This window comes from Pseudalkalibacillus decolorationis (assembly GCF_024609785.1).
Classification (GTDB): domain Bacteria; phylum Bacillota; class Bacilli; order Bacillales; family Fictibacillaceae; genus Pseudalkalibacillus; species Pseudalkalibacillus decolorationis.
In genome coordinates, this window is the sequence record NZ_JANHJQ010000005.1 from 115,343 (window position 1) to 173,013 (window position 57,671).

At 39.9% G+C, this 57,671-nt stretch carries 55 protein-coding genes and 1 tRNA gene (2 of these 56 running past the window's edge); 13 read left to right on the top strand and 43 right to left on the bottom strand.

The features are described 5' to 3' along the window. The 6 genes from NON16_RS06475 to NON16_RS06500 form a co-directional block, all read right to left on the bottom strand. Positions 1–277 carry the beginning of an N-acetylglucosamine kinase gene (locus NON16_RS06475; protein WP_257347908.1) on the bottom strand. It extends 683 nt beyond the left edge of the window, so 277 of the gene's 960 nt are visible here — the first part of the coding sequence; it begins with the start codon at positions 275–277; the stop codon falls past the left edge of the window. A gap of 12 nt (positions 278–289) precedes the next feature. Next, positions 290–1,018, bottom strand: a complete 729-nt coding sequence (locus NON16_RS06480) for a GntR family transcriptional regulator (protein WP_257347910.1) — start codon at positions 1,016–1,018, stop codon at positions 290–292. 30 nt (positions 1,019–1,048) lie between these two features. Continuing rightward, the gene (nagB, locus tag NON16_RS06485; RefSeq protein ID WP_257347912.1) at positions 1,049–1,771 is read right to left on the bottom strand and encodes a glucosamine-6-phosphate deaminase; all 723 of its coding nucleotides are present in this window, start codon (positions 1,769–1,771) and stop codon (positions 1,049–1,051) included. Positions 1,772–1,908: 137 nt separating this feature from the next. Next, on the bottom strand, positions 1,909–3,159 hold the full coding sequence (locus NON16_RS06490) for an MFS transporter (protein ID WP_257347914.1): 1,251 nt from the start codon (positions 3,157–3,159) through the stop codon (positions 1,909–1,911). A gap of 79 nt (positions 3,160–3,238) precedes the next feature. After that, on the bottom strand, positions 3,239–3,871 hold the full coding sequence (locus NON16_RS06495) for a TetR/AcrR family transcriptional regulator (protein ID WP_257347916.1): 633 nt from the start codon (positions 3,869–3,871) through the stop codon (positions 3,239–3,241). After that, entirely contained in the window at positions 3,846–4,754 is a 909-nt protein-coding gene (locus NON16_RS06500) for a GNAT family N-acetyltransferase (protein WP_257347918.1), read from the bottom strand. Before NON16_RS06500 ends, NON16_RS06495 begins: the two co-directional genes overlap by 26 nt. A gap of 190 nt (positions 4,755–4,944) precedes the next feature. Here NON16_RS06500 and NON16_RS06505 point away from each other — a divergent pair, with 190 nt between their 5' ends. Next, the gene (locus NON16_RS06505) at positions 4,945–5,148 is read left to right on the top strand and encodes a YqzH family protein (protein ID WP_257347921.1); all 204 of its coding nucleotides are present in this window, start codon (positions 4,945–4,947) and stop codon (positions 5,146–5,148) included. Between the two features lie 103 nt (positions 5,149–5,251). After that, a complete protein-coding gene (locus NON16_RS06510) occupies positions 5,252–5,446 on the top strand; it encodes a YfhD family protein (protein ID WP_257347922.1) in 195 nt (64 codons plus the stop codon). A gap of 528 nt (positions 5,447–5,974) precedes the next feature. Here the strand turns inward: NON16_RS06510 and NON16_RS06515 are convergent. The 11 genes from NON16_RS06515 to iolA form a co-directional block, all read right to left on the bottom strand. Further along, positions 5,975–6,976, bottom strand: a complete 1,002-nt coding sequence (locus tag NON16_RS06515) for a sugar phosphate isomerase/epimerase family protein (protein ID WP_257348066.1) — start codon at positions 6,974–6,976, stop codon at positions 5,975–5,977. Positions 6,977–6,980: 4 nt separating this feature from the next. Beyond that, positions 6,981–7,853, bottom strand: coding sequence for a class II fructose-1,6-bisphosphate aldolase (gene fba, locus NON16_RS06520; protein ID WP_257347923.1), 873 nt, complete (start codon positions 7,851–7,853; stop codon positions 6,981–6,983). A 41-nt stretch (positions 7,854–7,894) separates the two neighbouring features. After that, positions 7,895–8,740, bottom strand: a complete 846-nt coding sequence (gene iolI / locus NON16_RS06525; RefSeq protein ID WP_257347924.1) for a 2-keto-myo-inositol isomerase — start codon at positions 8,738–8,740, stop codon at positions 7,895–7,897. A gap of 25 nt (positions 8,741–8,765) precedes the next feature. Beyond that, complete coding sequence (locus tag NON16_RS06530; protein ID WP_257347931.1) at positions 8,766–9,644, bottom strand: sugar phosphate isomerase/epimerase family protein; 879 nt, start codon at positions 9,642–9,644, stop codon at positions 8,766–8,768. Positions 9,645–9,701: 57 nt separating this feature from the next. Next, complete coding sequence (gene iolG / locus NON16_RS06535) at positions 9,702–10,736, bottom strand: bifunctional inositol 2-dehydrogenase/D-chiro-inositol 1-dehydrogenase (RefSeq protein ID WP_257347938.1); 1,035 nt, start codon at positions 10,734–10,736, stop codon at positions 9,702–9,704. Positions 10,737–10,785: 49 nt separating this feature from the next. Continuing rightward, entirely contained in the window at positions 10,786–12,213 is a 1,428-nt protein-coding gene (locus NON16_RS06540) for a sugar porter family MFS transporter (RefSeq protein ID WP_257347940.1), read from the bottom strand. A 1-nt stretch (position 12,214) separates the two neighbouring features. Then, positions 12,215–13,129 (bottom strand): myo-inosose-2 dehydratase, encoded by a 915-nt coding sequence (gene iolE, locus NON16_RS06545; protein ID WP_257348068.1) that lies wholly within the window; start codon positions 13,127–13,129, stop codon positions 12,215–12,217. 15 nt (positions 13,130–13,144) lie between these two features. Continuing rightward, on the bottom strand, positions 13,145–15,055 hold the full coding sequence (gene iolD, locus NON16_RS06550; RefSeq protein WP_257347941.1) for a 3D-(3,5/4)-trihydroxycyclohexane-1,2-dione acylhydrolase (decyclizing): 1,911 nt from the start codon (positions 15,053–15,055) through the stop codon (positions 13,145–13,147). 21 nt (positions 15,056–15,076) lie between these two features. Further along, positions 15,077–16,063 (bottom strand): 5-dehydro-2-deoxygluconokinase, encoded by a 987-nt coding sequence (gene iolC, locus NON16_RS06555; protein ID WP_257347943.1) that lies wholly within the window; start codon positions 16,061–16,063, stop codon positions 15,077–15,079. Between the two features lie 25 nt (positions 16,064–16,088). After that, positions 16,089–16,907: a 5-deoxy-glucuronate isomerase gene (gene iolB / locus NON16_RS06560; RefSeq protein ID WP_257347945.1), complete on the bottom strand. Its 819-nt coding sequence runs from the start codon at positions 16,905–16,907 to the stop codon at positions 16,089–16,091. A 199-nt stretch (positions 16,908–17,106) separates the two neighbouring features. Next, the gene (gene iolA / locus NON16_RS06565; RefSeq protein WP_257347946.1) at positions 17,107–18,585 is read right to left on the bottom strand and encodes a methylmalonate-semialdehyde dehydrogenase; all 1,479 of its coding nucleotides are present in this window, start codon (positions 18,583–18,585) and stop codon (positions 17,107–17,109) included. 686 nt (positions 18,586–19,271) lie between these two features. Here iolA and NON16_RS06570 point away from each other — a divergent pair. Then, positions 19,272–20,036: a DeoR/GlpR family DNA-binding transcription regulator gene (locus NON16_RS06570; protein WP_257347947.1), complete on the top strand. Its 765-nt coding sequence runs from the start codon at positions 19,272–19,274 to the stop codon at positions 20,034–20,036. A 76-nt stretch (positions 20,037–20,112) separates the two neighbouring features. Here NON16_RS06570 and NON16_RS06575 read toward each other — a convergent pair whose 3' ends face one another. Both NON16_RS06575 and NON16_RS06580 read right to left on the bottom strand, forming a co-directional pair. Beyond that, positions 20,113–20,898 (bottom strand): SDR family NAD(P)-dependent oxidoreductase, encoded by a 786-nt coding sequence (locus tag NON16_RS06575; RefSeq protein WP_257347948.1) that lies wholly within the window; start codon positions 20,896–20,898, stop codon positions 20,113–20,115. After that, positions 20,895–21,866 (bottom strand): MBL fold metallo-hydrolase, encoded by a 972-nt coding sequence (locus NON16_RS06580; RefSeq protein ID WP_257347956.1) that lies wholly within the window; start codon positions 21,864–21,866, stop codon positions 20,895–20,897. The genes NON16_RS06575 and NON16_RS06580 overlap by 4 nt, the downstream gene beginning before the upstream one ends. A gap of 397 nt (positions 21,867–22,263) precedes the next feature. Between NON16_RS06580 and proC the strand changes: the two genes are divergently transcribed. Next, positions 22,264–23,085, top strand: coding sequence for a pyrroline-5-carboxylate reductase (proC, locus tag NON16_RS06585; protein ID WP_257347957.1), 822 nt, complete (start codon positions 22,264–22,266; stop codon positions 23,083–23,085). Between the two features lie 162 nt (positions 23,086–23,247). Here the strand turns inward: proC and NON16_RS06590 are convergent, their stop codons facing one another. Beyond that, complete coding sequence (locus NON16_RS06590; protein WP_257347963.1) at positions 23,248–24,864, bottom strand: M20/M25/M40 family metallo-hydrolase; 1,617 nt, start codon at positions 24,862–24,864, stop codon at positions 23,248–23,250. A gap of 271 nt (positions 24,865–25,135) precedes the next feature. Between NON16_RS06590 and NON16_RS06595 the strand changes: the two genes are divergently transcribed. Both NON16_RS06595 and namA read left to right on the top strand, forming a co-directional pair. Next, a complete protein-coding gene (locus NON16_RS06595; protein ID WP_257347964.1) occupies positions 25,136–25,927 on the top strand; it encodes a glycerophosphodiester phosphodiesterase in 792 nt (263 codons plus the stop codon). Between the two features lie 116 nt (positions 25,928–26,043). Next, complete coding sequence (namA, locus tag NON16_RS06600) at positions 26,044–27,060, top strand: NADPH dehydrogenase NamA (protein WP_257347967.1); 1,017 nt, start codon at positions 26,044–26,046, stop codon at positions 27,058–27,060. 471 nt (positions 27,061–27,531) lie between these two features. On the opposite strand, the gene NON16_RS06605 is transcribed toward namA, so the two are convergent. From NON16_RS06605 to NON16_RS06640, 8 genes are all read right to left on the bottom strand, one after another. Further along, positions 27,532–28,773, bottom strand: coding sequence for a DUF4129 domain-containing protein (locus NON16_RS06605; RefSeq protein ID WP_257347968.1), 1,242 nt, complete (start codon positions 28,771–28,773; stop codon positions 27,532–27,534). Continuing rightward, a complete protein-coding gene (locus NON16_RS06610; protein WP_257347970.1) occupies positions 28,770–29,978 on the bottom strand; it encodes a DUF58 domain-containing protein in 1,209 nt (402 codons plus the stop codon). Before NON16_RS06610 ends, NON16_RS06605 begins: the two co-directional genes overlap by 4 nt. Next, positions 29,975–30,925, bottom strand: a complete 951-nt coding sequence (locus NON16_RS06615; RefSeq protein WP_257347971.1) for an AAA family ATPase — start codon at positions 30,923–30,925, stop codon at positions 29,975–29,977. Before NON16_RS06615 ends, NON16_RS06610 begins: the two co-directional genes overlap by 4 nt. Continuing rightward, positions 30,903–32,120 carry a DNA polymerase IV gene (locus NON16_RS06620; protein ID WP_257347972.1) on the bottom strand — a complete coding sequence of 406 codons (1,218 nt, stop codon included), beginning with the start codon at positions 32,118–32,120 and terminating at the stop codon, positions 30,903–30,905. Before NON16_RS06620 ends, NON16_RS06615 begins: the two co-directional genes overlap by 23 nt. Before the next feature lie 135 nt (positions 32,121–32,255). Then, positions 32,256–33,386 carry a M20/M25/M40 family metallo-hydrolase gene (locus NON16_RS06625; RefSeq protein WP_257348069.1) on the bottom strand — a complete coding sequence of 377 codons (1,131 nt, stop codon included), beginning with the start codon at positions 33,384–33,386 and terminating at the stop codon, positions 32,256–32,258. 20 nt (positions 33,387–33,406) lie between these two features. Next, positions 33,407–34,954, bottom strand: coding sequence for an acyl-CoA carboxylase subunit beta (locus NON16_RS06630; RefSeq protein ID WP_257347974.1), 1,548 nt, complete (start codon positions 34,952–34,954; stop codon positions 33,407–33,409). Between the two features lie 2 nt (positions 34,955–34,956). Then, positions 34,957–35,799 carry a methylmalonyl-CoA epimerase gene (gene mce / locus NON16_RS06635; protein ID WP_257347975.1) on the bottom strand — a complete coding sequence of 281 codons (843 nt, stop codon included), beginning with the start codon at positions 35,797–35,799 and terminating at the stop codon, positions 34,957–34,959. A 20-nt stretch (positions 35,800–35,819) separates the two neighbouring features. Then, a complete protein-coding gene (locus NON16_RS06640) occupies positions 35,820–37,475 on the bottom strand; it encodes an acyl-CoA mutase large subunit family protein (RefSeq protein ID WP_257347976.1) in 1,656 nt (551 codons plus the stop codon). A 159-nt stretch (positions 37,476–37,634) separates the two neighbouring features. On the opposite strand from NON16_RS06640, the gene prli42 reads away from it, so the two are divergent. The 3 genes from prli42 (at position 37,635) to NON16_RS06655 (ending at position 39,341) form a co-directional block, all read left to right on the top strand. After that, positions 37,635–37,724: a stressosome-associated protein Prli42 gene (prli42, locus tag NON16_RS06645; RefSeq protein ID WP_257347977.1), complete on the top strand. Its 90-nt coding sequence runs from the start codon at positions 37,635–37,637 to the stop codon at positions 37,722–37,724. A gap of 151 nt (positions 37,725–37,875) precedes the next feature. Beyond that, a complete protein-coding gene (locus NON16_RS06650; RefSeq protein WP_257347979.1) occupies positions 37,876–38,487 on the top strand; it encodes an IMEF encapsulin system ferritin-like cargo protein in 612 nt (203 codons plus the stop codon). A gap of 2 nt (positions 38,488–38,489) precedes the next feature. Next, positions 38,490–39,341, top strand: a complete 852-nt coding sequence (locus NON16_RS06655) for a family 1 encapsulin nanocompartment shell protein (RefSeq protein WP_257347980.1) — start codon at positions 38,490–38,492, stop codon at positions 39,339–39,341. Between the two features lie 36 nt (positions 39,342–39,377). Here NON16_RS06655 and NON16_RS06660 read toward each other — a convergent pair whose 3' ends face one another. Continuing rightward, on the bottom strand, positions 39,378–39,848 hold the full coding sequence (locus NON16_RS06660) for a hypothetical protein (RefSeq protein ID WP_257347981.1): 471 nt from the start codon (positions 39,846–39,848) through the stop codon (positions 39,378–39,380). Between the two features lie 250 nt (positions 39,849–40,098). Here NON16_RS06660 and NON16_RS25595 point away from each other — a divergent pair, with 250 nt between their 5' ends. After that, positions 40,099–40,374 carry a 2Fe-2S iron-sulfur cluster-binding protein gene (locus tag NON16_RS25595; RefSeq protein WP_372508759.1) on the top strand — a complete coding sequence of 92 codons (276 nt, stop codon included), beginning with the start codon at positions 40,099–40,101 and terminating at the stop codon, positions 40,372–40,374. 16 nt (positions 40,375–40,390) lie between these two features. On the opposite strand, the gene NON16_RS06665 is transcribed toward NON16_RS25595, so the two are convergent. From NON16_RS06665 to NON16_RS06690, 7 genes are all read right to left on the bottom strand, one after another. Continuing rightward, the gene (locus NON16_RS06665; protein ID WP_257347982.1) at positions 40,391–40,909 is read right to left on the bottom strand and encodes a L,D-transpeptidase; all 519 of its coding nucleotides are present in this window, start codon (positions 40,907–40,909) and stop codon (positions 40,391–40,393) included. A 53-nt stretch (positions 40,910–40,962) separates the two neighbouring features. Continuing rightward, positions 40,963–41,916 (bottom strand): aromatic acid exporter family protein, encoded by a 954-nt coding sequence (locus tag NON16_RS06670; protein WP_257347983.1) that lies wholly within the window; start codon positions 41,914–41,916, stop codon positions 40,963–40,965. Positions 41,917–42,104: 188 nt separating this feature from the next. Beyond that, positions 42,105–42,827: an amino acid ABC transporter ATP-binding protein gene (locus tag NON16_RS06675; protein ID WP_257347985.1), complete on the bottom strand. Its 723-nt coding sequence runs from the start codon at positions 42,825–42,827 to the stop codon at positions 42,105–42,107. After that, positions 42,820–43,479, bottom strand: coding sequence for an amino acid ABC transporter permease (locus NON16_RS06680; RefSeq protein WP_257347986.1), 660 nt, complete (start codon positions 43,477–43,479; stop codon positions 42,820–42,822). The genes NON16_RS06675 and NON16_RS06680 overlap by 8 nt, the downstream gene beginning before the upstream one ends. 42 nt (positions 43,480–43,521) lie before the next feature. Continuing rightward, positions 43,522–44,292 carry a transporter substrate-binding domain-containing protein gene (locus NON16_RS06685; RefSeq protein ID WP_257347988.1) on the bottom strand — a complete coding sequence of 257 codons (771 nt, stop codon included), beginning with the start codon at positions 44,290–44,292 and terminating at the stop codon, positions 43,522–43,524. Between the two features lie 177 nt (positions 44,293–44,469). Continuing rightward, positions 44,470–44,739, bottom strand: coding sequence for a nuclease-related domain-containing protein (locus tag NON16_RS25600; protein ID WP_372508755.1), 270 nt, complete (start codon positions 44,737–44,739; stop codon positions 44,470–44,472). A gap of 1,104 nt (positions 44,740–45,843) precedes the next feature. After that, a tRNA-Arg gene (locus NON16_RS06690) sits at positions 45,844–45,919 on the bottom strand. 478 nt (positions 45,920–46,397) lie between these two features. On the opposite strand from NON16_RS06690, the gene aceB reads away from it, so the two are divergent. Together aceB and aceA are read left to right on the top strand one after the other, a co-directional pair. Then, positions 46,398–48,005, top strand: coding sequence for a malate synthase A (aceB, locus tag NON16_RS06695; protein ID WP_257347989.1), 1,608 nt, complete (start codon positions 46,398–46,400; stop codon positions 48,003–48,005). A gap of 20 nt (positions 48,006–48,025) precedes the next feature. Continuing rightward, positions 48,026–49,303: an isocitrate lyase gene (aceA, locus tag NON16_RS06700; RefSeq protein ID WP_257347991.1), complete on the top strand. Its 1,278-nt coding sequence runs from the start codon at positions 48,026–48,028 to the stop codon at positions 49,301–49,303. 382 nt (positions 49,304–49,685) lie between these two features. Here the strand turns inward: aceA and NON16_RS06705 are convergent, their stop codons facing one another. Further along, entirely contained in the window at positions 49,686–50,120 is a 435-nt protein-coding gene (locus tag NON16_RS06705) for a DMT family transporter (RefSeq protein WP_257347992.1), read from the bottom strand. A gap of 509 nt (positions 50,121–50,629) precedes the next feature. Between NON16_RS06705 and NON16_RS06710 the strand changes: the two genes are divergently transcribed. Continuing rightward, positions 50,630–51,550: a LysR family transcriptional regulator gene (locus tag NON16_RS06710; RefSeq protein WP_257347993.1), complete on the top strand. Its 921-nt coding sequence runs from the start codon at positions 50,630–50,632 to the stop codon at positions 51,548–51,550. 122 nt (positions 51,551–51,672) lie between these two features. On the opposite strand, the gene NON16_RS06715 is transcribed toward NON16_RS06710, so the two are convergent. The 6 genes from NON16_RS06715 to lpdA all read right to left on the bottom strand — a co-directional run. Continuing rightward, entirely contained in the window at positions 51,673–52,104 is a 432-nt protein-coding gene (locus NON16_RS06715; RefSeq protein WP_257347995.1) for a BrxA/BrxB family bacilliredoxin, read from the bottom strand. Between the two features lie 295 nt (positions 52,105–52,399). Beyond that, complete coding sequence (locus NON16_RS06720) at positions 52,400–53,356, bottom strand: metal ABC transporter solute-binding protein, Zn/Mn family (RefSeq protein WP_257347996.1); 957 nt, start codon at positions 53,354–53,356, stop codon at positions 52,400–52,402. A gap of 162 nt (positions 53,357–53,518) precedes the next feature. Continuing rightward, positions 53,519–54,844 (bottom strand): dihydrolipoamide acetyltransferase family protein, encoded by a 1,326-nt coding sequence (locus tag NON16_RS06725; protein WP_257347998.1) that lies wholly within the window; start codon positions 54,842–54,844, stop codon positions 53,519–53,521. Positions 54,845–54,864: 20 nt separating this feature from the next. Further along, the gene (locus NON16_RS06730) at positions 54,865–55,848 is read right to left on the bottom strand and encodes an alpha-ketoacid dehydrogenase subunit beta (protein WP_257347999.1); all 984 of its coding nucleotides are present in this window, start codon (positions 55,846–55,848) and stop codon (positions 54,865–54,867) included. Between the two features lie 12 nt (positions 55,849–55,860). Next, on the bottom strand, positions 55,861–56,853 hold the full coding sequence (locus tag NON16_RS06735; RefSeq protein WP_257348001.1) for a thiamine pyrophosphate-dependent dehydrogenase E1 component subunit alpha: 993 nt from the start codon (positions 56,851–56,853) through the stop codon (positions 55,861–55,863). Between the two features lie 177 nt (positions 56,854–57,030). Next, a protein-coding gene (lpdA, locus tag NON16_RS06740; RefSeq protein ID WP_257348003.1) for a dihydrolipoyl dehydrogenase crosses the window boundary here: on the bottom strand, positions 57,031–57,671 show its final stretch. The gene runs 781 nt beyond the window's last position; only the last 641 of its 1,422 coding nucleotides appear in the window; the start codon falls outside the window, past its right edge; it ends in the stop codon at positions 57,031–57,033.

Consider the following 57,671-nt stretch of genomic DNA (forward strand, 5'->3'; position numbering starts at 1 on the left):
CAAATTGTGATTGAAGGATGGCCGTTAATTGTTTTCGTGAATGATGACTTTCCGTGCCAGCAATACCAGCAAAAACACCAATTACTTGTTTAAATGATTTTGGGTGTTCGTTTCGAACCGTTTCAATTAAGGATACGAACGTTTTTTCTACCTCTTTTATGCTTGTTGATAACGGATTAGTCGGACCGCCATCATATTTAGTGAGAAAGTTCCCCTTAGGATCAATAAGTACAAGCGTCGTTTTCGTTCCACCACCGTCAATCCCTATAAAACACATCTCAGATTCCTCCTAATCCCTAAATACATCAACTAAAAATGAATATTTTTCACCACGGAATACAGTTTCTACATACTCAAATGGATTACCCGAAGAAAGGTATGTCGTTCTTTTCACGATTAAAATCGGGCTATTTTGCTGAACACCTAAATGTTGACTTTCCAGTTCTGTCGATAGTCCTGCTTCAATCTGCTGAGTAGCACGATGAATCGTTTCTTTAAATTCATTACGAACAAATTCATATAAAGACCCCTGAGCTGAATCCTCCGAAAGGTTTGAAAATAGCTTTACCGGAAGATAAGCTCTCTCAACAGCCATTGGTTCTTTATCTGCATATCGAACTCTATAAAGGCAATAGACAGCTTCATTCTTCGATAGCATCAGTTTGTTTATAATCGGGTCGGGTACGTGATTCATCTTTTCAAACGAAATTAGCTTTGTGGAAGGAACTAGCCCACGTCGTTTCATATCCTCTGTAAAACTAACCAAGCCCTTTAATGCATAGGATAGCGTTTGTTCAGATACGAAGGTACCCTTTCCTTTCTCCCTATACAGCTTTCCCTTAGAAACAAGATTATTAATTGCTTGCCTTACTGTCATTCGGCTGACCTCGAGACTTTCTGACAACTCACGCTCTGATGGAATTGCATCTCCACGCTGATACTTTCCATTCTCGATTTCACTAACAAGTAATTGTTCGATTTGAACGTAAATAGGTATACTTATTTGTTTATTAATCATACGAACCACCCTTTTAGAAAGTAATCTGCACTAGCGATTTTTCGCTGCGTTATCAACAATTAACGTTACATTTGGATGTTCGTTTAAAATAGTAGCAGGCCAAGCTGGATCCACCTTACCGCTTAGCAGTTTATCAACAGCTGCAGCTTTCCCTTCTCCAGATGCGAGCAATACGATCGATTTACTTTTCATGATCGTGGAAATCCCCATAGTGATCGCTCGGGTAGGTACTTCTTTTATATTCGAGAAAAAGCGAGCGTTTGCCTTCCTCGTACTCTCCGTTAACGTAACAATATGTGTTCGTGAGGAAAACGATGTGAACGGTTCATTAAAACCGATATGTCCATTTCGTCCAATTCCGAGTATTTGGAGGTCAATCCCACCAATACGTTCGATCCTTTGTTCATATTTATCACACTCATCCTCTAAGTCTACAGCAGTTCCATCTGGTATAAACGCTTGATCCTTCGAAAGATTTAAAGGTGTATAAAGATTTTCCTGCATGTAGTTCCAATAGCTTTGTGGATGAATTGCATTGAGCCCAACATACTCATCAAGGTTTACTGTGTTAATATTTGAAAGGTTTAGTCCTTCCCTCTTCACTCTGTTTACAAGCTGTTCATACGTTCCTTTAGGCGTGTCGCCAGTTGCAGCTCCTAATACAAGGCGAGGGTTAGATTTTATTTGATTAAAAATCAATATCGCTGCTTTCTCACTCAATGTAGAATAGTTTGTGGTTTCGATGATGTTCACTTCTGATCCTCCCTACAATTCAATAATGCTCCATACTTCTAAATCCTATTGTAATAGTTGATAGGTATAGTTGTCTATACCAGTATATATAAAATAAAGAAAACTTGGCTAGCGCCAAGTTTTCTTTAAAGTTTAACTTAATTATAGTTTCGAAGGCCTGTTACTTTCCAGAATATTAATGCTGCTACAAGTATAATCAAAACTCCTCCACCTAGCATAACTTGTGAAACATCTATTCCTGTTGATAACAATCCTGAAGTAATCGCAAACGACACTGGGACTAAACCGAGCGAAGCCATCGACAATAGACTCATTACACGACCAATCATTTCATCTTTTACAACCGATTGAACAGCCGCAAAAATCGGGATATTTATTAAAGAAAAAGTGGCTCCTAGAAGTGCGATCGCAACAAGACTCTGCCAAAGAATACCGGTTTGACTTAACAAACTAAATAGGAATCCAGAGCAAAGAACAGAGAAAATTACCAATAATCCACGTTTTTTCTGGATGTTAAGAATTCCTACAACAATGGAACCGACTAGCATCCCTCCAGCAAAGGCACCTTCTAAATAGCTGTAGACAAGTGAATCCCCTTGTAACACATTATCAACAAAAAGCGGAAGCCCCATCTGAAGCGGTCCAACCATAAATAGATTGATCAAGACGGCAAAGACTACCAACGCACTTAAGAAAGCGGATTGTCTAACATAAACGATCCCTTCTTTAATCGAACCTAACAAATTGGAATCGGAATGATCGTCATTCTCCTCCGTTTTCTTTTTAACTTTGATCAAAAGAACAGCAATACTAGCAATAACTAACAAACCTGCTGTAATTGAAAAAGTGGTTACATAGTTTCCAAGAGCAATGATCGCTCCTGCAAGCATCGGACCGACTATGAATGATGATTGACTTGTCATTTGAATAATTGAATTCGCTCTCGTTAACTGTTGTTTCTCAATCAATGATGGTAGCAATCCACCGTTCGCTGGCCAGAAAAACGCATCTAAAATTCCGAATACGAATGCAAACAATACAAACGACCAAAGCGTAACATCACCGAATAGCAGCCAGACAACAAGTGCACCAGCAACACCTGCTCTCGTAAAGTCGGAGATAAACATGATCAAGTTTTTGTTAAACCGATCGGCAATTGCTCCACCTATGACCATAAAAACAACCCGCGGGATACTCGAAGCAATAAACACTAACCCAAGTGAAGCCTCGAGTCCCATTACTTCAACGACATACCAAGATTGCGAAAACATGAAAATTGATAGTCCAAAGCTTGAGCATAAATCCGCAATCCATAACAAAAGAAAGTTTCTGTTTTTCCACAAGGCAGGAATTTGTGCTTCCTGCTTCGCATTTACAACCGCTTCCATACGATCCCCTCCATAACGAACATCTGCCTCCATTTTCCAATAAAGAAGGAGATTCACCTACTGTCTTCAGTATGGTTTTTTACTCCGTCTCAAGGCTGATATTGTTACCCGTTTTTAAATAAGCAAACACCATGTATTTAAGTGTTCTTAGCATCGCCTTATGTTTTCTATCTTGTTTGTGAAAGAGAAGATGAAGGACGATTCCATCCGTTAAGGCCCAAAACATCCGGGAAAGATCATCAATGCTAACCTCTGAACTGAATTCACCCGTATCGATCCCTTCATGAACAATTTCTTTGATAAAATCAGTAAATATAATCGCTCGCTCATCAAACAACTTTTGCTTTTCTGGATATTTCGAAATATAGATCCAGAATTCAAAGGAAACGGCTATTCTTTCGAGGTCCCCTTCTTCAAGACTTCCATTAAGAAAATAATCGAACAAATAATGAAATTTTTCAGATGCTGTATCTTTCGTCTCCATCTCTTTTTTTATCGTGAAAAATTTCTCAGTACGTTGTTCATTTAACCGAAAGAAAATCTCCTCTTTACTTTCAAAATAGAGATAAATGGAGCCTTTACTCGTTCCTGATGCTTTTGCGATATCGTCTACAGTTGTATCATTGTATCCTTTTTGAGCAAAGCACTGATTGGCTGCTTCTAGAATCGCTTCCCTTTTTTCTTCTTTATACTTTTTCGATACTTTTGGCATTCGAGTTTCTATTCTCCTTTATGGTTTTCTTCATCCAAACCTGTTCGACAATTGTTGTAAATCCTGCTTCACCGAGCAAATTCATGAGAGGCTGATCATTGATGGAACAATTGATCACTAGACGTTTACAGTTTATTTCTGAACTAAAAACGTTTGAGAGAATCGCACGAATTAAATGGTCCTGATCGTCAAACCCTTGGTCTGTACCAAGTTGATGGAGCACAATCGTTGCAATCGTTCCATTCGAATGAAATATCCTTCGAAACGTGGCATATCCAACTTCTAGGTTGTTCGATCGTACAACGACAGCTTCACCATTCATCGCGCTCTGCCATTGAGTTTGCCAAGGGCGATCTATTCGATAGAACGACAATCGGGATACCCGTTCAGGAACAGTCTGCTCGTATGTATAAAGGTTCGAAGGAGATATATTGAACGGATCTGCTCCTTCTTGCTGAAGGTAGGCAACTTTATCTGAGACCACATACCCTAGAGTTTCATACAAATTTACAGCTGGTTCATTTTGGGAGATCGCTTCCAGTGTGGCAACTGAGACCCCTTTTTTACGGTAAATTTCGATTACCTTTTCCATCATCCGCTTACCTACACCCGTTCTCCGGAATTCTGTCGCTACTCCAGTTCCACCGTTATAGCTGATCACTTCTCCATTCACCGTTCGGAACCCACTTAAAACAATCCCTGCGGGGGTTCCATCACAGAAGGCAATAACGGAATCGGGTGCTGATAATCCTTCCTGAACCATTCTCTTCAAAAATTGATCCACCGTCATTGTCATTTGAGAAAAATAACCTTTAAAACCGTTATTCCATGCATCCAACACATCAGTTAATGAACAATCTGAAAGGCGTTTAATTTCGATCATCTTATTTTGTCTCCTTTTCAAAAAGGTAAGGTATAAAATTTTGTTGCATAGTTGCATTGTCTAAACTGACTGGTTAGTTTTTTATTTATATATATATTCGATTGAATCAAATAGTTTCCTCCTTTTTGCATAAGGAATATTGACGCCACTTCCAAGCTTCTCTATCGTTATGTGAGGAAGGTGATAAAATATGGAGCGATTACTCATACGCAAAATGATTGATCGGTGTTTAACTGATTATTTTGGAGATGCGTCGCTTTCTCCACTTACGGAGGATGACTATAAACAATTAATTAGTATCGTCTCGAATACAATTGAGAAGCAAGAAAATGATCCATCATATGAAATCGTTCATGATGTAGTGTATACATATTTGACCCAAGAAGAAATCTAATGTTTTTAACTTGTGTGTTCAATTAATTTACTTATTCATACGAATAATTTTATAAAGCTAATCCATATTAAAACTAATCTTTAGCATGGAAAGGAGATTCTCTATGGGGCGAGGACATAAGCATTCACACCCTGCAAACGACAAGAACTCAAAAACGTTACCACAAACACCGAAAAAAGATATTGTCCAAAATAATGACGAAATTGAGCTTGCCAAGGAATTAACTGCACATTACAACTTAAAAGCAAAGCCTGGATTTCCTCCAACAGAAGTGGAACGCAATGATGATACTAGGTAAATCAAAGGGGCTGACTCAAAAGTAGCCGTATCCACACGTCTAACGTAGTTTTTGCAATATCTAGATTTAATAACGTCAAAATGTTGTGTTGCAGATGCCTGAATTCTCTGTTTTGAAGTCATTCCCTAAGTTTATTGGGCCCTATTTTATGGAACGATTACAAAACACGTGTAAAACATCCCTAAAACGGTATAAAATCAGTTTTTTCCGGTTCTTCACCAAAGAATGTAGCTGTGAAAAGATAGTTTGCCGCGGAACCGAGGTAACTTGGCGCGATAAAGTGGATTTTGCCGCAGAACTGAGGTGGTTTGCCGCGATAAATAAGATTTTGCCGCGAAACTCGGCTATATGCCGCGGAGATGGTTTTTGCCGCGAAACGTTACCACCCACAGTATGGTGAAGAGTCTTTTTACTTCTTAGTAAGGGCTGCCGTATAATCTAAAAAGCGGCTGATCAAAAGAGTTCTGTTGCGAACTTTTGAGTCAGCCCCTCTTTTCTTTTTAAACTGCTTAACACTTGTTCTGATTTCTATACACTTGGGGTTATAGTTTCAAATGAATCGCGAGTTAAAAAACATGAACTTTCTTTCTCGAAATCTCTAGGCAACGCTTCTTTGAGAACATTCATTGATTTTTTTACACCTGTAAGTGGTTCCATCATCAAATCTTCCATTTCGAGAACGACAGGTCCTTCATATCCAGTCATTTTAACGACCGTAAAGAATTCCTTCCACCAACCGACATTATGTCCATGTCCAAGTGCTACATAATTCCATGAACGAGTAGCAAAGCTCTCCATCGGTTTCACATCAATTAGGCCATGAGCGTCATTAACTCCTCTTTCAATCCGGACATCTTTCGCATGGACATGGTACATCGCACTTCCTAATGCTCTTGCCGCTGCGATAGGATCGCCACCCATCCAAAATAAATGACTTGGATCAAAATTCATGCCAATCAGGTCCCCAACTTCATTTCTTAATTTAAAAAGTGTTTCTGGATTATAAACTAAATTACAACCCAGATTTTCGATGGCAATTTTTCTAACGCCGTGTTCGGTCGCAACTTTTACAGCTTTTTCCCAATATGGGAAGGCAACTTCATTCCATTGCCATTCTAGAGTTTCAAAATGAGGAGGCAAAATAGGATGTGTCAGCCAATTAGGTGTTACATCATTTGGTCCCCCACTAGGACAACCAGACATCATGACCATCGTTTCTACTTCTAAAAGCCCTGCAAGTTGAAATGTTTTTTCTATAACTGCTTTATGGGCTTCTCCCTCTTCCGTCGGTTCGAGTTGATTTCCTGAACAATTTAAAGCAGCAATTTCAAGTCCTCTGCGTTTAAGAGCATCTAAAAAATTCACGCGTTTAACTTTACTCTCAAGCAATCCATCTAAATCAACATGCGGTGCTTTAGACCAATTACCACAACCTAACTCCAGAGCTTCAAATCCCAAATCGACACATGTATCAAGCATCTCTTCAAATGGCAGGTATCCTAAAATATCGGTTACTAGACCAGCCTTCATCACCTTAATTACCTCCTATTCCTGATGCTTTATGGTTTGTATTAAACTCTTTCATTTTGCTTTTGGCCATGGCTGCAATTGCTTCTTTAGCTGGTGTGATGATGGCTCGAGGCTCATATATTCCCTCGTCAGCGGTCAATACTTCGCGAATAGATTGCGCCCAGGCTTGTATGCATTCTGTATTGACATTAATTTTGGCGTGCCCGAGTTCAATCGCCTTCTGGGTTTGATAATCAGGTATTCCAGAACCTCCATGAAGGACGAGCGGTACTCCCGTCAATTCAGAAATTTGTTTCATCTCATCAAATCCCAGTTTGGGTTCACCCTGATATGGTCCATGAACCGAACCCAAGGCAGCTGCCAAAGCATCGATCCCCGCTTCTTCTACAATCCGTAAACATTCATTGGGATCGGCATATTTGATTCCGCCAACCAACCCATCTTCCATACCTCCGACTGTTCCAACTTCCGCTTCCACAGATACTTGTTTTGGATGAGCATAGTCTACAACTTGTTTAGTCATAGCAATGTTCTCATCAATTGGATATTGGGAGCCGTCGAACATAACCGACGTAAACCCGGCATCAATCGCCTTTTTGCAGCGTTCAATACTCATTCCGTGATCCAGATGCAGCACAACGGGAACCGTTACCGACATTTCTTCTATAAGGCCTTTTACCATTGCAACAATCGTCTTAAAGCCTCCCAAATAATCGATAAGTCTGTCAGAAGCCCCCAGTATAACAGGTGCGCGTTCTTCATCAGCTGCCTGTAAAAAAGCTTGTATCGATTCTAGGTTATTAATATTGTATTGGCCGACAGCGTAATTACCTTCCTTAGCTTTAAGCAGCATGTCTTTCATAGATACTAAAGTCACTAACATCGCACATCCCTTTCGTAAAGATAGTAAACTTTCAATTATACTGGTTGTAAGTCGTAATACTTTGATACCACTTTGATTGTTGTTTCTTTTGCCATCTTGATGACTTCTTCAGCATCCAACTTATAGTATTCGGGCCGGAATAATTCAACGGACACAACTTCTGAGAAACCGATTTCCTTCAATGTTAATAAAATGCTGTCCAAATCAATAGCACCACACCCAGGCCATACCCGATCTTCATCGGTCAGGAATCCGATCGGAAAATCTTCCGTATCGTCAATGTGTAAAATGAAAATTTTTGAGCCATCAGCTTTTTTTAGATCTTCTAAATTTGATCCCATCGCATGGAAATGAAAACAATCAAGGACGAATCCAACATTATCACGATTAACAGTTTCAACAATATCGTAAACCTGGCCGAATGTATTGACTGTACATTGTGGATGCCCAACAAATTCGACTGCAATTTTCACTCCGTACGGTTGTGCGATATCTGACAGCTCTTCCAGCACCTTTACACAACTGTTTTTGATATCTTGTTTCAATATCTTTTGTTCCGTTACTAGCGGCACTGCCACGACATATTTCACACCTAATCTCTTTGCTGTTTCCATCTTCTCTTTGAAATCATCGATGATTTCCTTGTATCCGGCTTCATCACGATTATTGAAAAATACTAAAGCGTTCAATGCCAGGGGCTTAATATTGTGTGTATTGAAGAATTCGGCCAATTCATCAAGGGACTTCTCCTTTAAATACTCAGGCAATTTGTCCATTGTCCGAATTTCGATAAAGTCGTAGCCGTGTTTATCACAATACTCCAAATCTTTTGCTAAATTGGAGTTTTCCAGTGTTGTAGCTTGGTTAAAACAAAGCTTCATATTGAATCCCCACTATTTTTGTATTTTATAAAGATCTAGAATATTCTACACCCAGTCCTTTTTTTACTTCATTCAGCATAAACCTACTTGATTCATCTGCCCGATCTTCTTCCCCGAATACAGCAACAGTGGCGATACCATCGAATTTCATCTCGCGTAATTTTGAGAAAAGCATGTCCCAATTGATATCACCTTTGCCGATATCCATATGTTGGTGGACGGTTGCATGAACACCTGGTGGGTTAACGACGTATCGAAGACACGAGGATCCTTTATGATTATAAGTATCCGCAATATTTATATGCGTTAACTTGTCCCCTGCGTATTCCAACATAGAAGCAATATCCCCATTACCATCATCATAGAAGAATGTATGTGGTACCGCATAGAAGTAATTCACCCAATCTTTATCAAGTCCACGGATAAGATCGACAGCTTCATTGTTGCGTTCAATGAAATCAAATGGATGGGCTTGAATATCAAGCTTAATACCTTCCTTCTCGAGAATAGGAAGCAGCTCTTCCATAGAACGTATTAACATCTGTTCACATTTATATGGTTTATCTGAATGGCCAGTAAATTCTGTATTTAAAAGGTTAACGTCCATTTCAACAGCGATTTCAATACACCGCTTCCAGTTTCTAACTGCTGCTTCTCTGTCCTCTTCTTCTGGACCAGCCCAATGTTGCATAGGTAACAAGGATGAAAGTTTCACTCCTGTATCACGTAAAGCGTTTTTAAATTCTTTAATTCTAGCCTTATCTACTCGTGGATATTTATAAAAAGGCATGAAATCATCCCGTGGTGATAATTCAATATACTCATAGCCCAATTCAGCAACCTTTTCAACCATTTTTGGTATCGGAAGGTGTCTATACATATACGGATCCAGTGCGATTTTCATTTTCATTCCTCCATCATTTAGTTGCAGTTTGTTTATATAAGGTTGTTCACAAAAAAATTAAACTGTTTCAGTGATTTCATTGTTATAGAAGTCTGGTTTTTCTGCTAATGTCACAGGTTCTTTCTCTCCTGTTTGTTGGGCATTCACACAAGCATCCGCTGTAACAGATGCAATATAGCCATCCCATGAAGTCGGACCATTTGGCTCACCCGTTTTTTTGATCGAATCCATGAAGTCCTGTAATTCTTTGTCATAAGCATCAATAAAACGCTGTTTCCAATCCATCAATATGTTTGTACCCAGCTTCGCTTCCTTACGGGTAATAATGCTTGCAACTTCTGGCAGACTCACAATTCCTTCTTCACCAATAACCTCACATTGAATGTCATAACCATATTTGCAATTTACAAATACCTCCACATTAATGATAATGCCGGTGTTTGTTTCCAGTATGATCATTTGCGGATCCTGTAAGTGGTCTAATGCATGCTTTGTTTTCTTTGGAAATACTACCTGTACCGATTTATAGTCATCGCCCGCCAGCCAGTGTAGAACATCAATTTCGTGAACCAGCGTATCGGTAACGGCCATTTCTGTAGTATAGGTACCGTCAACCTCCGGGTTCCTGTGCGCGCAGCGGATCATTAATGGTTCACCAATAGAATTGTTATCAATCGCTTCCTTTAATTGTACATAACCACTATCATAGCGGCGCATAAATCCAACCTGTACTAAACGCTTGCCATGTTTCATTTCTGCTTCAACAATTCGCATGCACCCTTCAGCTGTTGTAGCTAAAGGTTTTTCGCAGAATACATACTTTCCAGCCTCAATCGCAACCAATACACTTTGTTCATGGGCAGGACCCCAGCTTGTTACCAGCACAGCATCAACATTATCATCTACCACGAGCGCATTATCATCTGGATATATAACGGCATCCAAACCGAATTGCACAACAACATCTCTTGCCGCATCCTGATTGACATCAGTTACAGCGACAATTTCCCCTCCAGATAGAGTGTTTGTAATTCGTTTAATATGCTCTCTTCCAATCGCACCTGTTCCTACCACACCAATTTTTAAAGTCATGAGAATCTTCCTCCTGATATGTTTATTTGTTGCTGTATGATCCTTAAATTCATTTCACTTGAACATCAACCTTATTTAAAGGATCTTGGGCACCTCGATCGTCATAGGTACGGAAATAATGTTCTAGCTGCTCCAGCGAGCGTCCTTTGGTTTCCGGCAGATACTTTTTTACAAATGCGATTGCAACAAGATTCAGAGCTACGAAGATAAAGAACGTCGTGGTTAAACCGAGATTACTGAGTGCTACCGGAAACGCCAGGCTGACGAGAAAGTTTACTATCCAAAGGCAAAATACGCTGATACCCATACCTAATCCTCTCAATCGCAGCGGGAATATTTCCGCGAGCATTAGCCATGCTACTGGTGCAATGGCACCCTGCATGAAAGCTAAAAACGTGACTGTCAAGGCGAGCACAACAAATGGTAGTGCCGCAGTCCCTTGAAGAATGTATGAGAAAATTGCAATAAGCAGGAGTGCTGTCGTAACTCCTATCTGGCCGGTCAATAGCATCGGACGACGTCCAACTTTACCAAGGAGCCAGATGCCGACAAGCGTTGCCACCACCGATATTACCCCATTGGAAATGTTTGCGATAAGCGCGGCACTCCTGTCGAAACCAGCATCCTGCAGGATTGTAGTACCATAGTACATTATCGAGTTAACACCCGTAATTTGCTGAACGAAGCCAATTCCAATCCCTAGAAATACGATGCGGCGTACCCACGGCACAGCCAGATCCTTAAATGTGGCTTTCTCCATCCCCGACTCTTCGGAGAAAGCTGCCTCAATTTCGTGGAGTTCCAATTTAGCCTGTTTCCCCTCACGTATCTGTCCAAGGACTCTTAGGGCATCTGCATTTCTTCCTTTTGAAATAAGCCAACGCGGACTCTCTGGTACTTTAAGCATTCCAAAGAACAGGAAAACTGCCGGAAGTGCCGCGATAATCAGCATGTACCGCCAAACATGCGAGCTGTCGCCCATTGTAATGCCAAGGATAGCGTTGATCACAAAGGCCAATAGTTGTCCAGTAACGATCATCAATTCGTTCTGGGTAACCATTCGCCCCCGTCTCTCCATAGGTGACATTTCCGCTAAATAGGTCGGAACCGTTACGGACGCGCCTCCTACAGCAAGACCCAGCAGAAAACGAAAGATAATCATAACCGTAGCATTCGGAGCAAATGTACATCCAATTGTGGTAATAAAGAACAATATAGCAAGATAAAGAATGTTCTTTTTCCGCCCAATTAGATCTGATAGTCTCCCACCAAACACCGCACCAAGGGCAGCCCCAAAAATAAGAGAACTCGCAACAAGACCTTTAGTAAAAGCGTTGAGATTTAGCTGATCCGCTTCTGACATAAAAGGTAAAGCACCATTGATGACACCGGTATCATACCCAAAAAGAAGCCCGCCGAAGGTTGAGATGATAATAATGGTACTCAAAAGTGACTTATGGTTTCCCTGTCTGTTCAAATTAATTTCTCCTCCTTGATCTAGAAGATTGGATAAGTAATTTTTCGTCTATATATTTTCGGGTCAATAAAGCGTACTCCAATGGATGTGCCACAGAAGGATCCTGCTCAGCTTCAATCACAATCCATCCTTTATAATTGTGGTTCAACAGCGTCTTGTACGGTTTTGCAAAATCAATACACCCATCTCCTGGCACTGTAAACATTCCACATAAGAAGGATTGCAGGAACGACCTACCTTCTTTCTTGCATTCCTCCAACACTTTTCTTCTAGCATCTTTAAAATGAACATGTTTAATACGGTCAATATGCTTGTTTAATAGTGTCATATAATCTCCGTCGGAAACGTAGATGTGACCTGTATCATAAAGTAAATGTACAAAATTCGGGTCGGTATTATCCATTAGTTGATCGATTTCTGCAAGTGATTGGACACCCGTCCCCATATGATGGTGATAGACTAAATCTAAATCGTATTGTTGGGCAATTTTCCCCAGTTCGTTTAACCCCTTGGATAATTTTTCCCATTCGACATCACTGAAGTATGGTTTTTCTGAGAAGATACTTTTCTTTTTACATTGCACACTGTAAGTCTGCTCCGATACCACTGCCACATCTGCATTGACTTCGTATAAATATTGACAATGTTTGTGGAAATCTTGAATTACTTTTTGAATACCATCCCGGATGAGAAAACCACTAAACCACTGACCTGCTATTTTTAAGTTTCGAAGTTTTAGTTCTTTGTTTAATACGTTTGATTCAGGGAAAAAACCGCCGACTTCAGTCCCTTGAAAACCTGCCACCACAATATCGCTTAAAAGGTGTTGCAATGTATTCTCAGCACCGATTTCTGGTATGTCATCATTGCGCCAGCCAATAGGGGCAATCCCCCATAGGATACCTTGTTCTTCCATCATCTGCCCCTTCTCTTAATATTGTTTCGCAGTCTTTAATTTCTGTTGTTTAGCCTCAAATGCTTTTTGAACACTTTCTTGTTCAGAAACTTCAGCAACACCTACATGCCACCAGGTGTCATAGCCATCTGTCATTGTCTTTGGAAGCACTTTCATTTCTATCAAAGTGGATACACTCTGTTTCTTGGCATCTTCCAAGGCCGCTTTCAGTTCTTCTACCGTATTGGCACGATAAGATTTCGCTCCATATCCTTCAGCCACTTTCGCATAATCAATGTTCATGATTTTATTATCATGCGTTCTAAATTCACAAAAATAGCTGCCGCTGCCGTGTTCCATTTGTAAATTATTAATACAGCCAAATCCTGAATTATCAAATAGAAGGATATTAATCTTCTGATTGTATTGAATCGCGGTGATAAATTCTGAGTGCAACATTAGAAAACTACCGTCGCCTACTATGGAGTAAACCTCTTTGTCTGGATCGGCTAATTTTAACCCCAATGATCCTGACACTTCATATCCCATACATGAAAAGCCGTATTCAAGATGGTAGGTGTTGGGAACAGTGGAATGCCATAGACGCTGCAGGTCTCCAGGTAATGATCCTGCTGAACATATGATGATACTGTCCGGAGCGATTGTGTCATTAATCGTAGTTAATGCTGTCGTTTGCGCAAATTCGGTTTTCAAAGACTCGGCATATTCATTTAGTACTTCTTGGGAGAACTGGCCTTTAATTTCTGGATTGAAGTTCTCGCGGCTAAATGTGACTTTACTTAATCGGTCGCGTTCCGCTAGCCATTCTTCTTTCATTTCAGTGATTGTATCGCCAAATTCACTCTTGTATCCCTCTAACAAAGGGAATAATTGCTCTAAAGTTGTCCTTGCATCTGCTACGACCTGATAGGAATCCAATTTATATGCTTGCAAACGACTGACATTGATGTTTAAGAACTTTGTTGTATCAAAATTGAAGGCGGTTTTTGAAGCAGTGGCAAAATCTGTATACCGTGTGCCAATACCTATAATTAAATCTGCCTGGCGTGCCGATTTGTTCGCTGCCAATGTTCCGGTGATCCCCATGCCACCCAAATTATTTTTAAATGTAGACTCAACCGTTGATTTACCGGCTTGCGTCTCCACCAGCGGGATGTTGTGCTTTTTTGAAAGGGTTATTAAACTATCGCGGGCTTGGGAGTATTTTGCACCTCCACCAACAATGATAAGTGGTTTTTTACTTGCTTTGATCAAGTCTGCTGCACCCATTAATTCACGTTCGGTCGGCAATTTACGATCGAGATAATGGACCCGTTTATCAAAGAATTTCTCATCAAAATCAAATGCTTCCCCTTCAACATCCTGTGAAATACAGATGGTTGCCGGACCTGCTTTTCCTGGATTCGTCATCACTTCAAAGGCACGAATCAAACTGGACATCAACTGTTCAGGGCGGGTTATGCGGTCCCAATATCTCGAAACCGGTTTGAGTGCATCATTTGTCGTTACAGCGTTACTATATTCCTGTTCGACCTGTTGTAAAACCGGATCAGGCTGGCGGGTAGCAAAGGTATCCGCTGGAAGCAGAAGTACAGGAATATTGTTAGAAAGGGCTGTCCCTGCTGCAGCGACCAGGTTAGCTGACCCAGGCCCGACAGAAGTGGTTACAGCATAAATTTTTTGCCGGAGCATTTGTTTGCTAAAAGCAACCGCAGCGTGTGCCATCCCTTGTTCATTTTTCCCCTGGATCACTTTTAGATGCCCCGGCTCCTGTTCAAGGGCTTGGCCAATCCCTACAACATTTCCATGTCCGAATACATTGAAGATTCCTTCGACAAAAGGAAACTCCTTACCGTCAACATGAATATATTGCTGATTCAAAAATTTGATTAAAGCCTGCGCTGTTGTCAATCTGATTGTTCCCACAGTTTCTCACCTCTACCTGGATTATTTCATTTTTGATCTTTCGGCAATTAATTTCTCAATTTCTTCCACTGACGGCATCGCTTCTGAAGAGCTATGCTTGCTAACAACAATAGATGCTGATGCACTGCCGTACCTTAAAGCGCTTTCAATTTCTTTACCTGTTGCCAAAGCAAATAAGAAAGCTGAAGCGTATGAATCACCTGCACCGAAAGTTTTTAATACTTTTGTTGGGTAGGCTTGGCCTTTGAATGTTTCTCCAAGTTTAGTATAGGCATATGAACCTTCTACACCCTGTTTAATGACGATAAGTTCAGGCGAATGATTGAACAAATAACGGATGGTATTGTCGTTTTTTCCCTCATTTATGTTTTCCATCACATCAAATTCATCTCGGGTACCAATAACAACATCTGCCTGCTCTGCAACCAATGAATAATACACAGATGTTTCATCAGAAGAATTCCATGAATACGGGCGGTAATCCAATTCAAAAAGAATTTTAACATCATTTTTCTTAGCTAGGCTGACTGCTTTTAACACGGCTTCACGAGATGGGCTTTTTGACAGGGCTGTCCCTGAAACAAGCAGGATTTTTGATTTTTTTATATAATCTTCATTAACCTCAGAAGGTTCCAGATAAAGGTCTGCCACTTCTTGGCGGTACATTAAGATACTGCACTCTTCTGGACTCTTAATCTCTGTAAATGTTAATCCCGTTTTACGTCCTTCTTTATCTACTACCATATTTGATGTATCTACTCCAACCCCACGCATATACTGCTCGATAAAGCGTCCATGCTGGTCATCTGAAATTTTACCGATAAATCCAGTTTTCAAGCCCAATTTGGAGCTGCCAATTGCAATATTTGCGGGCGAACCTCCCACATATTTTGTAAATGTCATGGTTTCTTCCATTGGACGGTTGTACTCCGTGGCATTTAGATCAATGCATGCACGGCCAATTGCAATAATGTCAAATTCTCTTTCAGCACTTAATTCATAGTTCATCCCCGGTAACAGCTCCTTGCATTTATTATGAACGCGTTAATATCCATTCGTGGTCCGGATCATTGTAAAATTTCCAAACACGTTTCGGTCCTGCCATTACATTTAAATAATAGGACGTATAACCATCTGGCACACCGACTGGATGATATCCTTCCGGAACGATCACTACATCCCCGTTTTCAACCGTCATGGTTTCATCAAGGGAACGATCATCCGTATAGACTCGCTGGAATACAAAGCCTTTCTGTGGATCCATTTCATGATAGTAGGTTTCTTCTAAAAAAGACTCGCCTGGTAAGTTATCTCGATCATGCTTATGTGGAGGATAGCTGGACCAGTTTCCGCTTTCTGTGAACACTTCAACGACCAGAAGACGATCAGCAGATGGATCCGAATCCGGCAAAATATTGTGTACCATGCGCTTATTGTTGAGTATTCCTCTACTTTCGATACCAATTTCTTTAGCTTTAATTAGTTTTGTAGGTAATTTTTTTTCAGAAGGCGAATAGCATAATGCCAGGCGAGCCTGGCTGACTCCCTCTATTTCAAAACGGCGATCACTTGAGACATAGACACTGTCTGTTGGCATCTTCTCGAAAACACTTTCACGAGTACCAAGATTTTTGAAAGTTTCTTCATGATCAGTGACATTTATTTTTCCTGTGAGCGCTACGATACAGCACTCTTTCTTTCCTGATAATTCTGAATATTTTGCACCTGGAGTTAAATCAACGATTTTAAATCCAACATATTCTAATGGAGAATTTTGTGTCGTTATTTCCTGAATGATTGTGACTCCTTGGGAAATTTCGTTTATTTCTGGCTTTCGAAGCAATTTGCTCATATGTACCTCCTTATTGTCACCTGACAACCTTAGCCTCACTTGGAAATTGTGAGTGGAAGGTTGCTTTTACAAGGTTATAATAAAATGGCTCCATCATATTAGTGAACAAATATGATGGGCCGGTTGTTTCCAAATAACGAACTTCATAGATACATTTATTATCTAAACGAAAACCTTGAAGGCATGAGACAAAAATTCCTTACTCAAATGTAGGTGTCTTATATCGAGCTGTAACAACTTTTTTACGGGTATAGAAATCAACACTATCTTTTCCATTAGCGTGTAATGTTCCAAAGAATGACGATTTCCATCCAGAGAACGGGAAGAATGCCATTGGAGCCGGTACACCCAGATTAACCCCTATCATACCTGCATCGATATTTTCACGGAAGTAACGGATGGATTGAGCATTCGTTGTAAAGATACATGCCCCATTGGCAAATTCTGATTGATTGGTAACTTCAATCGCTTCTTTTAAATTCTTCACACGCATGATTGATAAGACTGGAGCGAACATTTCATCTTTCCAGATGGTCATATCCGTCGTGACATTATCGAAAATAGTAGGTCCAATGAAATATCCTTCATCCAATGAACGTTCGCGACCATCACATACAAGGGTTGCCCCTTCTTCAATTCCTTTTTCGATATAATCGATCGTTCGATTTTGATTATCTTCCCTGATGACTGGACCAAGCAATACACCTTCATCCAAGCCATTTCCCATCTTAATAGTTGCCGTTTTTGCTTTCAGATTGGCCAAAAATTCTTCGGCAATTCCCTCTTCCACTGCCACAACTGAGCATGCCATACAACGTTCCCCTGCTGAGCCAAATGCTGAAGAAATGATGTTTGTGGTTGTTTCTTCTAGATCTGCGTCATTTAAGACGACGGTATGGTTTTTAGCGCCTGTTAATGCTTGGACGCGTTTGAGGTTCTCACTCCCTCGTTTAAACACGTATTCACCCACAGGCTTGGAACCGACGAAAGAAATCGCTTTAACTTCAGGATGATCCAATATTCCGTTTACGACGTCATGTGCGCCGTGAACTAGGTTTAACACACCTTCTGGAAGTCCTGCTTCTGTAAATAACTCTACTAATTTTTCTGTTAAGAGCGGTGTTCTTTCGGATGGTTTCAAAATAAACGTATTCCCTAGTGCTATTGCCATTGGGAACATCCAGCACGGCACCATCATTGGGAAATTAAATGGAGTAATTCCACCGACAACTCCAATTGGGTATCGGTAATTCGTCGCCTCGATATCTGTAGCAATCGAAGACAGTGAATCGCCCATCATTAAAGTTGGTGCACCTGCTGCAAATTCAACATTTTCTATTCCACGCTGGACTTCACCTAATGCTTCAGAAAGGCTTTTTCCATTTTCCATTGTGATCAGACGGGCCAATTCTTCCTTATGATTGGTCAGCAATTGCTGATAGTTGAAAAAGATTCTCGCACGCCGTGGAACTGCTATGTTTTTCCATTTTTCAAATGCTTTTTCAGCAACTTCTACTGCGTAGTCAATATCTTCTTTTGTTGATAATGGCACTTTGGCAATGACTTCTTTTGTGGCTGGATTGTAGACATCCTCATAATTTGTTGTTTTACTTTCAACCCACTCACCATTTATGTAATTTTTAAGTTTTACTGTTTTTAACTTTACTGCTTCCGACATGTTTTCTTCCTCCCTAAAATATGTTTCTATCAATCGTTGTTGAAATTTAAGAAAAGCGCAAGCGCCCTGCTTAGCCACGAAGGTCACTGGAAGACCGACGAGGAGGCTGTTGCCGCCGCAGGAGGCCTGAAATGATCCAAGTGGTTGGGCGCTGAAGCTGGACATTACATCCATGCCGCAAACTTTTATACTTTCTTAACGTGTAAAGAAAAACTTGGCTAGCGCTGGCGATCTCCGTCATAAATCTCCCACTGAACAACTTTACTGCACATAAGCTATTTTTTTATTCTTCTCCCCTCCTTTTGATATTTTTGTTACGTTTTGAGTATGTTTTGGGTATGTTTGAATCTAATAATAATATTAAAAACGTTTTCAGTCAATAGAAATTTCAGAAAATTATTTTATCTATGTTGTACGCTAATGGCAAGATCATTGTTAATAAAGGAATAAAGTTTAATTTAGTAGTTTTAATTAAAATATCAAATAAATAACCATACAATAGAAATAAATGGTGAAGTTTTGGGTAATTTTTGCTAAAATATATTCAAAGCATTGATATTATTACAGAAGAACGCTTCTAACTATATAAATGAATACATTAATCGTTATAGCTAAAACTGTATTATATTTTTTGTCACCAGCAGCTAAATTAGAAGTCAAAAATAAAAATAACAAGAGGGATAAACATGTTTAAAACAAAACGGATTGAACAAATACAGGAATATGTTTTTGAGCATCAGACAGTATCTTTAGATGAGCTTGTCACAGTGTTTGACGTATCAAAAAACACCATTCGACGTGATGTTCAGCAGTTGGTTAAACGAGGGAAAATTAAAAAAGTCTATGGCGGAGTAGCTGTAAATGATGTAGCACTTGAATCATTCAACAAAAGGCACATACGTAATCAAAGACAAAAGGAGTCAATTGCTAAAACGGCAGCGAACTTTGTTCAGGATGGGGATATTATCTATGTTGATTCAGGAACGACAACAGTAGAAATGGTGGAGTACATACAGACAAAGCATGTGACGATCATTACTAATAATCTAGATTTTATTAGTAATTCCTTCCCTTATGATAATTTAAATGTACTTTCAACAGGTGGAATATTTGACCGTAAAACAAAATCGTTTATTAACTTTAAAAATATGGATTTATTAAAATCTTATAATATCAACAAGGCTTTCATGGCTTCGACTGGGATTTCTATATCAAATGGTGTGACTCATTCATCCCCTCTTGAAAGTGAAATAAAGCAAACGATCGTTAAAAGGAGTTCAGAAATATATTTACTGGTCGATCATTATAAATTTGATAAAAATACTTTGATGACCTATTGTGGACTGGATGAGATTGATTATATAATTACTGATACTACCCCAAGTGAAAATTATCAAGAATATGCAAAAAGCCACGACATTCATCTTGTAATCTCCGATAAACTGAATTGACATGCAGAAGGTCTTACATGTAAAGAAAAACCAGTCCCTAACTAGATAGAGGACCGGTCTTTTCTTTGTCAACGGATTATTTTTGTTTAAATGCTTTTCCTGCAAACTTCTCAACAAGTTTCGGAAACAGTTGATATGCCCTACTTCCAAGATCCATCCACTTTGGTAAATTAATTTCACGCACAGGTCGATCAATATTGTCGACCACCCTACGGGCAACGAACTCCGGGTGAAGCATGTATTTTTCAACACTTTTTTGATAATGACCTGTTTGATCTGCAATTAAGAAAAAGTTGGTTTGAATCGGCCCTGGATTTACTGCAGTCACATGAATGTTGTCATCTTCTAACTCCATCCGCAAACTGTTCGTAAACCCAAGAACAGCATGCTTCGTTGCGGCATAAACGCTGCTTTTCGCTGTGGCAATTTTACCTGCCTGAGAGGCGATGTTAATGATATGCCCCCCGCTGCTTTTTTTCATGATCGGTAATACAGCCTGTGTACAAGCCATCAGTCCAATCACATTGGTTTCAAACATCCCTTCTATATCGTCGATGTTTGCCTCTTCAAAAAAGTCAAATTTACCATAACCTGCGTTGTTAATCAGTACATCAATTTGTCCGATATCTTCATTTACGTTTTGAAATATTTGCTTGACAGCATTTTGATTACGGACGTCCAACTGATAAACCCTTGCCACTATCCCAGTATTGGTTTCAATCTTTTTTTGAAGAGTATCTAGTTTATCAAGTGAACGTGCCATAAGTATTGGGAGCCAACCTTTAGAAGCGATTTGAATAGCCATTTCTGCCCCAATACCACTTGATGCTCCTGTTATTACAACTACCTTCCTTGATGTCATTGAGAGGCTGCCCCTTTCTTACAATAAAAGAGAACACCATTTTTATTCTCTACATCAATTTTATTTTCACTTTCTAATAGATCCAGGTGTCCTAATGTTTCGGACATGGTAAGACCTAGCTCTTTTAGAAAGATCGAAGGAAATAATCGTTTGCAAATATCAAAGCCGGATAAAGCCTCTGCTTCAATCATTGATAAAATTCGTTCAGCGCGTTCCTCCTGTTTAATCAAACGCTCTTGTACGAGTTCTAAAGGATTGTAAACGACTTCACCATGCCCAGCATAGACTACCTTCACATTGTATTCGATAACCTTTTTCAATGATTCCCGGTATTGTAATAGCGTCTTAGGTCTTTCTTCTACCCCAATTGGTGGGGGTTCGATTAAGGCGTTGGAAGAGATGTGCTTGATTACATGATCGCCGCCGATCAGAATTCCTTCGCTTTTTTTAAATAGAGATAAATGCCCTTGGGCGTGACCCGGGGTTTCAAGTACGATCCATCCGGTTAATCCTGCTATCTCATCCCCCTCTTGTACAACAGTGTCTACTGTGATTGTGCATGAATAGTCCAAATATCGACGGATCTGAGACATCGCCTTTTTGTGGAATTGTTGGATGCCCATTTCCGTGTACACTTTTTCGTAAAACTGATCATGATGAGTCAAAAACTCTTGATCTTTCCTTAACCACGGGAGGTTGTAGGCTAAACTAACAAATGAAACATCTTCGTTTTTTATGTAATCCGCAAGGCCGACGTGATCAGGGTGATGATGTGTAAGAATGACCTGTTCAATATCCTCAACTCTGTAGCCAATATCTTCAATCTGTGAGCGAAACTGGACCCAAGCTTCTTCTGTTTTTGGTCCTATATCAACTAAAGTCAATTTCTCGGCTGCAATTAAATACACATTAACATCCCCTACTGTAAAGGGGGTAGGAAGTGTAAAACAATAAATCTTTTCGCTCAAAACAAAAACGCCTCCAAATTAGAAAACTTGTGTTCGTATCAAGCAACAGTGTATGAACATTTCACTCTCTTTATGTAAAACGTTCACAAATAATAGCTTGACACGTTAGCTTGTTTTCAATAATAATATACTTTAACAATAATCGTAAGCTATGAACGGAAATAGTAAACCGAAGCTCGGCGCCAGAGATTGGAATCCATCGACTGGAAGATTCCATCGCAATGAAACGGTTGAACCTATCCAGGAGCTGTTAGGCCAAAACCTGACCGTCTTTTTCCACGATACGGAAACACGAGAGGGCATCTATTGATGTCAACGAAGGTGGTACCGCGGAATCCCCATCCGTCCTTTTTTCCAAGGACAGTTGGGGATATTTTTTATTCAAGGAGGTATCATCGTGATTATTAATAACCACATTTCTATTATCGGTGCAGGTTCAATGGCTGAATCAATTATTAAGGGCTTGTTACGAAACCATGCTGTCACCAACGAACAAATTAGAATCACAAATCGATCAAATAATCACCGACTCACCTATCTAGAAGATCACTACGGAATTTATGCCTCCCGCAATATTAAGGAGGTCATCTCCGAAGCAGATGTTATTGTAGTCGCCATTAAACCGAAAGATGCTTTAGATGGGTTAGAAGCGATACGCCCTTTCATATCTCAGAACCAGTTACTCATCTCGGTGATGGCTGGAGTTTCAACTCGATTTATAGAAAATGTTCTAAAAAAAGCAATTCCGGTTATTCGATCAATGCCGAACACGTCATCGGAAATAGGCCGATCTGCAACAACACTATGTAAAGGGGCATATGTCACATCAATTCACACCCAAATTACTACCCAGCTTTTTGAATCGATTGGTACTGTTACCTTTGTTGATGAAATGCAAATGGATACAACAACTGCAATCGCTGGGAGTGGACCTGCTTATTTTTATTATATAGCAGAAGCCCTCCATAAGGCTGCCCTCATGCATGGTATTTGCGAGCAAGATTCCAGAAAGCTGATCGCTGAAACATTGATAGGTGCTGGGGAGATGCTCAAACATTCACACCTTGAAATTGAACAGCTTCGTCACAATATTACGAGTCCAGGAGGAACGACGGCCGCCGGTCTACAAGCACTGCATGAGCGAAATGTCGATCAAGCCTTCATCTCCTGTATTTTGGAAGCCGCACAACGTTCACGTGAAATGAAACAAGGCGGATAGTTGCTTGTGTATCGGATGTACCATGAATTTGATTGTCGCCCATATAATTCGGTTTTAGCCCATAATATCAAGATATCACCCATAAACATGCAGCAAGTTTTTATATTTTCTTAACTTATTTTAAAAGGAGTCAGCCAACAAGCTGACTCCCGACTATAACAGTTATTTCAACAATTTCTCAATCGCAACAGGGAGCATTTTATGGAATGGCCCGAATGAATAATCAACGTTCAATCGTTCCGTCCATTTGTGCGCATCCCTTCCTAATGGTCCGAGGTTCATCACAGGAATTTTCAACTGTTGTAACTCATCGAGTGGAAACTGATATCCATTTTGGAACAATGGCATATTTCGAAACAGTGGTTTCAGTCCTTCGACGGGTTGTGTGAGGCTTGTAAAGCTTAAATCTGACAACCCTCCAAAATAATGCTGTTCCTTAAGAGTAACACTGTGCTCTGTTCTTGCATACTCGACCATCTCGGTAACGACCGATTGGATGTGCTTATTTTTCCTTGATGAAACAGCTGGGTAAAATGGAGGACTATAAAACAACACGATCATTGGTCCCTCATCTTTACATAATGACGCAAGATCCGAAACGAGACGAGTGGAAAGGTCACGGTCTCCTAATTCCTTAAAGTTAGCTGAAATATAAGCTTGCCTTCGGATAATCTCAGCTTCTCCGTATTGCTTTATGGCTTTTTCGATTAATTCCTCGAATGTGAGTACTCGAATGTTATGGGAAAGCGGTTCAAATTGTTCCCATTGATTAAATGCTGCTGCCTGATCAAGGAGTTTCTGTTCAATTCTTTTCGCAACATTTCGAGCAATTTCAATTAGTTTTTGATTATAATCATATACAGGCCGCTCCATCGTCATTAGATTAAACATGGTTACCGCTACATGTGGAATCTGTACCGAATATTCTTCCTTCAAATCCTTTTGCATCAAATTAGTAGGTGGAGGTGTAACTTCATCATCTATCAGTTCACAAAAGTCCGTGTTTAACTCTAGTTCACGAGTTAACTCTGAAACCATGTAGTTCGCATTGACACCTGAGAAGGGTTCGCCAACATGAGTCTCCATTCCATAGCACAGGAATCCGGGTAACAGTTTACCTATAGAACCTGTATAGACATACTGATTGGGATCCCCAGGATAACGAGTAAAAACCGGTTCTGAGTTCAAACAAGCTTTATATTGAAGATTATGTGTTTCAGTTAACTCGAGTAACACTTCTACTGCTTCCAACATTCCTGCCGAGTTCGCTTCTTCATCAGGAACTGTCAGTAATAAAATATTCCCATCGAATTCACCGAGTCCAGCTTTCTCAATCATCGACATTTGCAGAGTAAGACCTGCCTTCATATCCATTGAACCTCGGCCAAAAATCCACTCTGCTTTATCAAGATCCTCTTGGATATCATCTGAAAGCTCATTCTTGATCGCAAGAAATTCCTGTGTCAATTCTCTCGGACGAAAGGCAAGGTTCTTCCATTCTCCGAAGTCTTCCACGTCAACAACATCAAAATGACTGATAAGAATTATAGTTTCATCTGATTTCCCATTTTGAACAAGAGCGGTTACAAACTTTCTCCCATCTCTTGTCGGATGTATCTGAAGATCTTCTGGTTTTCCCTTAAAATAATCCAAATCAGCAAGCTTCATATAAATGAATTCACTGATACCAATTTCAGCATCGGAACCAGTGATACTAGGGAATTCTACAAGCTGATAAAGCAATTCTTTTAGACTCTCTTTATCCTGCCATTTCTTCATGGTGAGACCACTCCTGTCTGATGATAAATGCAAATGTATGTCGTTTCATGTAAACATATAGTAAAGTTTCTGCACATAGTAGCGAAATCCTTTATTACTGAATAATATTTTTGTATCATTATAAGCATACCTAGATTGAACATCAATTAATGGTTCCTTTAAAGAAAACTTGGCTAGCGCCAAGCCTTTGCGCTGGCGATCGCCTTAGTTGCACTTATACTATAGAAAGTATTTTTATACTTTCTTAACGTGTTAAAAAGGAGAGATTACATTGACCTACATCTTTGCCCATAGAGGTGCGAGTAAGTATACACCCGAGAATACGATGGCTTCCTTTCAAAAAGCACTGGAACTAAAAGCAGATGGTATCGAACTGGACGTCCAATTATCCAAAGATAAAATTCCAGTGGTTATACACGACGAAACTTTAAAAAGAACGACAAACGGTAAGGGATTTGTTAGTGAACATTCGTATAACGAGCTACGCCGTTTAGATGCTGGCAGTTGGTATTCACATCAATATAAAGAAGAAAAAATCTCTTCACTTGAAGAAATCCTCATATGGTTAAAACCTACTCATTTACAATTAAATATTGAATTTAAAAATACTGTTTTACCTTATTATAATATGGAACGACTCGTGTACGATTTAGTGATGAAATATGACCTCAAGAAACGAGCGATCTATTCATCTTTCAACCACTATAGTTTACGTGAACTTCAAAGAATCGATCGAGGAAATGAAGTTGCACCGTTATACTCGTCAGGCCTCTATGAACCTTGGAATTATGTACGTAAGTTAAATACAAAAAGTGCTCATCCACATTGGCGTACAGTGAATACTAACATATTGAAAAACTTTGCTAAGCATGGGATAAAGATAAGATCGTATACAATCAATGATCCGAAAAAGATGCAATGGTTTTTTGATCAGCATGTGGAGGCAATTATTACCGATGTTCCAGACATTGCGAGATCAGTATTAGAAGGCGTACATCAACCGACACCTTCAAAGCTAATGACAGTGTTCCAAAAGTTAAATCCACTCAAATCGTATAAGTAGGCTCATGTTCTTTTGCTTTGGATGTTGTGAGCATCGTAACCTTCCTCCCTCACCTTCTTATGCTACACTTGTATGGAATCTCCAGAAGGTAACAATGAATAATAGAGGTGAAGGATATGTCTGCAAAGCTTTTTGAATCGATTACGTTCCGGAATGTGACATTGAAAAATAGAATTGTGATGTCACCAATGTGTATGTATTCCTGCCTAGATCAGGATGGTAAAGTAACCAATTGGCACAAAACTCATTATACAAGTCGGGCTGTTGGTCAGGTAGGCTTGATCAATGTGGAATCAACAGCTGTACATCCACAGGGCCGAATTTCGATGGAAGACTTAGGTATTTGGGAGGATGAGCATATTGAAGGACTGACGGAATTGGTTGATCTTGTCCATGAGCAAGATGCGAAGATTGCCGTTCAACTCGGACACGCTGGTCGTAAAGCGATTGTCGAGGGGCCAATTTATTCTGCTTCCCCACTTCCTTTCAAAGAAGATATGAAAAAGCCTGAAGAAATGTCTACTGAACAAATTCATGGGGCCGTAGAGGATTTTAAAAACGCTGCACGTCGCAGCCGCGAAGCTGGATTTGATATTATTGAGATTCATGGAGCCCATGGATATTTGATCAATCAATTTTTATCTCCACTCACGAATCACCGTACAGATGAGTATGGAGGATCGAAGGAAAAACGATTCCGCTTTTTACGTGAAGTGATTACAGCGATTAAATCTGAATTTGAAGGGCCGATATTTGTACGTATTTCAGCAAATGATTATCATCCACAAGGTTATACGGTTGAAGATTACGTTGACTATGCTAAATGGATGAAGGATCTTGGTGTTGATTTAATCGATTGTAGCTCAGGTGCAGTGGTTCCAGCGAAAATCAAACCATACCCGGGTTATCAAGTTCAGTATTCAGATCACCTGCGTGAACAGGCGCATATTGCAACTGGTGCTGTCGGACTAATTACATCACCAATGCATGCTGAAGAAATTCTGCAAAATAATCGTGCAGATTTAATCATTTTAGCCCGTGAACTATTACGTGATCCGTATTGGCCAAGACGAGCTGCAAACGAATTAAACGTAGAGTTGGCTCCACCAAAACAATATACAAGAGGCTGGTAAAAGAAAAGCGGAAGCGTCTTTTCTGGATGAATTAATCTCAGTTCAGATGAATTCCTGGTTTTCCGGATGAATTATACTCAGTTCGGACGAATTCCAGATTTTCTGGATGAATTATTCTCAGTTCGGACGAATTCCAGATTTTCCGAATGAATTATACTCAGTTCAGATGAATTCCAGAATCTTTCGGCTGAATTCAGGAAACTCCGGAAGAATTATTTTGAGAACAGCTGTTAAATCTGGATGTTTTTCATTAAATTTGATCTTTTTATACCCTTGTAGAAGGGTCATTCCCACTTTTAACGGTAAATGGCCCCAGACAGATCTAATATGTACAATCACCAACAGGTTAAGATTTAATAGTAAACATAAGCAAAACCGAGGTTGACAATCGAATGTCAGCCTCGGTTTTTTTGTTCCACGTTAAGAAAGTATAAAGCAAGGGCCTTTAGGTCATCCCTTTAGGGACTAAAGCTAACGCCAGCGCCAAGGCTTTGCGTTAGCCAAGTTTTCTTTATTTTTATAATTAAGTTTCCCCCATGACAACAATTTTTGGATAGCAGCTTCATATTTCGTTGTCTGTTCTTGAGTAACATCAAGCTCCCCATAGCGAACCTGTTGGTAGATGCTCGTAATTTGCTGATGTAGCTCTTCAGGTGGTTCAACACGGCTTAGCCACTCATGTACAGACTCATTGCTGTATCGTCCATAATTGTATTTTGCCATCTTACTCTCCAACTGGAAGAGCCGCTTCCGAATCCTATTTTCCGGTGCACGCCGTTTGTTTCGAAATGATAAGTTTGGCTCTTCATAGCTCAAGTCCTGTGATTCCACCACCGGGGTCAGTGTCATTGGTTTTTGAAGGGTCAATTGCTTATTATAGAACTTCCAAACGATCCAAATAACAAGTAAGAGCGCGACAATAATCAAAAAGGCGTTCAGAAAGTCTACTATTCCACTGTTAGTAAAGTCCTGATCAAGAAACTTTTTATCCGGTTTAGCTTTCCCTTCTTGTTCTCCCGACGATTCTAGTTCTGATGGATCAACTAAACTCATAAACCAATTTAAGATGTATTGGGCAGGATAATATAAAACAAGCCCCACAGCTGTTCCAAGCGCCCTCATTCCAAGCATAAAAATCTGTTTGATCAGAGGGAAGAATAAGGCAACAATTCCGGTTGTACCAACAAACCCTAAAAATATGTAGGCAACCCATTTTTTAATAGTAGGGTGTAGCTGCTGTTCACCTAATGTTCTATTAACTCGTATTGAGCTCATTAACAGTACTTGAATCATTGTAATAGACAGGACAACAAGCAAGTATTCGCTATTATTATACAAAAAGAAGAAAGTGCCGACACTCATAATTGTCAACATAAATAGAAACATCTCTTGCCCTAAATCAGGATCAAGATAATGACTAGTAAACCTCCATAAGCAAAGTACCCCAGCTAGCAAGAAAAGAAGAAGATCCAATCCTAGTAACCATCCCATACCCCACAAGAAGGGTAGGACGAGTACTACTTTCCCTACAGTTATTTTCATTCGAGTAAATAAGAACTCACATATAATCCCCCCAATCACCATAACAGCAAGTAGGGGTAACATTACGCTTTTATTAAAAGGTGCATAGATCCATACAGTCGTTAGGACGATAAAGAATACATCCATCATATATTGGAGCCATCTCATACGGATGCCTGCGATACGCTTCATGAGATGATCCTCCTTTTTTCTAAACGGTCTAACGATGCGGATGACTCGTCTAGAAAAACTTTATATAGATCCATTCCCTGTTTCTGAAAACGATAGTAAAAGTCCATATCCGTCTGGTTATCCCCAACTAAAAGGATGAGTGTTGAACTAAAGTGGCGTCGTTCAAACATGGACAATACACGATGCATCGGAACCTTGATACTATTACTGCTCAGCCTTGCCAATAGCTCCAATGCTTTCGCTAATTGACTTTTTCCTTCACCCTTTTCGAGATGCATATATGGTATTCTGCCTCGTGTCTTAATGTTGATATAAATTTCAAACGGTATATTATGTTGGAAAGCAAATTGGCACAGAAAAGCGGTATAACTAATTTGCCTTTCAAGCAGCCCATTCTCACCAAATTGAGATACTTCATCTGAGTTAAAAATCACGTTCATGAAAATAGTCCATGTTTGGGTCATCGTTTTCTCATAGATTTTCGTTTGTATTTCATCCATTCGGGCTGATGCCTTCCAATGAATACGTTGAAATGAATCACCAGGTTCATAGTCCCGCGTTCCAACGATTAAATTACGATCCTCATGAAGGGATGATGGCACTACACGATTGCCTTGTCGAGTCTGGATTAATTGCTGGACACCACCAACTGTTAATATAGTTGGGTAAACGATTAGTTCCGTTTGGATAAGGCGATCGTTTACAAGTTTGCCGGTTGTGATATTCAATAGATCATAAACCGTAAATCTTAGCGTGCCTATCTTAGCGACTCCTCTACTGGTCCCATTAATCGTAAAGACAAGTCTTTTTTGTTCTTTAGGAAGAAAGGTGAGAGGAACAACATATTCATTAACACTTTTTCTCTCTTCGGTAGGTTGGATGTTTTCAATGACACAATGATTATTTAATGTGAACGATAACTTACTATTGAAAACAGGCAGCTTACTACGATTGGCAACCTGAACAATCATGCGGTCGCTATCACCAGGAAACATCCGAATCGTTTGTCTTTCGTTATTATAAGCGAGCTTTCGGGTAATAGAAATAACATAACGACTCGATAACAATGTGCCGATTAAGGTGAGCGTCCCTATCCAAAATAAGAGATATGACTTTCCATAAAAGCTAAATAGAATCACAATGGCAGCCGTGATTGGTAGATATGTATTAATTGCTCCTGAATCTATTTCTCTTCTCCAAATCATTTTTGGACTGCTCCCGCTTCCACCGGTACGTCCACTTCATCCAATATATCTTGAATGACTTGGTCTTGGCTTTTTCGTAGTTCCCCTTCCATCGATAGTACGAGTCGGTGTGACAATACGTAAGGTGCGATTTTCTTCACATCTTCAGGGTTGACATAGTCTCGCCCTTGTAACCATGCATAGGCTTGAACAGCACGCATGAACGCAAGGGTCCCCCGTGGACTTACTCCAATTTCAATTTGCTTTGATTTACGAGTCTCTGCAACTATTGAAAGTAAATACATCTCTATTTCTTCAGTGAGATGAACAGATTTTATCTCATGTTGCATCTCTATTAGTTCCGCTGCTGTGTAGACCGTTGTGAGACGATCAATCGGTTCTTCCTTTCGATAGGCTTTCATCATTCTATGTTCCTCTTGCAAATTCGGATAGCCTACATTTATTTTCAACAAGAATCGGTCCATTTGTGCTTCTGGTAATGGGAATGTTCCATGAGATTCAATCGGATTTTGCGTCGCTAGTACGATGAAAGGACTTGGTAAGCTGATCGTTTCTCCATCGATAGTAACTTGTCGCTCCTCCATCACTTCAAGTAAACTGGACTGTGTTCGAGGTGTTGCACGGTTAATTTCATCAGCTAGTAAGACATTCGTCATTACAGGACCATGCCGGGTTTCAAACTCTTTTGTCTTTGGGTTTAAATACTGGATTCCTGTAACATCTGACGGTAATACGTCTGGAGTAAATTGGATTCTACGAAACGTTCCCGCAATTGATTTGGCGATACTTTTCGCAAGCATTGTCTTACCTGTCCCTGGAACATCCTCCATTAACACATGCCCTCGGGACAGCAATGCGACCATAAGTAAATCAACAGACTCTTCCTTACCAATTAATACGTTACCAATAGACGTTCTTAATTCTTCAATTTTGATCCTTCTTTCCATTTCTATTATCCCCCTTATTCTCTAACCCTTTTTGAACAGAATTCTTTCCATATTTACGTTGAATTTTGTCTAACGTTTCAACTAGTTGTTCATCTTTGGAATATTGTTGATACGAAAATAAGTCAAGCTGACGCACCGCGTTTTTCTTGTCGATAACCTGAATGGCACTAATTCCTAGTAGACGAACGGGTTCACCATTCCAATGACCTTTGAAAATTCTATTCGCTATTGCAGCAAGATCCGTCTTTTTTTGTACAGGATTTGTTAACGATTCGCTCCTTGTAATTGTTTTACGATCTGCATAACGGATCGTAAGTTGAATGGATATTGCCACTACGTTTTTCCGGTTGAGCCTTGCCTCTAAAGAGTTTGCCAGTTCGTCAAACACGATCTTTGCTTCATTAGAATGTATAAGGTCTTCAGGTAATGTGGTCGATACCCCTACTGTTCTGAAGGAATTTGATGCTTCTGGGTCAACCTTTCGATCATCAATACCTCTCGCTCGATTCCATAGTTTTTCACCGTTTTTCCCAAGTGAGAGTTTGACTTCCAGTTCACTTTTCTTTGCAAGGTCTCCAATTGTAAACACATTGATTTCATGGAATCTACCCATTGTCTTACTACCTACCCCATGCATCTCTTCAATTTTCATAGGCCACAATTTCTCTGGAAGTTCTCTTTTCCTTAGCACAGTGATCCCAAGTGGCTTTTTCATATCGGACGCCATTTTTGCTAAAAACTTATTCGGTGCAATCCCAATACTGCTAGGCAGCTTTAACTCATTCAATAATCTAAACTGGATTTCCTTGGCTATTTCTAAGGGAGAATTCGATGGAGTCTCTGAAATATCAATATACCCTTCATCGATCGACACCGGCTCAACTAGATCACTATATTCAAACAAAAGATCAAAAAGCTGTTTAGACGCTGCTCGGTACCTGTCAAACGATGGGGGTAGGACAATTAATTCTGGACATTTCCTTTTTGCTTCCCATAATGGCATTGTCGTCCGAACGCCTTTCGCTCGTGCTTCGTAACTACTTGTAACAATGATTCCTTTTCGCTCCTCCACGTTTCCAGCTATCGCAAGAGGTTTTCCCTTAAGAGAAGGATTATGTACGCATTCAACCGATGCATAAAAGCTATTCATATCAACGTGAAAAATAATTCTAGATCTGTTCTGATTCTTAACCATAAAGGTCTTCACCAACCGAATGAATAATACAAATTATTATTATTATAGAAAAGAGGATGACCCAAAGTAAACAACCAGCAATCTCGAAAAGCGGAGAATGCCAGCAACTTAAGAGTCACCCTCTTATTAACCTAATTAGTTTTTTGAACCTACTTGCTCAATAATACTAACAACTAATTCAGACGTTTTTATGAGCTCCTCAATCGGCATACGTTCATTCTTCGTATGGATTTCTTCATACCCGACTGCGAGGTTAACTGTTGGAATTCCGAATCCTGCAATAATATTAGCATCACTTCCACCACCACTGTGAAGTAATTCCGGTTTACGGCCGATTTTTTCAACCGATTGTTTGGCGATTTCAACCACTTCATCACCGTGATCAAATTTGAAACCAGGATACATGACGATCACTTCAACGTTTGCCTTAGCACCCATTTCTTCTGCGGTTTTCTCATACGCATCCTTCATCTTCTCCACTTGGGCTTCCATTTTTTCTGGAATTAAGGACCTTGCCTCCGCAAGGATTTCAACATGGTCGATAACGATGTTCGTATTTGTTCCGGCACCACCAGAGAAACGACCAATGTTCGCTGTTGTTTCTTCATCAATTCGTCCTAGCGGCATTTTCGAAATTGCCTTTGCAGCAACTGTAATAGCGGATACACCTTTTTCAGGTGCTACACCAGCGTGGGCAGTCTTCCCTTCGATCGTCGTAATGATCTTTGCTTGAGTTGGTGCGGCTACTATAATCTTTCCCACTTTCCCATCTGAATCAAGCGCAAAACCATACTTTGCATTGATCAAGGATGGATCCAGTTCCTTTGCTCCAACTAAACCAGACTCTTCGCCCACTGTAATAACAAATTGAATTCGACCGTGTGAAATCTCTTTTTCTTTTAAAACACGTATTGCTTCAAACATTGCCGCGAGGCCGGTTTTGTCATCTGCCCCCAAGATGGTTGTCCCATCGGTTTTAATGTATCCATCCTCAATTGATGGATTTACACCGTTCCCTGGTACTACTGTATCCATATGGGAAGTAAAGTAGATCGGGTCCGCATTTTCATTCTTTGCAGGTAATGTACAGATTAAGTTCCCTGCACCGTGACCAGTCTTCTCTTTCGAATCATCTTCAATAACCTCTAGCCCTAAATCGGTAAACTTTTTCTTAAGAACCTTTGAGATTTCTTCTTCATATTTTGTTTCTGAATCAATTTGTACGAGTTCTAGAAATTCTTCAACGATACGATCTTTATTAATCATCATTTTCGCTCCTTCTATAATTACAATGGTATATTACCGTGCTTTTTCGATGGACGATTCACTTTCTTATTCCGTAGCATATGTAATGATTGTGCAAGCTTAATTCGCGTTTCTCGTGGATCGATTACATCGTCCACCATTCCCCTTGAAGCGGCTACGTATGGATTTGCGAATTTCTCCCTATATTCATCAATCTTCGCTTGCCGTGTTTCTTCGGGATTTTCGCTGTTCTGGATTTCACGCGCAAAAATAATATTGGCCGCACCCTCAGGACCCATTACTGCGATTTCCGCATTCGGCCAAGCAAATACAAGATCCGCACCGATTGATTTACTATTTAAGGCAACATAGGCGCCACCGTATGCCTTCCTTGTAATAACGGTGATTTTCGGTACAGTCGCTTCAGAATAAGCATAAAGGATTTTCGCTCCATGCCTTATGATACCGCCATGTTCTTGTTTAATTCCAGGAAAGAAGCCTGTCACGTCTTCGAATGTGATCAGTGGAATGTTAAAGCTGTCACAAAAACGAATGAAGCGTGCTACCTTATCAGATGAGTCGATGTCCAACCCACCGGCCATCACCTTAGGCTGGTTGCAAATAAGCCCGATTGTTTCTCCTTTAATTCTACCAAAGCCGACGACGATGTTGCGAGCAAAATCCTTATGAACTTCCATAAATGAATCTTCATCGACTATTTCCAGGATAACATTTCTTACATCGTAAGGGCGAATGGTATCAAAAGGCACTACATCTGCAAGATTCTCTCTATAATCTGATTGATCCTCTACAGACTTTCGCTCTGGACTCTCTTCATTGTTTTGTGGAAGGTATTCTAATAACTTTCGCACTTGTAACAACGTCTCCTCTTCGGTAGGAGCTGTGAAATGAGCATTTCCACTTTTCGTACTATGAACCTTCGCACCACCCAAGTCCTCTGAGCTGATTTTCTCACGTGTAACCGTTTCAATTACTTTAGGGCCCGTAATGAACATCTGACTGGATTGCTCCACCATAAATACGAAATCGGTTATTGCAGGGGAATATACTGCTCCACCTGCACAAGGTCCTAGAATTACTGAAATTTGTGGGATCACGCCTGAGTAGATGGAGTTACGATAGAAAATTTGTCCGTAACCATCTAAGGATACAACACCTTCTTGAATTCGGGCACCACCGGAGTCATTCAAGCCTATGAAAGGTGCTCCATTTTGTGCAGCAAGATCCATTACCTTCGCGATCTTCTGTGCGTGCATCTCCCCTAATGCACCGCCGAACACGGTGAAGTCCTGGGCAAATAAGTATACCGAACGGCCATGAATGGTACCATAACCGGTTACGACTCCTTCTCCTGGTGCACTACTTTTATCGAGTCCAAAGTCCTGACACCGGTGTTCAATGAACGGATTGATTTCAACAAAACTAGTATCATCCAATAACAGATCAATTCGCTCACGCGCAGTTAGTTTTCCTTTTTCATGTTGCTTCGTTACCTTATCATCTCCACCACCCATTTGTATTTCTCTACGACGGTCATAAAGTTCATTGATTTTATCATAGATGTCCATAGCTATTGACTCTCCTTCGATGATTTGTCGCATAATTCATACAATACACCTTGCGTCGATTTCGGGTGCATGAACGCTATTTCTGCACCCCCCGCCCCTGATTTTGGTGTATTATGAATCATCGTGATTCCTTTTTTCTTCAGTTCTTTAATTCGTTGTTCAATATTAGCAACGCCAAGCGCAACATGGTGAATGCCTGCACCATGCTTTTCAATAAATGTATGAATCGAGCTTTTTTCATTTGTAGGCTCAAGCAGTTCAAGTCGTATATTTCCGGCATTAATGAAAGCGACCTTAACTGATTCTGACGGAACTTCTTCAATTCCCTCAAGCTTTAACTGTAATACCTCAAGATAAAATGGAATAGATTCATCTAATGAATTTACGGCGATACCAATATGATCAATCTTTTTGACTAATTCTAGGTCTTCATCAAGTCCAATACCATCACGTTTATATACAGCCTTTTCAATATATTTTGCTGTTTCAATGGATGGAGTCCCTGGTGTAAAGATTTTTTGGACACCTTGCTCTTCAAGAAAAGGTATATCCTCCCAAGGAATCACCCCGCCGCCGACAACAATAATTTCTTCAGCACCATGCTTTTTCAGGCCTTTTACAACCTCTGGGAACAGATCGTTGTGTGCTCCAGAAAGGCAAGACATTCCAATTGCATCCACATCCTCTTGGATAGCAGATGAAACAATTTGTTCAGGTGTTTGGCGAAGACCTGTATAGATGACTTCCATTCCATAGTCCCGCAACGCCTGAGAAATGATTAATGCACCACGATCATGGCCATCTAAACCTGGTTTTGCTATTAATACACGAATCTTTTTTTTCATTTTCATGTCCCCCAAGTCTCCTATATACCTGTAAATTCACCAAACTCTTCACGTAAAACACCACAAATCTCACCGATTGTACAATACGACCTTACACAGCTAATAATCAAAGGCATTAAGTTGTCTTTCCCTTTAGCACCAACACGCAACGCTTCTAACTGAGCGCTCGCTCGATGTTCATCTCTATGTTCACGTATTTTTCCAAGTTTCTCTATTTGACGTTTCTGTAAACTTGGATCAACACGGTGCAGCTCTGGCTGAGGTTCATCTTCAAGTTGATAGGCGTTCATCCCAACAACAATTTGTTCGCCTTTTTCGATGGCCTTTTGGGTTTCATAAGACGTATGGTGAATTTCACGCTGCATGTATCCTTGTTCTACAGCTGAAACAGCTCCACCGAGTTCATCAATTTTTTCCAGATACTCATTTGCGTATTGTTCGATCTCATTTGTTAGATTCTCAACAAAATAAGAGCCTGCAAGCGGATCCACTGTATCTGCCACACCGCTTTCATTTGCAAGAATTTGTTGCGTCCGAAGGGCAATACGTGCAGAATCCTCTGTTGGTAATGCTAATGCCTCATCACGAGAGTTTGTATGCAAGCTTTGTGTGCCACCAATGATTGCGGAGAGTGCCTGAACAGTTACCCGGACGATATTATTATCGGGCTGTTGAGCAGTCAGGGTTGATCCCCCTGTTTGGGTATGAAACCGTAGTTGCCAACTTTTTCGATTCTGAGCCTTATAGGTTTCTTTCATAATTTTAGCCCACATCCGTCTAGCTGCTCTAAATTTGGCAACCTCTTCAAAAAATTCATTATGGGCATTAAAGAAGAAGGCTAGGCGTGGGGCAAATTCATCAATATCCAATCCTGCTTCGAGTGCAGCCTCGACATAAGCCTTACCATTGGCAATCGTAAATGCTAGCTCTTGTGCCGCTGTTGCACCAGCTTCACGAATGTGATAACCCGATATACTAATCGTATTCCATTTCGGTACCTCTTTCGTACAGTACGCAAATATATCGGTAATTAAACGCATAGACGGTTTCGGTGGAAAAATATAGGTTCCACGCGCAATGTACTCTTTAAGAATATCATTTTGGATTGTGCCAGAGATACAATCTGATGAAACGCCTTGCTTTTCTGCGACAACAATATACATGGCTAAAAGTACTGCTGCCGGAGCATTGATGGTCATGGATGTACTTACTTTGTCCAATGGAATATCCTTAAGCAATGCTTCCATGTCTTCAAGGGAATCGATAGCAACTCCAACCTTGCCTACCTCTCCTCTAGACATAGAGTGATCAGAGTCATATCCGATTTGTGTTGGTAGATCGAAGGCAACTGATAGACCAGTTTGCCCCTGTTTAAGTAGGTATTGGAACCGATTGTTTGTTTCTTCTGCTGAACCAAAACCCGCATATTGTCTCATTGTCCAATAACGCGCTCGGTACATCGTCGGCTGTATTCCCCTTGTAAAAGGGTACTGTCCTGGTAGGCCTAATTGTTCCATATAAGAAGAATCCAATTGATCTGGTAGATATAATCGATCAATATCAATATTTGAAGAAGTCTGAAACGATTCTTTACGCTCAGGAAATCTTTCCATTAATTTATCGGTTGTTTCTTTCCACTCCTGATACAATGTTTCAAAGTCCTTATTTTGTTCCATTCTAGAAGCCTCCTTAAACTCATATGTTTACCACCTAAAAGACTTCTCGATGTAAGCGGTTAACTCCTGCAAATACTTGAAAAAACTCGACAATCTTTGCACTTGTCCCATTTTATTTTTCTTTGTACAATAATAAATGATGAGTAGGAGGTTTTTCAATTGCGTAGAAAATGGATGAAGATTGTCATATACATCATGATTATTACAATGCTCCTTTCTTTATTAACAAGCGTAGCTTTCATGTTTTAATCAATCATGATAGAACAGAAAAATTTACGAGACACACAATTATTAGTATTATAGGTAATAAAGGAAATCCATCAACTCTAATGCGTTTAGATGGTGAAATTATGGGTATTATGTTTAGATATGGAGTATGAAACGTAGGAGTGTGATAAAAATGTCAGACCACTTCCCGGTATTAAAAAACATTTTTGCCAGGACAGAGGAAGCTTTAAATGTTTTCATGGGGGTTCTTGAACCGACTATTGAAAATGCAAAGGATGAGCATGAACGATTGTACTTCCACCATATATACGAAGAAGAGGAACATCGGCAGGATCGTCTAAGTGTTTTGAATCCTAAGTTGGACTATTTTATTGAACATAATTCAGCGGTGGACCGATCTAACCATGAATTCATACGGCTATTGCAGGATATTAGCCTTGAAAAGTTCGGCCTACATAATTTCCTTGAACATCTGGATCTCGCACTCTTTCAATTTAAAGATACCGAACACGAGACTAGCCTACAGAGCCTTCGTGACATGACACATGAGGATTATCAAACCATTAAATCTATACTTAACGAGTTGAACGATCAATTCGAAGGAGCGGCTAACTCAGCAGCTTCGATCCCGACAGATGAAAAAGAAAATGTGGCAAGTCATCTTAAAGTTGATAAATATACAGATACTCCTGCCGCACAATCAAGTTCACATTCAACAACGACTGTTTCTGCTTCACGTCAGAAAAAAGGACTTACTGTCGGAAGTTTAAAAGGAGGAAAATAAGGATGAATAAAACGATTAAATTTGCTGATTCTCCATTGGTCGATCGCGACTGGGAAAGACTCGATGAAACAATCGTGGATAGTATTCGCAGACAACTAATTGGACGTCGGTTTATTGATATTTACGGACCGCTCGGACAGGGTGTTCAAACGGTAACAAATGATGTATATGAAGACAAAGAACTTGGCACGATGGGCTACCATGGTGAAAGCCTCCAGCTTACAGAGCCCACAAAAAGGGTCAACTTGACCATTCCACTGTTGTACAAAGATTTTATTTTGTACTGGCGGGATATTGAACAAGCGAAAACACTAGATATTCCAATTGATTTCTCAGTAGCAGCAAACGCTGCCGCACAGTCTGCTTTACTTGAAGATGATATGATCTTCAATGGAACAAAAGCATTCGATCTCGAAGGGTTAATGAACGTGAAAGGACGCCTAACCCACATACGTGAAGATTGGATGAAGTCAGGGAATGCTTTTATGGATGTTGTTGAGGCACGAAACAAATTGCTGAAAATGGGACACAGTGGACCTTATGCACTCGTCCTTTCACCATCTTTATATGCCTTGATTCACCGTGTTCATGAAGGCACCCATGTCCTTGAAATCGAACATATCCGCGAGCTTGTTACAGATGGAATTTATCAGTCACCTGTCATAAAAGAGGATTCAGGTGTCCTTGTAGCAACCGGACGGGAAAATCTTGATCTAGCTATCGCAGAGGACTTCGATTCTGCGTTCATGGATACGGAAAACATGAACTATTTATTCAGAGTTTATGAAAGCTCTGTATTAAGAATCAAAAGACCTTCTGCTGTATGTACACTTGAATCCCCGAAAAAAAAGTAGAGTCCCTTTAGGATTCTACTTTTTACTCTTTTGATTCTATGCTATCTTTATCGTTTTCGAATTAAATTTGTTATTTAACGGGCTTAGTTCATGTTCACTTTCTATGGCTTCAAACCCAATGTCATCAAGAATCGCTTGAACTTCTTCCAAGAAAATTGAAGTACTGGAGCCTTCGTTCACTTCACAGAGACGTTTTAAATAGTCGATTCGTTGCTCGGTTTTCATTTTCTTACAATAACTATTTTTCAAATCTCGTACCGAACAATGTCGTGTTGACGTCATCATACTAATGTCATGCACGTTGACGATATAATGCTCACCGTCTCCGGTAATGAACCCAATCGAATAAAACGTTGATCCTGAGTAATCGACATTGGTGATGACGGGATATGTAAACTCTTCTCCCGTGCTCAAACGAATTCGAGTCGCTTCAATAGCTCCACCTACTTTTCTCTCATTCGTTATCAGTGTATGCATATCAGTGAAACCATGTACATCGCAATTCATTAGAGTTCCTCCCCATCAATAATCGTTCTCATTGATATTCATTCTCAGTTTATATGAGAATTGTTCTCATGTCAACGAGTAAATTATAATTTCCGGAACATTTCAGGATAAATTTGCGTATGTTTTGGTGTGTAATGAAAGGATGGTTTAAGTGAAAAAGACTTTAACAGTGGGGTCTCTTAAGCAAAGTTCGAGCAATAATGTAAGATCGAAGGAAGTTTCTGTTCCTCCAATAAAATCAAATCCAAGGGTGAATAAAACGACGTCAACCGCTCGCATTTATTTTACTCAAAATCGAAGAAGTTTTTCTGTTCCTTTTAAAAAAGGGCAAACCGTATTAGACACTGCACTCACCCAAGGCCACCAGTTAGATTTCAAATGTAAAAAAGGAACATGTGGAAAGTGTCAAATTCAAGTATTAAAAGACGAAGTGGGACTTACGCCGGCGAACGAAGCCGAACAGAAAAGGCTTAGTTCCAAAGTCCATTCAGGTTACCGACTTTCTTGTCAAGCAAGAATGGTCTGACGCTCATTATTAAATCCTATTCCAGAAAAACATCCCGCATTCGTACAATTTCTTGAAATGACTTTGGAGTATCTACAACCAAAACCCTTGTCCCGAGGGGAACGTGATCAAATAACCATTGAATATCATTTTCTTGAAACCTGACACAGCCTGATGTCGCATATTTACCAATTGATTGAGGATTATTATTTCCATGTAATCCATAAATACGTCCGTCCGTGTTTTTGGCATCAAATCCAATCCAACGAGACCCAAGCGGATTATCAGGGTCTCCTCCAGGAATGTCCTTCTTACGATAATAAGGATCTTTTGCTTTTACAACGACAGTGAATTCTCCTTCAGGTGTAAGGCCCGATGATTTACCTGTAGCAACCTTTCCCTCTTTGGCAATTGTTCCGTCATCAAAGAAAACATATGAGTTGGTTTTCTTATTTACAATGAGATACGGATCCCCCGGTATTGGGTTCTCCCCTAACGGCCAGATTGGAGATGAAATGGCAAACACAAAAGCAAGAACTAGGTTAATGGCTCCCACAATAATCCTTCCTTTCCATTCGGTTATACCTTAGTTTGCCCAATCTTACACAGTCATTCATCCCTCGCTTTAAAATAACGCTTGAGGATTAAATATTGTTCCATTTCAGTTAAAAAATAAAACAAAGAAGAGCGCGTCTCAAATTCAGTTCGATCTCGCGGTAAATCCATTTCTCGGAATGAATTTCTTAATTGGTCAAGTTCATCTAAATATTTTTGTGCTGTATTGCCTGGGTGGATCGCATCTGCAATTTTCTCCAAAAAATCGGCAAGCTGATGGCTTTGTATGTAACTTTTATCCAATGATGAAATGATCGGCAGCACCCGTTCAAGAATCTCAAATTGCTTTTCTCTCATTTTAAAATAATTGTAGTACTCGTTTTCATGTCTCAACAAATGATTCTCTATATCTCTAAACGCCAAACTTTTTCCATCCTTTATTAACCGATCTGCAACAACAATCTCTTTTCCGTCCCAATCATTGTCTCCAATTCGCAAAAAAGATGCATATTCTTGTAAAATCTTATGAAATGACCCTTCTATACCACACTGATATTGTTTAAGCTGTTTCTCCATACTTGGCATATATAAATTCACAATTAATGCAACACCGATCCCGATTGATATGATGGCCAGTTCATTCAAAACAATCGGTATAGTAATCTCCTTCATCGTCAATAAGTGTAAAATAATGACGGAACTCGTAATAACACCCTGTTGAATGCGCAGTACCACAGTTGTTGGAATAAACAGCAGTAAAAGTAAACCAAGTACGAATGGATGATAGGTGATTCCTTCAAAGAAAATAAACCCAAAAAGAATCCCGACAATACACGCGATAAACCGTTCCGCGGAACTTATCATTGAACGTTTTCTTGTTACTTGAATCGATAAAATCGCAAGGATTCCTGCCGATATATAATTGTCCAGTTCAAATGCCTTAGCGATTAATATTGCCACTGGTGCAGCAATCGCTGTTTTCAATGTACGGTATCCAATACGAAACACTCGAAAATCCCTCCCCAGCTAAACGTAAAAAAGGGATGACTCTATGAGAATCATTCCCTATATGAACCCATTCTATGATAGATTTTCGGTCCAAAACATCAATGAATTGAATTGAATTGAATTGAAATTCAAAAACAAATCCCAAACAGATTAGCAGCACTTTATCAGCGGTTCTCTTGTCAGTCTTCTTAAAGTATCTTCTCCAAAAACTGTTTTGCCCTTTCAGACTTTGGTTGTGAGAAAAACGTTGCAGGTTTACTATCTTCAACAAGTTTTCCATCATCTAGAAATAGAATTCGATCGGCGAGTTCTCTTGCAAATCCCATCTCATGAGTTACAATCACCATCGTCATTCCAGTATGTGCTAATGACTTGATAACTTCAAGGACTTCTTTTACCATTTCTGGATCAAGTGCAGATGTAGGTTCATCGAACAACATGACCTCAGGCTCCATCGCCAGTGCACGGGCGATGGCTACTCGCTGTTTTTGACCACCAGAAAGACGGTTCGGATACTCATTTTCCTTTTGCGATAAACCAACCTTTTCAATTAGCAATCGCGCTTTTAGAACTGCCTTATCCTTGTCCATTTTTTTAACAGTCATCGGTGCATACGTTACATTTTCAAGTACAGTCATATGGGGGAAAAGATGAAAATGCTGAAATACCATTCCTATTTTCTCTCGAATTTTAAAAAGCGGTGCACGCTTATTTGTAATGTCTTGACCGTTGATTTTAATCACACCGTCCGTTGGTGATTCCAAGCGGTTGAGACATCGCAAGAACGTTGATTTACCGGATCCTGATGGACCAACAACAGCAATAATCTCACCTTGTTCAATCTCAGTGTTAATTCCATTTAAGACTGCTGTACTTCCGAATGATTTATTAAGATTATTTACACTAATCAACGATACTCAACCTCTTTTCAAGAGCTTTCCCAGTTATTGATAAGCACATCACCATTAGATAATAAATGAGTCCGACAATAAGGAGCGGTTCAAAAAAGTAATACGTATCGGCTCCGACAATTTGTGCACGTCTCATAATATCTGTCACGCCGATCACTGAAACGATGGCGGATTCTTTTGTAAGGGTCGCAAACTCATTAACCATTGCCGGCAGAATATTTTTCAAAGCTTGTGGAAAAATGATTTGTCGCATCATCGGTCGATACGAAACCCCAAGTGCTTGTGCAGCCTCGGTTTGGCCTTTATCCACCGCCTGAATCCCTGCTCGGATAATTTCAGACATATAAGCTCCAGAGTTCAATCCGAACGTAAGAATTCCTGCTAAAAACGGGGTGATCTCATAACCTGTCAACTGTGGTGTAGCAAAATAAATGATCGATAATTGCAAAATAAGCGGTGTTCCTCTAAAAACAGACGTGTAGGCACTCGCAAGCCATTTTAGTATCGAGATCCGTGCAATTTTCGATAGTGCCAATATGATTCCTAAAATAAACCCGATAACTGCCGACACAGCAACAAACTTTAACGTGACCAATATCCCTTCAATGATGAATGGAATAGAAGGCACGACTTGGGCAAAATCCAAATTCATGCCTGTGTACACCCCTTTTCTTAGTTGTATGGTTTTGTGTGATTATTTGGTAGTGAACCACTTTTCGGCTATTTGATCTAGTTCGCCGCTTTCCTTCATTTTGTTCATTTCTTTATTGAAGGCTTCCTTTAAATCACTGTTTTTTTGGAATGCAACTGCAGAGCCTGCCGTTTTCTCAGCTGGTTTCTTGATTTCAAATGTATTCAGGCTTTGATCTTTATCGAGAAATCCAAATGCCACCGCGTCCTCAATAATCATCGCGTCTATTCGACCAGATTTAAGCTCTTGTACGATTTCAGGAATCTTATTCAGTTTGACAATTTCAATATCAACCTGCTGCTGGATCTTTTCAGCTTCTTTTTCCTGAATGGATCCTAGCTGAACGGCAATCTTTTTACCTTTTAGATCTTCGATTGTATTGATGTTCGAATCGTTTGTGGTCATCACAAGCTGCTTAGCCGTGTAATAAACCTCTGAAAAATCCACGCTTTTCTTACGCTTATCTGTAGGTGTCATGCCAGCCATCACGAAGTCTACACGATCGTTTTTCAACGCCTCTATTAAACTGTTAAAATCCATATTTTTGATTTCAAGCTCATAACCAAGATTGTCAGCAACCTGCTTCGCGATATCGATATCAAATCCGATAATTTCGCTTCCCTTCGCTGTATCAATATACTCATAAGGTGGGTAATCCGCAGACGTTCCCATTACGATCGTCTTTTTATCACCTTCAGATGCATTACCTGAACTACAAGCCACGAGACTTGCCACAATTAGTAATAAACACATGAACAAACTTATCTTTTTCATTTCCTTACTCCTCCTACCCCTACTATGTTATTTATTTTTATACATAGTAATTAATATTTATTAGTTGACAAGAAGTATAATAGCACAATATAAGGGGTATGGGAAGTGCTTTTATAAGTTTTTATGTATTATTATAATTAGTTAAGACCTTTCGTTGTGATTTGTTCTAATGAATGGTTAGAATCTATAGCTTCGACCTTTTAGTAAACAATCGATTTGAAAGTAGGCTGTTTTGTTTTGAAGTCTTAAATCGTGTAGGATTAAATAATCTTTTTGGGGAAGGAATTTGAGTGGAAAATTTAACGCGAGTTCACCTTTGTAGCCTGCCTTGTTTATCGCACAACCCTCATCTATAAATGGTCGTCTCGGATGATCACGTGGGATTCTCCGTTGTAGGGCCTCTAGTTTTCTAATACTAGTCGGCTTTGTCCTATGCTTGATAATCATTAAATCGCCCCTTTTGAATGAATTTTCTAGTAAATTCTTTATATGAAGGGGAAATTCCTTCTCGTAAATCAATTTGGGTACCGAATTTTGAACACTTTTTAAGATATCGGCGATTCTTAAATTTTATCGGCGAAAGTGAGATTTAATCGGCGTTTTCTCAATTTTATCGGCGAAAGCGAGATTATATCGGCGTTTTCTCAATTTTATCGGCGAAAGCGAGATTATATCGGCGTTTTCTCAATTTTATCGGCGAAAGCGAGATTATATCGGCGTTTTCTCAATTTTATCGGCGAAAGCGAGATTATATCGGCGTTTTCTCAATTTTATCGGCGAAAGCGAGATTATATCGGCGTTTTCTCAATTTTATCGGCGAAAGCGAGATTATATCGGCGTTTTCTCAATTTTATCGGCGAAAGCGAGATTATATCGGCGTTTTCTCAATTTTATCGGCGAAAGCGAGATTATATCGGCGTTTTCTCAATTTTATCGGCGAAAGCGAGATTATATCGGCGTTTTCTCAATTTTATCGGCGAAAGCGAGATTATATCGGCGTTTTCTCAATTTTATCGGCGAAAGCGAGATTATATCGGCGTTTTCTCAATTTTATCGGCGAAAGCGAGATTATATCGGCGTTTTCTCAATTTTATCGGCGAAAGCGAGATTATATCGGCGTTTTCTCAATTTTATCGGCGAAAGCGAGATTATATCGGCGTTTTCTCAATTTTATCGGCGAAAGCGAGATTATATCGGCGTTTTCTCAATTTTATCGGCGAAAGCGAGATTATATCGGCGTTTTCTCAATTTTATCGGCGAAAGCGAGATTATATCGGCGTTTTCTCAATTTTATCGGCGAAAGCGAGATTATATCGGCGTTTTCTCAATTTTATCGGCGAAAGCGAGATTATATCGGCGCTTTCTCAATTATATCGTCGTATTGTAATTATAGGAACTCATGGATAAAATCTAAAGAAAACTCGGCTAGCGCCAAGCCTTAGCGCAGGTGATCGCCGTAGTTGCGCTTATACTATAGAAAGTATTTTTATACTTTCTTAACGTGTAAACAAAAAAACTCTGCTTAAATGCAGAGTTTTGTTCACTATGTATTGGCGCGCCTACCAGGACTCGAACCCAGAATATGAGAGCCGAAATCTCATGTGATATCCAATTTCACTATAGACGCAATTTCATCTGACAAGTACTTATTTTACGCAAAATAAGCGAATCTGTCAAGAAGTTTTTTCTTTACTTGGTATAAACTTTCCCCTCTTGTACAAAGCAATACTCCCCCGAATCTTAGTCAAAAAACGTAACCATTTCACAAATTCAAAAAAAATTTTAAAAAATCACAAAAATAGGGTAAACATTTCTGAATATCTGTTATATAATAGAATTATTATTTTAAATCTGTATCAATACAGTGTTCGTTCAATATTAAAAGGAGGGAATCTAATTGAATTGTCAGACTTGTAATGGAAATGGCGAATTGGAATGTACATCTTGTTCTGGAGAGGGCTTTTATGAAGAGGAAACGCACTGTGACAAATGTAAAGGAGAAGGTTGTATCAGCTGTCATCGATGTTCAGGAAATGGTTTGATTGATTAGAAACTAGTACTAAAGACCCGGAACCAAGTTGTCATTTAAGGGAGGAATTGAAAAATTGGAAAAGGTAATCGAGCATTATCCGCAAGATGTCAAACTCGTTGGTTCACTTTCCTCGGAACATCAAAAAGTGTTAACACCTGATGCAATGAAATTTTTAAGAGAGTTACATGTTCAATTTAATGAAAAACGAAGGCAATTGTTACAAAACAGAATATCTAGGCAGGAAAGAATCGACCAAGGAGAACTCCCGGATTTTTTACCAGAAACAGCTTCTATTCGAGAGGGAAATTGGACAGTCGACCCTGTTCCTCAAGATCTTCTGGATAGAAGGGTTGAAATCACCGGTCCTGCCAGTGATCGTAAAATGGTCATCAATGCATTTAATTCAGGTGCAAAAGCTTTTATGGCTGACTTTGAAGACTCGAACTCTCCTACATGGGGAAACACATTAAATGGCCAAATTAATTTGAGGGATGCGATTAATCGGACGATCGAATTTACGACATCTAATGGAAAAAACTACATGTTAAATGCAAAAATCGCCACTCTTATTGTCAGACCAAGAGGATGGCATTTACAAGAAAAACATGTACTCATTAACGACACCCCCATTTCAGCTAGCTTGTTTGACTTTGGCCTGTTTATTTATCATAACGGCAAAAATTTACTTAACAATAAATCGGGTCCTTATTTTTACTTACCAAAAATAGAAAGTCATCTAGAAGCTCGTCTTTGGAACGATGTCTTCCTATTTGCCCAAAACTATTTGGAAATTCCACAAGGTACGATTAAGGCAACCGTTCTCATTGAAACGATCCTTGCGACTTTTGAAGCAGACGAAATATTATATGAATTAAAAGAACATAGCGCTGGTCTGAACTGTGGACGTTGGGATTATATTTTTAGTTACATTAAAAAGCTTAGAAACCACGAAGCTTTTATTCTCCCTAACCGGTCTTTGGTAACAATGTCTGTTCCGTTCATGAGAGCTTATACACTTTACATTATCAAAACTTGTCATAAACGAGATGCCCATGCAATCGGCGGGATGGCCGCGCAAATCCCAGTGAAAAATGATATGGAAGCAAACGACAAAGCCATGGATAAAGTACGAGTTGATAAAGAGTTGGAAGCTGAAAACGGGCATGATGGTACTTGGGTTGCACACCCCGGACTCGTACCGATCGCACTTGATGTCTTCGATAAAAGTATGCCAACAAACAATCAGTTTCACAAAAAAAGAGAAGAAGTAAACATAACAGCACAACAATTGTTAGCTGTACCTAAAGGCGAGATAACAGAGGATGGACTTCGCATGAACATTAGTGTCGCCATTCAATATATTGAAGCCTGGTTACGTGGAAAAGGTGCTGTCCCTTTGTACAACTTAATGGAAGATGCTGCTACGGCTGAAATTTCAAGAGCTCAAGTTTGGCAATGGATTCGCCATCCGAAAGGTAGATTGGTAGACGGTGAACCGATTACCTCCGAGCTGGTAGAAGTCTTCATAGACCAAGAGATGGAGAAAATCAAAGGGCAAATTGAAAAGGAACAATACCAATCATCCAAATTTCCTTTAGCAGTAAACCTGTTTAAACAACTTGTTTTTCAAGACAAATTTCGCGATTTCTTAACGTTACCCGGGTATGAGTATCTAATATAAAAATGGGAGGAATGTTGAAAATGAATCGAGTTCAAGAAGCAGACGCATTATCTAAGGAATGGGAAAAGGAACGATGGAATGGAATCGAAAGGCCTTACTCTGTTGAAGATGTTCTGCGACTCCGTGGAACTGTTCTGGTTGAGCACACATTAGCAACTAGAGGAGCAGAACGATTAAGGGAAATGCTCCATACAGATCTTTATATAAATGCTCTCGGAGCACTAACTGGAAATCAAGCCGTTCAACAAGTAAAGGCTGGTCTAAAAGCAATTTACTTAAGTGGTTGGCAAGTCGCCGCGGACGCGAATTTATCTGGTCAGATGTATCCGGATCAAAGCTTGTATCCTGCTAATAGTGTTCCTCAAGTAGTCAAACGAATAAATCAAGCTCTTGGCCGTGCAGATCAAATTGATCATATGGAGGGAAAGAATGAGACAGAGTGGTTTGCTCCGATTGTAGCGGATGCGGAAGCAGGATTTGGTGGTGTATTAAATGTATTTGAATTAATGAAGGGAATGATTGAAGCGGGTGCAGCTGGCGTTCACTTTGAGGACCAACTCTCGTCTGAAAAAAAATGTGGTCACTTAGGTGGCAAGGTTCTGCTCCCTACTCAACAGGCTGTTCGAAACTTAATTTCTGCACGTTTAGCAGCAGATGTAATGGGTGTTCCAACTGTTTTGATTGCAAGAACGGACGCGAATGCTGCTAGTTTAATTACCAGCGATGTCGATCCATATGACCAACCATTTCTTACAGGTGAACGTACGTCTGAAGGTTTTTATAACACGAAGGCTGGGCTGGAACAAGCTATTTCAAGAGGATTAGCTTATGCACCGTATGCAGACCTCATCTGGTGTGAAACCTCAGAACCCAACTTAGAAGAAGCTAAACGCTTTGCAGAGGCGATCCATCATCATTTTCCAAATAAACTTCTTGCTTATAACTGCTCACCCTCGTTCAATTGGAAGAAGAAGCTAGATGAACAAACCATTGCAGAGTTTCAAAAAGAATTGGGTAAAATGGGGTACAAATTCCAGTTTGTTACACTTGCTGGGTTCCACGCGTTAAACCATAGCATGTTTGAACTGGCACACAGTTACAAAGATCGAGGTATGGCTGCTTATTCTGATTTTCAACAAGCTGAATTTGCCAGTGAACCATACGGATATACCGCTACTAGACATCAACGGGAAGTCGGAACTGGCTATTTCGATGAAGTCACACAAATCATATCTGGTGGAACATCCACTACAACTGCCCTTAAAGGGTCTACTGAAGAGGAACAGTTTACAAAATAAGATCTTCTTACCTCATAAGAAAAGCGCAAGCGCCCTGCTTAGCCACGAAGGTCACTGGAAGACCGACGAAGAGGCTCGGTCCAAACAGGTTCGGCCCTGCGTGGGAATACACAGGATGCAAATCAGTGTGTTGCCGCCGCAGGAGGACTGAAGTGATCCAAGTGGCTGGGCGCTGGAGCTAGACATCACTTCTATGCCTACAAAATTTTATACTTTCTTACCTTTATAAAAAGGATGACTCGAAAACAGAGAGTTATCCTTTTTATACATTAAATGGATTATCGTTTTTTGACCTTATTTCACAACATCCTGAGATAAAGCCATCCCAATAAGTGCCTTTTTGGTAATTTTACCAACATCCGTTTTCGGAAGCTCTTTAAGGTTATTTTTTAAAAAACAGAAATAGAGATATAACCATTAATACAACACCAGCAATTCGATCGAAATTAATAGGAAGCGTTTTTCCTCCAAACAGTCCAAAATGGTCGATAATCATCCCGATAACTAGTTGTCCTAATATGGCAGCAATAATTGCTGTAGCAGCCCCCACTCGAGGGATTGTAACCACCATTATAAAGATATATAAGGCACCGAGCACTCCAATAAACCATTTCCAAGTATGAAATGAAAAAAGAGCCCCTAAACTTCCTTTCCCAAAAAATATGGTACCCAAGAGTAAGGCTAGTGTACCTACTGAATAAGCCACAAACGCTGCTTCTATAGTTCCCATTCTTTTTCCTAATTCACCATTCACGCCGGCTTGAAATGCTAAACCGGCACCACCGATGATACTCAACAATAAAAAAAACCAATTCATCTCGCTCACCCTTTAGCATAACAACTTTTCCTTTTGTTTTTGTTAATCCGGTAGAATAACTAACTTTGTAGTGTAAAGGCATGTTAGTTAGAAAAATAGAAAAATTAAATGCCCCCTATATCGACCATTAGCACAGAGTTGTTCGCAAAGAAAATAGAAATATACTTCCAACAAAGATAAAGAAAACTTAGCAAAGCCAAGCCTTTGGTGCCGGCTGAGCTTTAGTTGCGCTTATACTATAGAAAGTATTTTTATACTTTCTTAACGTGTAAAGAAAACTTGGCTAGCGCCAAGCCTTAGCGCTGGCGATCGCCTTAGTTGAACTTATACTATAGATAGTATTTTTATACTTTCTTAACGTGGAAATAACAACACCTAATATGGCGCCTGAAAACCCCAAGACCCTCGAAGGAACATCCATTTTGTCCTCCTCAATTCGACTCGATGATTTCATTACATTGTAATTGTATTATAGTTATGGTATTTATAAAAATGAAGGAATTAGATATATGACATCAATAAAATTGATATCAAAAGAGGGAGAATATAAAGTGGATTTGGATGATTTAAAAATATTTAAAATCATTGCTCAAGAGAATAGTTTTACTCACGCAGCAAAAAGACTTAATTATGTTCAATCTAATGTCACCGCACGAATAAAACGGTTAGAATCTGAACTTAACACAGAATTATTTTATCGTCATTCACGCGGCGTTACAGTAACGCCTACAGGTAAAACGTTATTACAATTTACGGATAGATTGTTTTCTTTAGTGGAAGAAACAAAAAAAGCCCTAAGTAACGATGGGATCCCCCGTGGGCCGTTATCAATAGGCTCCATTGAATCCACCGCCGCTGTATGGTTGCCTCCTTTGTTAACTACCTTTATGAAACAATTTTCTATGGTTGATTTATCTCTAAAGGGCGGTACTACGGAGGAATTAATCAACGAAGTATTAGAGTATCAACTTGACGGAGCTTTTGTTGCAGGTCCTGTAGATCATCCTGAGCTTTTGCAGCATCTATTTATTGAAGAAGAATTAGTTTTAATCACAGATAAAGAACACTCTTATTTAAAATCGTTTCAAGATATTAGTCAAAGAACTCTTCTTACCTTACAGCATGGTTGCATTTATCGACAACAAGTTGAAACTTGGCTTGATGCGGAGGGAATTTATCCTAAAAAGAGGATGAGATTTTCCACACTAGAAGGTCTTTTCGGTTGCGTAAGAGCAGGACTAGGGATTGCCCTTTTATCAAAATCTTATGTTGACCACCTTCCATTAGCGAATGAATTACACTTTTACTCGCTCCCCGATCAATATTCAAAAGTATCTACGGTCTTTATTCATAGAAAAGATGTTTTGCTAACACAAGCTTTCAAAGAATTTGTAAAAGCAGTTGGAATTAAACTAAACTATGAAACTTAACCATAGGTAATAAACCTAAAAGACCATTTCTAAGGTAACGCTGACGTATGTAGAATTTTTCAACTATGTAAGTGGACTGACCCCAAAAGCTCCAGCCCACTTCTGTTCCGGTTCGAAAACAATTAACAGTGCTTTTCAAATGCTTCTTGAAGCTTTTTAACAACCTCAATTGGTTCAGAACCTTCAATTTCATACCGTTCGACCATTGAAACCAATTTTCCGTCCTTTAATAATGCGAAGGAAGGAGACGATGGCGGATATCCTGTAAAATAGGAGCGCGCTTTTTCAGTTGCTTCTTTATCTTGACCGGCAAATACTGTGACTGCATGATCAGGCTTTTGTTCACCTTTGTGCAATGCATAACCTGCTGCAGGCCGTGCAATTCCTCCCGCACATCCACATACAGAATTCACTAACACCAATGTCGTGCCTTCTTTCGCAAATGCTGTATCTACTTCTTCCGGGTTTGTAAGCTCTTGGAACCCTGCTTCCTTTGCTTCATTACGTGCTGTTACCACAACATCGTTCATAAAAAAGTTAAAATTCATATTCATTCCCACACACACTTCCTTCCGTGTTCCATTTATCTCTATTTTAAGGCGAATGGATACCCAGTGCAAATCAATACACTTAGAATCTGTTAATCGTAAACTTGACATAGCGAGATAGGTCTTAAACTTTTCTCAACATCAAATTTCTTCCGGTTGAAGACCTATTCTTAAAGAGCAAAAAAAAAGCAAGCACTCAGCTCACTTTTTAAAGGGGTTTAGGGGGTATAGAGGTGTTGTACTTTTTATATACCCCGTCCACTCTTATATAAAACAAGAATTTCATACTTTTTTCTACAAATTATTGAAGAGCTGTTTTCAACGTTTTAATATTATCCCTCATAATGCTGAGATAATCCTCATTTTGATTGAGTTGCTTTTCTGTCAGGGATTCGAGATTACTTAAGTAAAGAACTTCTGCGTCGATGTCTTTCCCTATCATTTTTGCAATGTCTGAGGAGATGTTTCGTTCAAGTAAAATGTGTGAAATTTTATTTGATCGAGCAAAATCGATAATCTCTTGAACTTCCTTCTGTGTCGGTTCATGCGAAGGTGAAGTCCCGGTAACAGGCACCTGCTCTAGTCCATAGCTTTCTTCCCAACGACCGTATGCACTATGTGCTACAATAAACTTCCTAGTCTTTGCCCCATCGACAACCTTTTGAAATTCTTTATCCAAAGCATGTAACTCTTCTTTTAGTTGTTTATAATTCTTTTCAAACTCATTTTCTAATCCTGGTTTTTCATCGACCATCGCATCTTTAATTGTTTCTGCTAACTCAATTGCAAGCAGCGGATCCAGCCATACATGTGGATCTTCTTCCCCGTGATGTCCATGCGCTTCTTCATGTACGGCACCTTCCTGCTTTTCCTTTTCAGCGTTATGTTCTTCATTCTCTTCATGAGAACCTATTCCGGATGAGGCGTTTACAAACTGCACCTCTTGTTCGTTAAGGGACTTTTTTGCTTTGTCGATAAAACCTTCGAATCCTTCTCCGTTATATATTAGTAGGTCTGCCTCTGCCATTTTAATAAGTTCTTTCGTTGTCGGTTCGTATGTGTGTCCATCTGAACCCGGCGGCACGATCGATTGTACATTAACTGTCTCTCCACCGATTCTCTCGGCAAAATATTGTAAAGGATAGATTGATGTATAGATCATCAACTCGGATTTGTCAGCGTTTTGTTGATCTGATTCTGATGAACCGCATCCTGTAAGTAGTAATGGAACGATAAGTAATAATGCTAAAATTCTCAATGATGCGTCTCCTTTCGTAATGGTTCCGATTTCTCTGACCTTTACTATTATATCGTAGCCATTACGATTTTCAATGATTTTGTTTAGACAATTATTTCATCTGTTTTTTTCGCAAAAAAAAATGGGATGACTCATGAATCGAGTCATCCCTGTTTGTTGCTTTTAATATACAGATGTATTTTCTTTCGATGTGTTTTCGAGAATTTCCTTTACACGAGTAAGGAAACGTCCACAAACTAATCCATCGAGTACACGGTGATCAAGTGACATACACAAATTAACAATGTCTCTTACCGCAATCATACCGTTATCCATTACTACAGGACGCTTTACAATCGATTCTACAGATAGAATCGCTGCCTGAGGATAGTTGATGATCGGTGTTGATTGGATTGAACCGAATGAACCTGTATTGTTCACTGTAAAGGTTCCGCCCTTCATATCATCACCAGAAAGTTTACCATTTCTTACTTTACCAGCAAGATCTTTAATATCCTTAGCGATGCCCTTAAGACTCTTTTCATCTGCATTTTTGATTACAGGAACAAAAAGGGAATCCTCTGTTGCAACTGCAATTGAAATGTTAATATCCTTCTTCTGAACAATTTTGTCCCCAGCCCACATTGAATTGATCATTGGATATTCCTTAAGAGCTTCCACAGTCGCTTTAATAAAGAATGGAAGGAACGTCATGCTGTATCCTTCTTTTTGCTTAAATTCACCTTTAATACTGTTTCTGTATTCAACAAGGTTGGTTACGTCCACTTCCATCATCATCCATGCATGCGGCGCTTCATGCTTGCTGCGAACCATGTTTTCGGCAATTGCCTTACGTACGCCGCTTACAGGAATTTCAACATCACCAGGTTCAACTGGGATATTCGCAGGTTTAGATGCAGGCTTTGATGACATAGCAGCTGCCGGCTTTTCCTCCGGTGCTTCGGTTTGCTCAGGTGTTGACGTTTCCTTAGGCTTGTCTCCTGCTTTAGGAATATCACCTGAGTCAATAAGCTTCTGAAGGTCTTTACGAGTTATACGTCCTTCACGACCAGTACCTTCAACTTGCTCTAGATCAATTTCGTTCTCTTGTGCAAGACGAAGAACCGCTGGAGAATAACGCGCTTTACCATTTTTAGGTTGCGTTGGAGCTTGCTTTTTCGGTGCAGTATCTGATTTTTCTTCAGCCTTAGGCTCCTCAACTGGATCCTCTTTTGCTGGTTCTTCCTTTTCCTCAGATGTTTCTCCACCTTCTGTTTCAATATAACAAACGAGTTCACCAACTTCGATTGTATCTCCTTCATCAGCGACTAACTCCTTAATCGTACCAGTGAATGAAGATGGGACCTCTGCATTTACTTTATCTGTCATAACTTCCGCAATTGGATCGTATTTCTTTACATCGTCACCAACTTGGACGAGCCACTTACTAATTGTTCCCTCTGTTACACTCTCACCAAGCTGAGGCATCGTTATTTTTTCTTTTGCCATTGATTTTCCCTCCTCGCAGATTAAAATTCCGCTAAATCACGCATTGCCTTTTCAACTTTATCCGGGTTGATCATGAAGTATTTTTCCATTGTAGGTGCATATGGCATTGCTGGTACGTCTGGTCCAGCTAGACGTTTAATAGGTGCATCTAAATCAAAGAGACAATGTTCACCGATAATAGCGGCTACATCACTCATGATGCTTCCTTCTTTATTATCTTCAGTGACCAATAGTACTTTGCCTGTTTTTGATGCTGCTTCAACAATCGCTTCTTTATCAAGTGGATACACTGTACGTAAATCTAACACATGTGCGGAAATACCATCTTTTTCAAGCTTTTCAGCAGCTTGAAGAGCAAAGTGCACAGCCAATCCATACGTGATAACAGTGATGTCTTCACCTTTACGCTTTACATCTGCCTTTCCAATCGGCAGAGTATAATCATCTTCAGGAACTTCTCCTTTAATTAGGCGATATGCACGCTTATGCTCGAAAAATAGAACCGGATCCTCATCACGAATCGCAGCTTTCAAAAGCCCTTTTACGTCATAAGGTGTTGATGGCATAACGATTTTAAGACCAGGAGTTCCTGCAAATAACCCTTCGACAGATTGAGAGTGGTAAAGCGCTCCGTGTACACCACCGCCATAAGGTGCCCGAATCGTAATAGGGCAGTTCCAATCATTATTCGAACGGTAACGGATTTTTGCTGCTTCTGAAACGATTTGGTTAACTGCAGGCATGATAAAGTCCGCAAACTGCATCTCTGCTACAGGTCTCATGCCGTACATTGCCGCTCCGATTCCTACTCCTGCAATAGCTGATTCTGCAAGTGGAGTGTCAATTACCCGTTCCTCACCAAATTGAGCATGAAGCCCATCTGTAGCACGGAATACACCGCCGCGTACCCCTACATCCTCACCAAGGACAAAAACTTTATCGTCACGTTCCATTTCTTCACGTAAAGCTTGAGTTACAGCATCAATATAAGAAATTACTGGCATATTGTCTTCCCCCTATTCCGCATACACATATTTGAGTGCACTTTCCGCATCTGCATACGGTGCCTCTTCTGCGTAATCCGTTGCTTCATCAACTTCTTTTTCGATGCGGGCGTTAAGCTCATTTTCTTTTTCTTCAGTTAATATACCGACTTCTTGCAAGTATTTTTTGAAAGTATGGATCGAATCCTTTTGCTTCGCCTCTTCCACCTCTTCACGTTCACGGTATGCACGGTCATCATCATCACTTGAATGTGGAGTCAATCGGTAAGAAACCGTTTCAACTAAAGTAGGGCCTTCGCCGCGGCGTCCGCGATCAGCTGCCGCTTTAACCGCTTCATAAACGGCAAGTGGGTCATTACCATCAACAGTAACTCCCGGCATTCCATATCCTTGCGCACGATCTGAAACGTTTTCGCAAGCAAGCTGTTTCGAAATTGGAACAGAAATCGCATATTTATTGTTTTCACACATAAAGATTACCGGTAACTTATGTACCCCAGCAAAGTTAGCTGATTCGTGGAAATCTCCCTGGTTGGAAGAACCTTCTCCAAACGTCGTTAACGTAACCAAGTCTTTGCCTTCCATTTTTCCAGCAAGTGAAATACCAACTGCATGTCCAACTTGAGTAGTTACAGGGGATGAACCGGTTACAATGTGATTCTCTTTTTGACCAAAATGACCAGGCATTTGACGTCCACCTGAATTTGGATCTTCAGCTTTAGCAAACCCTGAGAGCATAAGGTCACGTGGGGTCATTCCAAACCAAAGCACGACTCCCATATCACGGTAGTATGGCAATACATAGTCTTTTTCCTTATCCAGTGCCATTGCTGCACCGACTTGGGCAGCCTCCTGACCTTGACAAGAGATTACAAATGGAATTTTTCCTGCACGGTTCAAAAGCCACATTCTTTCATCAATTTTTCTAGCCATTAACATTGTTTCGTACATTTTTAACACTTGCTCATCATTTAACCCTAACTTTTCATGACGATTTTCAGCCATCACATTACCCTCCTTTTTTAAATACATGTTCAAAAAGTAGACGAATCAGAAACAAGAAGTTCGAGGCGCGACAGTTTTGAGGACCGGAACGTATGAGAGTAATACGTGAGGACCGGAAAAACCGAGCAACGAAGAAATTCACCGTTTATCATTTGGATACTTTTTGAACTTCAAATTTTAATTGTGGATTGCTTTACCATCTACAGCCAATGCAGCTTCGCCCATTACCTCAGATAAAGATGGGTGTGGGTGGATCGTGTGAGCGACTTCCCAAGGGGTCGCGTCCAACACTTTCGCTAGTCCTGCTTCTGAAATCATATCAGTAACATGCGGACCGATCATATGGACTCCCAAGATATCATTGGTTTCCTTGTCTGAAACAATCTTGACAAAACCATCTGATTGACCATAAACAAGCGCCTTCCCGATCCCTTTAAATGCAAATTTACCAATTTTAACTTCATAGCCTTTTTCTTTCGCTTCATCCTCTGTTATACCTACACTTGCCATTTCAGGGTTTGAATAAATACACTTTGAAATTGCCGTGTAATCGATTGGCTGTGGATTTTGATCTGTCATGTGCTCCACTGCTAGGATCCCTTCGTGAGAAGCAACATGTGCCAATTGCAAACCACCGATAACATCACCGATTGCATAAATGTGATTATCCTTTGTTTGGTAAAATTCGTTCGTTTGAATCGCGCCTTTTTCTACTTGAATTTCGGTGTTTTGTAATCCGATATCTTCGACGTTTGGCTGACGACCAACTGATACAAGAAGTTTATCTGCAGAAAAGGACTTTTCTTCTCCCTTATGTT

Excerpts from the sequence above, each read along its gene's own strand:
- iolA (WP_257347946.1), bottom strand. The coding sequence starts at position 18,585 with ATGTCGGAAGCAGTAAAGTTAAAAACAGTAAAACTTAAAAATTACATA.
- iolI (WP_257347924.1), bottom strand. The coding sequence starts at position 8,740 with ATGAAGCTTTGTTTTAACCAAGCTACAACACTGGAAAACTCCAATTTA.
- NON16_RS06710 (WP_257347993.1), top strand. The coding sequence starts at position 50,630 with ATGACATCAATAAAATTGATATCAAAAGAGGGAGAATATAAAGTGGAT.
- NON16_RS06605 (WP_257347968.1), bottom strand. The coding sequence starts at position 28,773 with ATGAAGCGTATCGCAGGCATCCGTATGAGATGGCTCCAATATATGATG.
- NON16_RS06625 (WP_257348069.1), bottom strand. The coding sequence starts at position 33,386 with ATGATTAATAAAGATCGTATCGTTGAAGAATTTCTAGAACTCGTACAA.
- NON16_RS06510 (WP_257347922.1), top strand. The coding sequence starts at position 5,252 with ATGGGGCGAGGACATAAGCATTCACACCCTGCAAACGACAAGAACTCA.
- NON16_RS06500 (WP_257347918.1), bottom strand. The coding sequence starts at position 4,754 with ATGATCGAAATTAAACGCCTTTCAGATTGTTCATTAACTGATGTGTTG.
- NON16_RS06680 (WP_257347986.1), bottom strand. The coding sequence starts at position 43,479 with ATGAATTTGGATTTTGCCCAAGTCGTGCCTTCTATTCCATTCATCATT.
- NON16_RS06610 (WP_257347970.1), bottom strand. The coding sequence starts at position 29,978 with ATGATTTGGAGAAGAGAAATAGATTCAGGAGCAATTAATACATATCTA.
- NON16_RS06495 (WP_257347916.1), bottom strand. The coding sequence starts at position 3,871 with ATGCCAAAAGTATCGAAAAAGTATAAAGAAGAAAAAAGGGAAGCGATT.
- NON16_RS25600 (WP_372508755.1), bottom strand. The coding sequence starts at position 44,739 with ATGATTATCAAGCATAGGACAAAGCCGACTAGTATTAGAAAACTAGAG.
- NON16_RS06630 (WP_257347974.1), bottom strand. The coding sequence starts at position 34,954 with ATGGACATCTATGATAAAATCAATGAACTTTATGACCGTCGTAGAGAA.
- NON16_RS06715 (WP_257347995.1), bottom strand. The coding sequence starts at position 52,104 with ATGAATATGAATTTTAACTTTTTTATGAACGATGTTGTGGTAACAGCA.
- iolC (WP_257347943.1), bottom strand. The coding sequence starts at position 16,063 with ATGAACTATGAATTAAGTGCTGAAAGAGAATTTGACATTATTGCAATT.
- mce (WP_257347975.1), bottom strand. The coding sequence starts at position 35,799 with ATGAAAAAAAAGATTCGTGTATTAATAGCAAAACCAGGTTTAGATGGC.
- NON16_RS06650 (WP_257347979.1), top strand. The coding sequence starts at position 37,876 with ATGTCAGACCACTTCCCGGTATTAAAAAACATTTTTGCCAGGACAGAG.
- NON16_RS06655 (WP_257347980.1), top strand. The coding sequence starts at position 38,490 with ATGAATAAAACGATTAAATTTGCTGATTCTCCATTGGTCGATCGCGAC.
- NON16_RS06505 (WP_257347921.1), top strand. The coding sequence starts at position 4,945 with ATGGAGCGATTACTCATACGCAAAATGATTGATCGGTGTTTAACTGAT.
- NON16_RS06640 (WP_257347976.1), bottom strand. The coding sequence starts at position 37,475 with ATGGAACAAAATAAGGACTTTGAAACATTGTATCAGGAGTGGAAAGAA.
- NON16_RS06615 (WP_257347971.1), bottom strand. The coding sequence starts at position 30,925 with ATGGAAAGAAGGATCAAAATTGAAGAATTAAGAACGTCTATTGGTAAC.
- NON16_RS06685 (WP_257347988.1), bottom strand. The coding sequence starts at position 44,292 with ATGAAAAAGATAAGTTTGTTCATGTGTTTATTACTAATTGTGGCAAGT.
- NON16_RS06490 (WP_257347914.1), bottom strand. The coding sequence starts at position 3,159 with ATGGAAGCGGTTGTAAATGCGAAGCAGGAAGCACAAATTCCTGCCTTG.
- NON16_RS06725 (WP_257347998.1), bottom strand. The coding sequence starts at position 54,844 with ATGGCAAAAGAAAAAATAACGATGCCTCAGCTTGGTGAGAGTGTAACA.
- NON16_RS06590 (WP_257347963.1), bottom strand. The coding sequence starts at position 24,864 with ATGAAGAAATGGCAGGATAAAGAGAGTCTAAAAGAATTGCTTTATCAG.
- iolG (WP_257347938.1), bottom strand. The coding sequence starts at position 10,736 with ATGACTTTAAAAATTGGTGTGGTAGGAACAGGTGCGATTGGAAGAGAG.
- NON16_RS06730 (WP_257347999.1), bottom strand. The coding sequence starts at position 55,848 with ATGCCAGTAATTTCTTATATTGATGCTGTAACTCAAGCTTTACGTGAA.
- NON16_RS06735 (WP_257348001.1), bottom strand. The coding sequence starts at position 56,853 with ATGGCTGAAAATCGTCATGAAAAGTTAGGGTTAAATGATGAGCAAGTG.
- namA (WP_257347967.1), top strand. The coding sequence starts at position 26,044 with ATGTCTGCAAAGCTTTTTGAATCGATTACGTTCCGGAATGTGACATTG.
- NON16_RS06575 (WP_257347948.1), bottom strand. The coding sequence starts at position 20,898 with ATGACATCAAGGAAGGTAGTTGTAATAACAGGAGCATCAAGTGGTATT.
- NON16_RS06570 (WP_257347947.1), top strand. The coding sequence starts at position 19,272 with ATGTTTAAAACAAAACGGATTGAACAAATACAGGAATATGTTTTTGAG.
- NON16_RS06620 (WP_257347972.1), bottom strand. The coding sequence starts at position 32,120 with ATGGTTAAGAATCAGAACAGATCTAGAATTATTTTTCACGTTGATATG.
- NON16_RS06480 (WP_257347910.1), bottom strand. The coding sequence starts at position 1,018 with ATGATTAATAAACAAATAAGTATACCTATTTACGTTCAAATCGAACAA.
- iolB (WP_257347945.1), bottom strand. The coding sequence starts at position 16,907 with ATGAGCAAATTGCTTCGAAAGCCAGAAATAAACGAAATTTCCCAAGGA.
- iolE (WP_257348068.1), bottom strand. The coding sequence starts at position 13,129 with ATGGAAGAACAAGGTATCCTATGGGGGATTGCCCCTATTGGCTGGCGC.
- NON16_RS06660 (WP_257347981.1), bottom strand. The coding sequence starts at position 39,848 with ATGAATTGCGATGTACATGGTTTCACTGATATGCATACACTGATAACG.
- NON16_RS06530 (WP_257347931.1), bottom strand. The coding sequence starts at position 9,644 with ATGAAAATCGCACTGGATCCGTATATGTATAGACACCTTCCGATACCA.
- NON16_RS06515 (WP_257348066.1), bottom strand. The coding sequence starts at position 6,976 with ATGAAGGCTGGTCTAGTAACCGATATTTTAGGATACCTGCCATTTGAA.
- aceA (WP_257347991.1), top strand. The coding sequence starts at position 48,026 with ATGAATCGAGTTCAAGAAGCAGACGCATTATCTAAGGAATGGGAAAAG.
- NON16_RS06705 (WP_257347992.1), bottom strand. The coding sequence starts at position 50,120 with ATGAATTGGTTTTTTTTATTGTTGAGTATCATCGGTGGTGCCGGTTTA.